This window comes from Mesorhizobium sp. B3-2-1 (assembly GCF_006439515.1).
In the GTDB taxonomy this organism is placed as follows: Bacteria; Pseudomonadota; Alphaproteobacteria; order Rhizobiales; family Rhizobiaceae; genus Mesorhizobium.
Genome location: NZ_VFTI01000009.1, coordinates 112,469 through 166,957, shown reverse-complemented (window position 1 = coordinate 166,957; position 54,489 = coordinate 112,469). Strand labels below are relative to the sequence as shown.

Genomic DNA, 54,489 nt, shown 5'->3' with positions numbered 1-54,489 from the left:
GAAGGCGAACAATGCCTCGCCATAACTGAACGAGACCTTGTCCAGCCGCACCGTAACCCCCTTGCCGTCAGCAGCCCTGTCAAACATCGCGGGCCATCCCCTTTCCCAGCCGGTCCGCTGCCAGCACCAGTGCCAGGCAGACAAGGCCGAGTAGCAGTGCCAGGCCGGCGGCGTCCTGCGTGCGGTAGCTGCCCATGCGAGCCAGGAGAAGGTAGGGCAAGGTCTGCACGGAATCACTGCCGAACAGGGCGATGACGCCGAGATCGCCAAGCGACAGCGCCATGGCGAACGCAAAGGCGGTGGCGAGCGGCCGCCGCAGCGACGGCCAGTCGACCAGCCGCAGTCTTGCCCAGCCGGAAATGCCGAGCTGCGCGCAGAGCCGTTCGTGACGCTCGCTTGCCGCGTCATAGGCGGGACGGATGGCGCGCAACGCGAAAGGCATCGCCATGACGGCGTTGACGGTGACGACCATGAGCGGGGCGATGGCAAAGACATCGCCGACATGGCGCAACAGAAGGAACCAGCCGGCGCCGATGACGATCGGCGGCACGACCAGCACAAAGCCGGCGCCGGTATCGGTGGCATGTTCGAGCAGTGTCCTTGGGCCGGAGCGGCGGTTCAGCGCCAGCGCCCGGCGCGCCATGGTCAGGGCCAGCGAAAGCATCACCGAAAGCAGCGCCGACAGGAAAGCGAGCACGGCACTGGTCAGTGTCGCCTGCCGGACAGTGGCCTCGCCGGCCAGCCGGCCGAGATCGGCGCCCAATCCGGCCGCCACGGTCGCCGCCATCGGCCCGGCAACGAAGAGCGAAGCCAACACGATGAGGATAGCGTTCAGCGAGGCCTCGGTCCTGTTGACCGAGAGATAGCGGCGCGGCGCGACCGGCAGGTTGGTGTCGCCGACGACATTGGCGCCGAGCCGGGTCAGCGCCAGCACCACGGTGAAGGTCAAGCCGATCTGCAGCAATGTCAGCGCGACAGCCCGCGCGGGATCGAAATCGAAGCGCAATGCCTGATAGATGCCGACCTCCAGCGTCGTCGCGGCCGGCCCGCCGCCAAGCGTCAGCACGATGGTGAAGGATGTGATGCAGAGCATGAAGACAAGTCCGGCGACGCCGGGCAAGGCGGCGCGCAGCGTCGGCCATTCGATCAGCCGGAATGCCGGCCGCGCTCCCATCCCGAGCTGGCTCGCCAGCCGCCACTGGTCTGAGGGAATGGTCTGCAGCGCCTCGAGGAGCAGGCGGGTGGCCAGCGGCAGGTTGAAGAAGACATGGGCAACGAGAATGCCGGACAGGCCATAGATGCCCGGCCAGTCCCGGCCGCCAACCCAGTTGAACAGACCGGCGAAATAGCCGGCGCGGCCGTAGAGCGCTAGGATGCCGAGCGCCGCGACGACCGCCGGCAGAGCCAGCGGCACGGCGAAGAGCCGCAGGATGAAGGCGCGGCCGGGGAAACGTGGATGCCGCGACAGCGCCCGCGCCACGAACAGGGCGGGCCCGACCGAGAGCAGCGTCGACAGGGCCGCCTGCCAGAGCGTGAAGCGCACGACACGGAAGAGGTAAGGATCGAAGGCGGCCCAGGCGCCGGAAAAATCGTGGGCGCCTTCGATGAAAAGGCCGGCAAAAGCGCCGCCGATCAGCAGTGTGGTTGCCGCGAGCGCGGTGATGCCGGCGGTGATGCGGGGATCAGATGCGCGTTGCACTGAGAACCAACGATCGACTTGGGAAACATTGTGTTCCTTGGCGCCCCCCTCGTGGGGGAGATGTCCGGCAGGACAGAGGGGGGCGCCGTAGAGCGGTCATCTCACGAGATTAGCCCACAAAACCTACTTGCTCATCACCGCCAGCCATTCGTCCACCCAGGCCTTGCGGTTGGCGGCGACCTCCTCGGGGCTGAACAGCAAGGTCTTGGTCGGCTTGACCAGTTTGTCGAAGGCGGGGTTGAGCGGCTTGTCGGTCTTGCCGGCCGGGAACATCCAATTGCTCTCCGGGATGGCGTCCTGGAATTTCGGCCCGGTCATGAAAGCCATGAACTTGGCCGCCAGCGGGTTCTTGGCCCCCGTGGTGGTGATGCCGGCAACCTCGATCTGCAGGTACTCGCCCTCTTCGAAGGATGCCGCCTGGTAGCGCTCGGTGTTTTCGGCGACCATGTGGTAGGCCGGCGAGGTGGTGTAGGACAGCACCATCGGCGCCTCGCCCTTGGTAAACAGGCCGTAGGCCTCGCTCCAGCCCGGCGTCACGGTCAGCACCTTGGCCTTGAGCTTGGCCCAGGCTTCCGGTGCCTTGTCGCCATAGACCGACTTCACCCACAACAGCAGGCCGAGGCCCGGCGTCGAAGTGCGCGGGTCCTCGATGACGATCTTGTCATTGGCACTGCCCTCGACCAGGTCCTTCAGGCTTTTCGGCGGCGTCTTGAGCTTCTCGGTATCATAGACGACGGCGAAATAGCCGTAGTCGAAGGGGACGAAAGTATCGTCGCTCCAGCCGCCCGGCACATTGACATCGCTCACCGTGCCATGAGGCGCGAACAGGCCCGACGCCTTGGCATCGGCGGTGAGATTGGTGTCGAGGCCAAGCACGATGTCGGCCTTGGTCGCTGCGCCTTCGAGCTTGACACGGTTGAGCAGCGCCACGCCGTCGGCGACCGAGACGAATTCGACATCGCAGTCACATTCGGCCTCGAATTCCTTCTTTACCACCGGGCCTGGACCCCAGTCGGCGGTGAAGCTCTCATAGGTATAAACGGTAAGCTTGTCCTTGGCCAAAGCCGGCCCGGACAGGGTCACTACCACGGCTGCGACGAGAGAATATAAAAGCGTGCGCATCGGCGCCTCCTTCGTTTGCGTTGAAAGGAATTGAGGCGTCGGATTGTCCGAAACGTCTAATCCCTCCGCCGGTACAAACCGGATCAGGTTCAGCGGGTTGGCGAGACTACCTCTCAGCCGGCCCGCGAAAGTCGCGTCCGGCACCCCGTTAGAGCGTTTCGACACATAGGCCCGGCTGATGGGACGCGCAAGTGGGAGTTTGCCGCCTTCCGTTTCCCGTGCCGGGCTGGTAAGGGCGACAGGATATGAGCACATTCACCATCCTGCTTGGCGGCGATCTCATCCGCACGCCCCGGCTCGACCGCCAGGTCGAAGGCTCGCGCGTCATCGCCGCGGACGCCGGCATCGGCCATGCACCGATGCTGGGCCTTGTCCCGGAACTGTGGGTGGGTGATTTCGATTCCGTGCCGGCCGATCTGCCGGAAGGTCTCGCCGCCGTGCCCCGGCAAACCTTCCCGGCGGAAAAGGACAAGACCGACGGCGAACTGGCGATCGCGGCAGCGCTCGAGCGCGGGGCGACTCGTCTTGTGCTGGCGGGCGCCTTCGGCGGCAAGCGCGCCGATCACGCCTTCCTGCATCTGGCGCTTGGCCTGCGGCTGGCCGAGGCCGGAACAGCTGTGCTTCTGACCAGCGGCGCCCAGGAAGCTGTCCCCTTGCTGCTCGGCAGGGCCGGCTTCGATTATGCCGACGGCACGCTGTTTTCGATACTCGGCTTTTCCGAACTCTCCGGCCTGACCGTAACCGGCGCCAAATGGCCGCTCGACAAGGTCGAGGTGGCTTTCGGTTCGTCGCTGACCATTTCCAACGAGGTCAAGGGCCGCCTCGACATCGCGCTCGGCCATGGCCGCGCACTGCTGCTCGCCCATCCCTATCCATTGCCCGAAAGCTGACATGGCCCCGCCTCTTCTCAATCTCGACGGGATAAGACTGACCTTCGGCAGCACGCCGCTGCTCGACGGCGCCGCCTTGACCGCTTCGGCCGGCGACAAGATCGCGCTGGTCGGCCGCAACGGGTCCGGCAAGTCGACGCTGCTCAAGATCGCCGCCGGCCTGATCGAACCGCAGGATGGCGAGGTGTTCCGCCAGCCTTCTGCGACAGTACGCTATCTGCCGCAAATGCCCGACATGGACGGCTTCGCCAATGTGCGCGCCTATGTCGAGGCCGGACTAGGGCCGGCCGACGATCCCTATCGCGCCAGCTATCTGATGGAGCATCTCGGCCTGTCGGGCGAGGAGCGGCCGGGCGACCTGTCCGGCGGCGAGGCCAGGCGCGCCGCGCTTGCTCGTGTCATGGCGCCCGAGCCCGACATTCTGCTTCTTGATGAACCGACCAACCATCTCGATTTGTCTGTCATCGAATGGCTGGAAGAAGAGCTCGTCCGGACTTCCTCGGCGCTCATCGTGATCTCGCACGACCGCCGCTTCCTCGAACGCGTGTCGCGCGCCACCATCTGGCTCGACCGTGGCCAGACCCGCAGGCTGGACAAGGGCTTTGGCCATTTCGAGGAATGGCGCGACCTGGTGCTGGAAGAGGAAGAGCGCGAGCAGCACAAGCTGGGCCGCCAGATCGTGCGCGAGGAGCATTGGCTGCGCTATGGCGTGACGGCGCGGCGCAAGCGCAACATGCGCCGGTTGGGCGAATTGCAGACCATGCGCCAGCGCTTTCGCGGCCATCGCGGCGCCGAGGGCTCGGCAACCATGGTGGCAAGCGACGCCGCCGAATCCGGCAAGCTTGTGATCGAAGCCAAGAACATCGAGAAGGGCTTTGGCGACCTCACCGTCGTCAAGGGATTCTCGACCCGTATCCAGCGCGGCGACCGCGTCGGCCTTGTCGGGCCGAACGGCGCCGGCAAGACGACGCTTCTGAAGATGCTGACCGGCGAGTTGGCGCCTGATGCCGGATCGGTACGGCTCGGCACCAATCTGGAAATCGCCACGCTCGACCAGAAGCGCGAGGCAGTCGATCCGCAGGAGACATTGGCACAGTATCTGACTGACGGGCGCGGCGAAAACCTCGTCATCAATGGCGAGCAGCGCCATGTCGTCTCCTACATGAAGGATTTTCTGTTCAAGCCGGAACAGGCACGCACGCCGGTGCGCGAATTGTCCGGCGGCGAGCGGGCGCGGCTGATCCTGGCGCGCGTGCTGGCGCGGCCGGCGAACCTTTTGGTGCTCGATGAGCCGACCAACGATCTCGATATGGAGACGCTGGAATTGCTGCAGGAACTGGTTGCCGGTTTTGCCGGCACCGTCATCCTGGTCAGCCACGACCGCGATTTCCTTGATCGTACGGTGACCAGCATCATTGCGCCGGATGGCGGCGGCCACTGGGTCGAATATGCCGGCGGCTATTCAGATATGCTGGCGCAGCGCGGCGGCACTAGGCTCGACGACCGCAAGGCGCGCGCCAAGGCAGAAGCCGGCGATGCGCCGGCACCAGGCAAGAGCGAGCCGGCAACGCCAAAAGGGCCGGCTAAGAAACTGTCGTTCAAGCAGAAGTTCGCGTTGGACTCTTTGCCCAAGAAGATCGAGGCGGTGACCGCGTCGATCTCGCGGCTGGAGAACAACATCGCCGATCCCGCCTATTACGAGCGCGATCCGGCATCGTTCCAGAAGACCATTGCCGCCCTCGACAAGGAGCGCGCGACGCTGGCGGCACTCGAGGAAGAATGGCTGGAGCTTGAGATGCTGCGGGAAGAGATGGAAGGGTAGGTCCGCCGCAGTCGAGGCAGCCTGATTTGATTGCCTCCATATCGGAATGCGCATATATTATGCGCATGTTGCGGAGGCCACCATGCGTAAGATTGCCTTGAATGCGGTCCGTCAGCCAGCAAATCTGTCGATCGACTCGAACCTCATGAGGGAAGCCAAGGGGCTTGATGTGAACGTCTCGCGCGCTGCGGAGGCCGGCATCGCGGAAGCGGTGGCGGCCGAGAAAACGAGGCTGTGGAAGCTTGAGAACCGCCCCACGATAGATGCGTGGAACGACTACATCGACAAAAACGGCATCCCGTTGGAAGAGTACCGGCAGTTCTGATGCCGCGCTATGATGTCTTCGCCGGTCGCGTCGAAGGCAACTATTTGCTCGACGTCCAATCCGACCTGCTCGACAATTTCAAGACGCGGGTAGTCATCCCGCTGCTGCCGGTCGCAACGGTGCCGCCGCCGATGCGAAAGCTTCATCCGATCTTCGACATCAACGGCCGGAAGCTGGTTATGGCGACACACCTGATTGCTACCGTCCCGGCAAGCGAATTGGGTGAAAGTCGGCTGAACCTGACAAAGCATCACGACGATATCGTCGCCGCACTCGACATGCTTTTTCAGGGTTTCTGAACGAAGGCGACCGTTGCGCCGCCTTCTCAGCCCGCCGTCTTGGCCTGCCAGGCCTTGATCGCCTCGTCGAACACCTTCTCGCCGGGAAGGCCCTTTTCCATGGTCAGCAATGCCCGCCGTCCGGTCTTGTAGACCACCGGCACGTCGATCCAGTCCTGGCCGCGCAGCAGGGTCATGTTGGCGTCTTCGTCGGCCTTGGTGTCGTTGAGCGCGACGAGGAAGAAGCCGTCGGCGATCTTGGCCGGGATGCCGATGAGCGGGCTGCCGGCATCCTGTTCCGAGCTCTTCATGGCGACGCGCAATATGTTGTCGACGCCGCCGCCCTCGAAGCCGTCGGGCGTCAGGAAGATCATCTCGATGATGTGGCTGGCCGGGAGGGTCTTGTCGGTGTTGCGGCGGATGGTCATGCGCAACTGGATGTCCTTGCCGGGAATGGTCGCCTCGGCACGGATCGCCGGCTCTGGCGGCAGGTCGCCGCCGGGCGATTCCTGCACCAGCGACCAGACGATGCTGCCGGGCTCGGCCGAACCCTGGGCAGTGCTGGTGCGCTCCTCATAGAAGATCGCCTTCTGGCCGACCGGAACCGAGGTTTGCGCCGCGGCCGGTGCCGCCGGCGCGGCGCTTGCCGGTGCCGTCGCGGGCGGCGTTGCGCCTGCCGGCGCGGGCGGCGGTGTGGCGGCGGCCGCACCGGCCGGGGCCAGGGTTCCGTTGGCGGATGGTGTTGCGGGCGGTGTGCCCGCCGCGGGCGTGGTCGCGGCTGGCGCAGGCGTACCGGTAGCCGGCGTATTGGTAGCCGGAGCGGGAACCGCCGGCGCTGCCGTGGCCGGCGCATTCGTTGCCGTTGGCGGCGTCGTCAGCGCGGCGACGGACTCGCCCTCGCCTATGCCGCTCTGCCCGCCCGCCGGACCGGGGTCGGTTTCGCCGCCTTCAGGCGTCAGCCGCTGCGTGAATTTCGGGCCCTCGGCGCCGGTCGCGGGCGCCGGTGGCGTGGCCGCGGCATCGGTCGCCGGCTTGGCCGGCGTCGTTTTCACCGGTTCGGTCTTGGCAACAACCTTGCTGCCGCCCAGGCCCAGCATCTTGCCGAAGGCATCCTTGTTCAGCCAGATGCCGTAACCGCCGCCGGCAACGACCAGCAATGCGACGACGGCGACGATCAACCCGCCATAGCTGCGCTTGCGTTCGGCCGGGCGCAAACGCTCGAAAGTGTCGGCGCCCTCCGGCGCTTCGTCATCGGCAAAGACATCGTCCCGGTCATCGTCCCGATCCGCGTCCATCCCCGGCAAGGTCTTTTCCGAAAACTCCGGAGCGGGCTGCACCGGCGTCGGCCTTTGCCAGCCTGGCTCGGCCTTGGCGGTTGGAGCAGGCCGGTAGGGCTCGGGATTCGCCACGGGCTGCGCCGGTTTGTACGGCTCCGGGCTGGCCGCGGCAGGGGCGGGCCGATACGGAGAAGGAGCGGGAGCCGATTCCGCCTTGGCCGGCTGCTTGACGTGGGTCGGCTGGTTCTTGTTACGGTCGATGGAGGAAAAGATGTGTTCCAGTTCCGCGAGCGGATCCGTTTCCGGCACACTCTTGGCATAGTCCCGCTCGACGCCGGCAATGGCGTCGTCCAGCGAGCGTTTCTGCTTGTCTATGGCCTCGGGAGCCAGCGGCGGCGAATAGTCCGCAAGCTTCTTCGCCAGCATGGCGCGAACACTGTTATAGATGCGCGTACGCTTCTCGGGCGTCTCGTCGCCATGCTTCTCGAATGCGTTTTTCAGAACAGCAACGAAATCTGCCATGCTTCAGTCGACCTGTATTTTGCCTCCGCGCCGGCCCCCGCAAATCAGCCGCGATGCCCGGAAAGGCTTCAGAAACTAGTCTTGAAACGGATCGGTCACAAGTATCGTGTCGTCCCGTTCCGGGCTGGTGGAGAGGAGTGCGACCGGCGCGCCGATCAGCTCCTCGATGTATCGGACATATTTGACGGCCTGAGCCGGGAGATCGTTCCAGCTGCGTGCGCCGGCGGTGGTGCCTTTCCAGCCATCCAGCGTCTCATAGATGGGTTCGACGCGGGCCTGCGCGCCCTGGCTTGCCGGCAAATAGTCGATCGTCTCACCGTCGAGCCTGTAACCGGTACAGACCTTGATCTCATCCAGCCCGTCGAGCACGTCGAGCTTGGTCAGCGCGATGCCCTTGATGCCGTTGACGGCGACCGCCTGGCGCACCAGCACCGCGTCGAACCAGCCGCAGCGGCGCTTGCGCCCGGTGACGACACCGAATTCATGGCCGCGTGTGCCGAGGAACTCGCCGATCTCGTTCTTCTGCTCGGTCGGGAACGGACCTTCGCCGACACGCGTGGTGTAGGCCTTTGTGATGCCGAGAACATAGCCGATGGCGCCCGGGCCGACGCCGGAGCCGGCTGCGGCCTGGCCGGCGACCGTGTTGGACGAGGTGACGAACGGATAGGTGCCGTGGTCGATGTCGAGCAGCGTGCCTTGCGCGCCCTCGAACAGGATGCGCTCGCCGGCACGGCGCTTGTCGTCGAGCACCTTCCAGACGCGGTCCATATAGGGCAGGATGTTGTTCGCGACCGAGGTCAATTCCTGCATGATCGCGTCATGCGTGACTTCGTCATGGCCGAGCCCGCGACGCAGCGCATTGTGGTGCGTCAGCAGCCTGTCTACCTTCAGGGGCAAAGTTTCCAAATCCGCCAGATCCATCACCCGAACGGCGCGCCGGCCCACCTTGTCCTCGTAGGCGGGGCCGATACCGCGTCGGGTCGTGCCAATCTTCGTTCCGGAATTCGAAGCGGCATCCTCGCGGAATCCGTCCAGCTCCCGGTGTACGGACAGGATAAGCGCCGTGTTTTCGGCTATTTTCAGGCGATCCGGCGTTACGTCCACGCCTTGGCCTTTCAGTTTCTCCACTTCGGCGACGAAAGCATGCGGATCGAAGACCACGCCATTGCCGATGATGGACAGCTTGCCTTCCCGCACGACACCCGAGGGCAACAGCGACAGCTTGTAGACCTTGCCGTCGACGACCAGCGTGTGGCCGGCATTGTGGCCGCCCTGGAAACGCACCACCACATCGGCACGCTCCGACAGCCAGTCGACGATCTTGCCCTTGCCTTCGTCGCCCCACTGCGAGCCGACGACCACCACATTGGCCATGTTTCTTTTCCCTTGAGACGCCGCCGCGCGGCTTGGATATGGTTCGAAACGACAGGCCTCTATAGCGTCAAGACCTCGCGAGTGCGACCTTTCTTTGCCGCCAAAAATGCCCTGAGGCACAACAATTTCCGGCTTTGACATCATTTACTTGGGCTGACGGGGGCAATAGGCCGGCAAACACCGCAGCCCATTCCCGCGGCCGGAAGCCCGCGATGCATCGAAGCGCCTACATATTCCTGCTGCTCACCACCTTGCTGTGGGGCGGCAATTCGGTGGCCGGCAAGCTGGCGGTCGACCACGTCTCGCCGATGACGCTGGTCGTCCTGCGCTGGATGCTGGCCGTGGCGATCCTGCTGCCGATCGGCTGGCGCACGATCCAGGAGGATTGGCCTGTCGTGCGCAGGCACTGGTTCGTGCTGGCGGCGCTGGGCGCCAGCGGCTTCACTCTGTTCAACACCATCTTCTACACCGCGCTCAACTACACCACGGCGATCAACGTCTCGATCGAACAGGCGGCGATGCCGATCCTGATCATGACAGCCAATTTCGTTTTCTTCCGCCTGCGCGTGAACTGGGCGCAGATCGCCGGCGTGGTGCTGACCATCTTCGGCGTCATCCTGACGGCCAGCCATAGCGATCCGCGCCGGCTGCTGACGCTGGAGCTCAATTTCGGCGACGCCATCATGCTGGTCGCGGTCGTTCTCTACAGCGGCTATTCGGTCGGGCTGCGGCTGAAGCCGGCGATGCGCTGGCAGAGCCTGATGCTGGCCATGTCGTTCGCAGCACTCATCACCTCGCTGCCCTTCTTCCTGTGGGAGGCCGCCGCCGGCAAGGTGATCGTGCCCGATGCGCGCGGCTGGGCCGTCATCGTCTATACGGCGATCGGCGCTTCGGTCATCTCGCAGATAACCTATATCAGGGGCAACGAGCTGATCGGCGCCAACCGCGCCGGCTTGTTCATCAATCTGGTGCCGATCTTCGGCACGCTGCTTTCGGTGCTGATTGTCGGTGAGACGTTCCAGCTCTATCAGGCGCTGGCGCTGGTTCTCGTCCTGGGCGGCATCGGGCTCGCCGAACACAGCGGGCGCAAGATGGCTTCCGGCCAGAGCAATTCCAGGAAGCGCGCGTAGCGCTTTCCGGCAGTGGGTCAGTTTGAAATTGGCGATCAGGACGGGTGGCCGAAGACCGTCACAATGAGAAAGGCCGCGCCGAACGCGCAGAGATAGCAGATAACACCATACGCCATGACCCGGCGCGCCGTCCGGAAGCGGGGTGAGAAGAACTCAGCGTACAGTCTTGCATTACGCCGCCCGAGACGTTCGCTCCAAGGGAGGTTTTTCTCATCTATTGGGCCAAACAAATTGGTCCGCACAATTATGCTCAGAAGTGAGATAAACACGGCTGCGAAACTTGGCACCAGCACCACGAAACAGGCTGTAATTGGAAGAACCAAGTGGGGATTGTCAGCCCATTCGTATTTCAATTCTCTCTCCGTTTTTTTACGGACCGCGAACCAGAGGTTTCTCCGCCTCTTTAGCCTCAATCAGCGCGACAATATCGCTGATTTCCCAAAGCTTGTTTGCAACGCCAGCAGCCATAGCCGGCGTGACGCGCAGCGTCTTCGGGCGCTCCAGCGGTCATGGAAACGCCCCGCATGCATGCCGGCAAACGGGGCGTCGTGTGCTTTTCACCTGGGAAGGTGCGGGAGGCTAAATCCCGCCCACGTCGAACTGGAGGCGCTTTGCCGAGTCGATCGACTTGTGGCCCCGCACCTGCTCCAGCACTTTTTCCGGGAACGGCGCGTCGAGATAGAGCAGCGCGATGGCGTCGCCGCCCGGCCGGTTGCGGCCGAGCTGGAAGTTGGCAATGTTGACGCCGTTCTCGCCGCACACCGTGCCGAGCAGGCCGATGATGCCGGGCGCGTCCGCATTGGTGGTGTAGAGCATGTGCTGGCCGACCTCGGCGTCGAGGTTGATGCCCTTGATCTGGATGAAGCGGGGCTTGCCGTCGGAAAAGCAGGTGCCGGCGATCGAGCGCGTCCTGTGCTCGGTCGTCACGGTGAGCTTGATATAGCCGTCGAACACGCCCGACTTGTCCCGCTTGACCTCGGCGACGATGATGCCGCGCTCCTTCACCATGATCGGTGCCGACACCATGTTGACGTCCGACACCTGTGGCCGGATCAGGCCGGCAAGGGCGGCGCTCACCAAGGCGCGCGTGTTCATCGTCGCGGTCGAGCCGTCGAACAGGATCTCGACCTCCTTGATCGGATCCTCGGTGACCTGGCCGACAAAGGCGCCGAGCACCTCGGCGAGCTTGACGAAGGGCTTTAGCCGCGGCGCCTCCTCGGCGGTGATCGAAGGCATGTTGATGGCGTTGGAGACCGCGCCCTTGATCAGATAGTCGCTCATCTGCTCGGCGACATGCAGCGCGACATTCTCCTGCGCCTCGGTGGTCGAGGCACCGAGATGCGGGGTGGCCACGACATTCTCCATGCCGAACAGCGGATTGTTCTCCGCCGGCTCGGCCTCAAACACATCAACGCCGGCGCCCGCCACCTTGCCGCTTTTCAGCGCCGCGACCAGGTCGGCCTCGACGACCAGCCCGCCGCGCGCGCAATTGATGATGCGCACGCCGTCCTTCATCTTGGCGATCGCCGCCGCATCGATGATGTTGCGCGTCTTGTCGGTCAGCGGCGTATGCAACGTGATGAAGTCGGCACGGGCGAAGAGCTCGTCCAGCTCGACCTTCTGGACGCCGAGCTCCTCGGCGCGGCTGTCCGACAGGAACGGGTCGAAGGCAATCACATGCATCTTCAGCCCGACGCCGCGCGTGGCGACGATCGAGCCGATATTGCCGCAGCCGATCACACCCAGCGTCTTGCTGGTGATCTCGACACCCATGAAGCGGTTCTTTTCCCACTTGCCGGCATGGGTCGAGGCATTGGCTTCCGGTATCTGTCGCGCCAGCGCGAAGATCATCGCCACCGCATGCTCGGCCGTGGTGATCGAATTGCCGAAGGGCGTGTTCATCACGATGATGCCCTTGCGGCTGGCGGCCGGGATATCGACATTGTCGACGCCGATGCCGGCGCGGCCGACGACCTTGAGATTGGTGGCGGCGTTGATCAGCTTCTCGGTGACCTTGGTCGCCGAGCGGATGGCGAGGCCGTCATACTGGCCGATCACTTCGAGCAGCTTTTCCTTGTCCTTGCCGAGGTCGGGCAGATAGTCGACCTCGACGCCGCGATCCTTGAAGATCTGCACGGCGGTGGGAGAGAGTTTGTCAGAGACGAGAACGCGGGGCGCCATGGCGGCCTCCTTGAAAATGGGATTGATCCGGGAACGGGCGGCCCTCGGGCCGCCGCGGAATAGCTCAGGCAGCCGCTTTCAGCGACGCCTTCTGGCTGGCGAAGGCCCAGTCGAGCCAGGGCAGCAGCGCTTCAAGATCGGATGTTTCGACGGTTGCGCCGCACCAGATGCGTAATCCCGGCGGGGCATCGCGATAGGAACCGATGTCGTAGGCGACGCCTTCCTTGTCGAGCATCGAGACAAGCCCCTTGGCGAACGCAGCCTGCCCGTCAGCGTCGAGCGCCGCGATATCCGGGTCGCTGAAGGACAGGCAGACCGACGTGTTCGACCGCGTCGCCCGCGCGACGGCGAGATGGCGGAGCCAGGGGGATCTTTCCGCGAACCGGTCGAGCACGGCGGCATTGGCATCCGCCCTGGCAATCAGCGCATCGAGGCCGCCGATCGACTTCGCCCAATTCAACGCGTCGAGATAATCCTCGACGCAAAGCATCGACGGCGTGTTGATGGTTTCGCCCTTGAAGATGCCTTCGATCAGCTTGCCGCCCGAGGTCAGGCGGAAGATTTTCGGCAGCGGCCATGAAGGCTTGTAGCTCTCCAGCCGTGCGACGGCACGCGGCGACAGGATCAGCATGCCATGCGCGCCCTCGCCGCCCAGCACCTTCTGCCAGGAAAACGTCACGACATCGAGTTTCTCGAAATCGAGCCTTTGCGCGAAGGCCGCGGAAGTGGCGTCGCAGATGGTCAGGCCCTTGCGATCGGCCGGAATGAAGTCGCCGTTCGGCACCCGCACGCCCGAGGTCGTGCCGTTCCAGGTGAAGACCACATCGCGGTCGAAATCGATCCTGGCGAGGTCCGGCAGCGCGCCATAGCCGGCCTCGATCTTGCGCACATCGGGCAGCTTCAACTGCTTGACCACGTCGGTGACCCAACCGGAGCCGAAGCTTTCCCAGGCGACCATGTCGACGCCGCGCTCGCCGAGCAGCGACCACAGCGCCATCTCGACGGCACCCGTGTCGGAGGCCGGCACGATGCCGATGCGGTAGTCGGCCGGGACGTTGAGAATCTCGCGCGTCAACGCGATCGCCTGCTCGAGCTTGGTCTTGCCGATCTTGGCGCGGTGGGAACGGCCGAGCGCGGCGGATTTCAGCGCCTCGACCGACCAGCCGGGACGTTTTGCGCACGGACCTGAGGAAAAATTGGGATTTGCCGGACGGAGTCCGGGCTTCGTATGCGTCGTCATCGTGGTCTATCCTTCCAGATAGTGGCCCCTCGTTGGGGAGGGGTGGCCCACGGACGGCGATATGCGTTCAGGCCACGGGCGTCAAGAGAAAAGTTTTTGTCGCTGCCAGGACACAGGCGGTCCGCGATCAGGATCGCGTGAACTTCAAACGCAAACGGCGGACCACGAGGATCCGCCGTCAAAATCCTGAATTGTCCCAAGCCTACCAGAGGTCGTAGCGCAACCCGAGCTTGACCTGGTGATTGCTGATCCCCTTTTTGACCGGGAAGGAGGTCAGGCTTTCGGCCGTCACATATTCGGCGTCGGGTGCCGAGAAATACTGATAGCCCAGATCGACGGAAACGTTCTTCGACACCTGGTAAGCCAGACCGGCATTCAGTGTGTAAGCCAGGGAGTACTGGTTCTTGTTGTCCTGCTGGGTGAGATTGTTGGCCGAGTCATTGTAATCGATGTAGGTCGCCGAAAGTTTGCGCGTGCTGCGGACGACACCGATGCCGGCGCCGATGTAGGGCGTGATCCCGACATAGGTGCCAAGATCGACATAGCCGTTGAGCATACCCGAGAAGGCATAGTTCTTCAGCGATGCCGACCCCACGTGCGGCAATGTAGGCGACGTTACGACAGCTGAATCATCATAACTGACACTGGCGCTGTTGCCGGGCAGATAGCCGAAATTGAGATCGGCGCGGAGGTAATCGTTGAAATGATATCCGAAGCCGACGCTCGCAAAATATGCGTCTTCGCTCTCACCAAAGCTCTCGTTGTTGATCGTTGACGGGAAGGTAAAATCCCCGTTCTTGAAGCTCTTCTCCACCAGGTAGGAGACGTCGCCGCGCAGATACCATCCTGAGCCGACTTCGACCGGCACATAATCCGGCGCCTGGTCGACATAGACCGGCGGATCGTAGTCGGCGGCGAGTGCCGATGTCAGCGGCAGGAGGCCGAATCCGGCAAGCGCCAGCGCAGTACGCGATATGAGTGTCATGGTCCCCGACTCCCGGATTTGGCGACACCTGCGATCACGGCGGCAGCCATCGTTTCAGGAAGCATTGTTAACCATAGTGGTTAAGTGCCGGTTAAGGCTAACAGGGCGTTAGCGAATTGATTTCGAAAGGATTCGCCTCGGATCATCTCAAACGAAAACCGCCCGGCTGATACCGGGCGGTCGACGAATTCTTGGAACTTCGCGGCGATTACTTGGTGTAGATCGGCTCGGGTTCCGGCTGGTAGGCCACCACCGGTGCGGCGCAACCGTTGTTGCCGCCGAACTGGTAACGCAGGCCACCCCGCACCTCATGTGTGTTGATGCCACGGTCGAAGCCTGGGCCGGCGCTGCTCGCATCCCATTCGAACATTCGGCCGCCCTGGATATGGGAGAAGCGGTAGCCGGCATCGAGGATGATCTTGTCGGTCAGGCAGTAGGAAGCACCGGCCATCAGAGCGTAAGCGAAGCGCCAATTGGATGCTCCGGGGTTGGTCTCGGTGGTGTTCGGATCGTAGACAGTATCCCACTTGACGCGCGCACCGCCGATGCCGGCGCCGACATAGGGCGTGATGCCGTGCCAGGTGCCGATATCGACATAGGCATTGGCGAGCAGCAGCAAGGCGCTCATTTTCGACACTTCGACCGATGTCGTGGGATTGCCAAGCGAGTCCACGCCCGAGGTTCCGCCGTTGAAGTTCGACTTGAACCAGTAGTCGGCGGTCAGGTCGGTGCGGAAGTGGTCGTTGATCTTGTAGCCGACGCCGCCGCCGAGCGAGAAGCCGCCCTTGAGCTTGCCGTAATCGAAGCTTGTGCCGCCAACCAGGATGTTACCGCAGTTGCAGGGATCGAGGCTGTAGGTTGAATAGTCGATGCCGCGCACATCGGACTTGTGATAGTCGATGTCGCCGCGAATATACCAGCCGCCGACATCCACCGGCTGCTCGTAGACCGGCGGTGGCGCTTCTTCGACCTGCGGCTCCGGCAGGTCGGCCGCGAACACCGGCCAGGCCAGGCCCGCGAACAACAGCGCGAACAGGGCCTTTCTTGCTGTATTGAACATGCTTGTCACCCCTAGAAACCCTCGGAACGGCGATCGTGTCCGAATGAGATTGGCTTTCAGGCGTGGATAATGAATTGCAAAAGTTAAAAGGCGTTTAACCCTGTCGATTAACCACGAATCTCTAGAATTCCGGGGATTCGGCGAGGATTTCGACAGAAGGCCACCGGTTCTCCGGCCAGCAAAAAAGCCCGCCGGAGGGGCGGGCTTCGATGCAAACCAAGGCGGCGGCGCGACGCGTTGCGGGCGGGCGGAGATCAGGCGGCGCTGCGGGTTTCCGAGATGACCCCGACGATGTCGTTGACGACGGCCTCGACCAGTTGCGGATCGTCGCCCTCGGCCATGACACGGATCAGCGGCTCGGTGCCGGATGGACGGATGACCAGCCGCCCGGCCTTGCCGAGACGGTGGCGGGCGTCTTCGATCGCGGCCTTGACCGGGGCTTCCTCCAGTGGCTTGCCGCCGGCGATGCGAACGTTCTTCAACAGTTGCGGCACCGGCTCGAACTTCTTCGACAGTTCGCTGACCGGGCGGCCCTGCCGCTTGATGCAGGCCAGCACCTGCAGCGCCGAGACCAGACCGTCGCCGGTGGTCGAAAAGTCGGACAGCACGATGTGGCCCGATTGCTCGCCGCCGACATTGAGCCCATGCGCGCGCATATGCTCCACGACATAGCGGTCGCCGACCTTGGTGCGGTGCAATTGCAGCTTCATGTCGCCGAGAAAGCGTTCGAGGCCGAGATTGGACATGACTGTCGAAACGACGCCGCCGCCGGCCAGCCGCCCGCTCTGGTGCCAGGACTCCGCAATCAGCGCCATGATCTGGTCGCCGTCGACGATGGCCCCGTTCTCGTCGACGATGACGACGCGGTCGGCATCGCCATCGAGCGCGATGCCGATGTCGGCGCGCACTTCGTGCACCTTCTTCTGCAGCCCGGCCGGATGGGTCGAACCGCATTCCTTGTTGATGTTGAAGCCGTTGGGTTCGACATTGATGGCAACGACTTCTGCACCGAGTTCCCACAGCGCCTCGGGCGCCACCTTGTAGGCCGCGCCATTGGCGCAGTCGACGACGATCCTGAGGCCCGACAGCGACATCGAGCGCGGCAAGGTGCGCTTGGCGAATTCGATATAGCGGTCATGCACGCCGTCGACGCGCTTGGCGCGGCCAAGCCCGTCGGAATCGGCGAGTGCCAGTTCGATATCCTTGTCGAGCATGCTCTCGATGCGTTCTTCGATCTCGTCGGAGAGCTTGTAGCCGTCGGGCCCGAACAGCTTGATGCCGTTGTCGTAATAGGGATTGTGCGAGGCCGAGATCATGACGCCGATGTCGGCGCGCAGCGAACGCACCAGCATGGCCACCGCCGGCGTCGGGATCGGGCCGAGCAGGAACACATCCATGCCGGCGGCGCAAAGGCCGGCCACCATCGCATTCTCGATCATGTAGCCGGAAAGCCTGGTGTCCTTGCCGAGCACGACACGATGGCGGTGGCTGCCGCGCTGGAACGAAAGGCCGGCAGCCATGCCGACCCGCATGGCGATCTCCGCGGTCATCGGAAACTTGTTGGCGCGCCCGCGAATGCCGTCCGTGCCGAAGTAATTCCCTGCCATGCTAGCCAGTATCCCCGATTGTCCTTAGCCGGCACGTCATGCCACAGTTGGCCGCCGTGCCTTGATCACATTGTGTGATTATATGTTACCAATCCTTAGAAAATCATTGTTGTGCGTCGCACACAACATGGCCGCAGCCATGCATGGCGACACTGTTGCGCCACAATATACCAGTTTTGCGAGCCATTCGGCGCAGATGCACCCCGAGAATTCTTGCCTCGGCGGCCGTAAGGCCAAATGATTTCATCACCTTGTCGTCAGAACGCGATTTCCGACGATATATACGCCGCTTGGCATCTGGCGCAACCGACCGTTGAGCGTTATTGATTCGCTGGGACGTATAATGGGCTGCAGCCACGGAGAAACGCTATGCTCATCCACCGAATTGCTACTCTGACCGGCCTCGCGGTCGCAACGTTGTTCCTGGCCGCGCCAGCCAACGCGTTGACGATGGCCGAGTGCAGCACGAAGTATAACGCCGCCAAGGACGCGGGGACACTTGCCGGAGCGACCTGGAACCAGTTCCGCAAGGCGCAATGCGGTACCGACGCCGCGGCCACCACGGACACCAAGGCGGCCACGACCAAGGCCGCTGAAACCAAGCCGGCCGAAGCCAAGCCGGCCAAGACCACCAAGGCTGCCGCCGCCGCTGCCGACAGCACGGCCAAGGGCCTGACTGCCAAGGAATGCAGCACCAAGTACCAGGCGGCCAAGGCTGCCGGCACGCTGAACGGCATGAAGTGGAACGACTTCCGCAAAACCGAATGCGCCGCTGGCGCATCCGCCGCCACCACCAAGCCGGCGACCACCAAGGCTGCGACCACGACCGCCCCGGCCGCCGCTTCTGGCAAGGGCCTGAGCATGGCCGAATGCAGCACCAAGTACCAGGCTGCCAAGACGGCGAACACGCTGAAGGGCATGAAGTGGAACGACTTCCGCAAGGCTGAATGCGGCGCCAGCGCGTCCGACGACGACACCGTGCCCGCCCCGAGCGAGGCGAGCTACACCAAGGAGCCGGCAAAGCCGACGACGGTTGCGCCCAAGGGCGTCACCTTCCCGTCCGCGATCTCGGCGAAATATGCCAGCGAAACTCCCGGAAAGGGCCGCATGCATACCTGCCTCGACCAGTACTATGTCCTCAAGGACGCCAACGCACTCGGCGGCCTGAAGTGGATCCAGAAGGGCGGCGGCTTCTACAGCCTCTGCAATGCCAAGCTGAAGGGCTGAGCCACGCGTGGCATTCCCCAGAGATCGATGGGGCATGAGCCGGTTGAGATCGAGTTGAATTAGACGGAAAATCTGGCAAGGACAGGTAAAGGCCCGCGATGCATCTGCATCGCGGGCCTTTTGTTGCGCGCGACGACGCCCGCGGCCTTGCTCGCATCTGCATATCGCGGGAGCTGTCGGCATCATCAATTCGCCCACACTGCCCGCCGCCAGGCTTGTCGGAAGCTCCCAAAGATTCTGATTGAACATACAAGGAACAAACAGTATACAAAAAGGACACATAACTTGTTTATCAACCAGGAGGGATCTCATGCTCAGTTTGAAATCGGCGGTATTGGCTGTGGCGGCATTGGTTGCTTGGAGCGTCGCCCCTGCAAGCGCACTGACGATGAAGGAATGCGGCGAGAATTATCGGACAGCCAAGGAAGGCGGCACTCTGAACGGCATGGACTGGGCCGCTTTCCGCAAAGAGAAATGCGCGACGTCCACCGCGGAGAGTGTCAGCGCGGATACGGTCAAAACCGCGCTGCAGCCGAAAAAGGAAACCAGCGCGGCGGTCGCCCCCACTGTAGCGCCGGCGGGCGTGACATTCCCGACCACCCTCGCCGCCGAGTTCAAGACCGAAAAGCCCGCGAAGGCGCGGATGAAGACCTGCCTGCAGGGTTACGATGACAACAAGGAGGCGGGTACGTTGAACGGCCTTCGCTGGATCCAGAAGGGCGGCGGTTATTACAGCCTGTGCAATGCGCGGCTGAAAGCTGAATCATAAAAATCGAATGCGGCGGATAAAGCGGTTCACCGTTTTTCACGCAGACATTGAGCCGTGATCCTCGGGCTTGTCCCGAGGATCTGCTATCATACGTCCGGCGCCCCCCCGAGGCGATGTCCCCCAAAAGTGGTTCAGTTCTGGGGCAACGACAGGCATAAAACAAAGACTTGAAGCGCGTCGCCTGAATCGGGAATGGCGTCAAACAAAAGAATAGAGCGCTTCTGCGTTCCGTGAGACGGTGAACCGCTCTGGTCTAGCCTTGCGGCTGCGGCTCCATGCCGCCTTCGGGCTCGGGACCTTTCTTGCGGCGGCCACCGGACTTCGGCACGGCCGAGCCACGGCTCGGGGGAGTGTCGTCGCCAAGGTCGCGCGCAGGCTTCTCACCCGCGATCAGTTGCTTGATCTCGTCACCCGACAGCGTCTCGTATTCGAGCAGGCCTTGCGCAAGCGCGATCCATTCCTTCTTCTTCTTGGTCAGCACCGACTTCGCCGTCGAATAGGCCTCGTCGATCAGGCGGCGCACCTCGCCGTCGATGATCTGCGCGGTCTCTTCCGAGATGTTCTGCGTGCGCGCCACCGAATGGCCGAGGAACACTTCCTCCTGGTTGTCGCCATAGGCAACATGGCCGAGCTTGTCGGAGAAGCCCCAGCGCGTGACCATGGCGCGCGCCAGCTTGGTCGCCTGCTCGATGTCGGAGGAAGCGCCCGATGTGATGTTCTCCTTGCCGAACTTGAACTCCTCGGCGACGCGGCCGCCCATCATGATGGCGAGGCGCGAGATCATGTATTTGTAGCTCATGGAGTATCGGTCGCCTTCCGGCAACTGCATGACCATGCCGAGCGCGCGTCCGCGCGGGATGATGGTTGCCTTGTGCAGCGGATCGGCCGACGGCACGTTCAATGCCAGGATGGCGTGGCCGGCCTCGTGATAGGCGGTCAGCTCCTTCTCGGCCTGGGTCATGGCCGACGAGCGGCGCTCGGCGCCCATCATGATCTTGTCCTTGGCGTCCTCGAACTCGGCCATGGTGACGAGGCGCTTGTTGCGCCGCGCCGCCATCAGCGCGGATTCGTTGACCAGGTTCATCAGGTCGGCGCCGGAGAAGCCGGGCGTACCACGAGCGACGACCTTGAGGTCGACGTTGGGCGCCAACGGCACGTTGCGCACATGCACCTTGAGGATCTTCTCGCGGCCGACGATGTCGGGGTTCGGCACCACCACCTGGCGGTCGAAACGGCCTGGACGCAGCAATGCCGGATCGAGCACGTCGGGTCGGTTGGTGGCGGCGATCAGGATGATGCTTTCGTTTGACTCGAAGCCGTCCATCTCGACCAGCAGCTGGTTCAGCGTCTGCTCGCGCTCGTCATTGCCACCGCCGAGGCCCGCACCGCGGTGGCGGCCAACAGCGTCGATTTCGTCGATGAAGATGATACAGGGCGCATTCTTCTTGGCCTGGTCGAACATGTCGCGGACGCGGCTGGCGCCGACGCCGACGAACATCTCGACGAAATCCGAGCCCGAAATGGTGAAGAACGGCACGTTGGCTTCGCCGGCGACCGAGCGGGCAAGCAGCGTCTTACCGGTGCCGGGAGGGCCGACCAGCAGCACGCCGCGCGGAATCTTGCCGCCGAGGCGCTGGAACTTCTGCGGATCGCGCAGGAACTCGACGATCTCCTCAAGGTCCTCCTTGGCCTCGTCGACGCCGGCGACGTCCTGGAAGGTGACGCGGCCATGCGCCTCGGTCAGGAGCTTGGCCTTCGACTTGCCGAAGCCCATGGCGCGCCCGGAGCCGGACTGCATCTGGCGCATGAAGAATATCCAGACACCGAGGATGAGGATCATCGGCAGCCACGAGATCAGGTAGCCGAACAGCGAATTGGAGCCGTCGGTCTCGGGCCGTGCATTGATGGTGACGTTCTTGTCCTCCAGACGCGAGACCAGCTGGGGATCGCCGGGTGAATAGGTCTGGAAGCCGCTGGAATTGTCGGTGTAGGTGCCGGTGATGCGGGCGCCCGCGATGGTCACCGTCTTGACCCGCCCGGCCGCGACATCCTGCAGGAACTGCGAATAAGGCACATCGCTCGAAGCCCCGCGCGTCTGCGGCGTCTGGAACAGATTGAAGAGGGCGATGAGCAGGACCGCTATGATCGCCCAGAGCGCGAGGTTGCGATAGTTCGGATTCATCAATTGTCCCGTTGGCGTCCGCGAGCGGACGGCATCATGAGAGGAAACTTGGGCCTAACATAGGGAGAGCGTCCCCCCTTGCCAAGCAGAACAGCATGTATGGGTTAAGCTTTCACGCAGCATCAACCGGCACTGTGGCCACGCAATGGCAAGGCGGGAAGTGGCGCCGCTCCGATCAACCCGGCGACGGCGCGCGCCGGGGCCAGATCGAAGGACGGCAGGAAGCGGGCAAAGGGAGCAACGACCGGCGACGCCGCGAACGCTTGCGATGTGGGCCGATCAGGCGCCGGACCAGCCTTCTCGACGGCTTGCAGCAGGGCTGGTTCAGCCGCCAATGCCCCGCGCATCAGGCTTGGCGGCGTCTTGCCCCGGTCGACAGCCAGCCGCTTCGCCGCCACTACCCCGAGAGGGGCGATCAACAATGCGCCGTTGGCGTCGTTCAATGTGATTTGGCGGCGCCCGTCCCAGATGGCGGCGTCGACCTCTGCCGCTGCCGCCGGCAAGCCCCGCATCTCCCGGCGCAGGAAGATGCCGGCGCGCCTGAAGTCGACCACCGTCCGCGACAATGTGGCGCAAAGAAATCCGGCCTTCAGCCGGGCGAACAACGCCTCGCTGCGAGCCTGGTCCGGCAGGAAGGCAATCCCGCCCGACGTCGCGAGCAGAATGCGCAGCGCGTAGACGGCCGCCCGGTCGTCGCCGGCGCTGAGCAGGGCCGGGTCGAGCCTGATGAGGCCCGATGCCGGCTGGCTGGCAAAGCGCTCGATCAGACAGGCGGCTTCGGCGCCAAGCCGGGTGCGGGCGTCGGCCTCCTGCGCTGCCAACGCCAGCGCGTCGGTCATGCGCTGCGCGCCGGCCTCCCCCGCAAGCGTTGCGCGTATGCGCGGCCGCTCGAAGGCTTCATCGGCATTGGTCGGGTCCTCGGCCCAGCCGACCTGTTGGCGCCGCAGGAAATCGCGCAGCGCAGAACGCCGGATGCCAAGAAGCGGTCGCACGATCCAGTCGCGCCACTCATGCAAGGTGGCGGGCGCCATGCCGGCAAGACCCCGTCCCGCTTCGCGGGCTGCATCACCGCGATCGCGCCGCATCAGCACCGTCTCGGCCTGGTCGTCGGATGTATGTCCGGTCACGATCAAGCCGATGCCCTCCGCCCGGGCGGCGCTGGCCAGCAGCCGGTAGCGCGCCTCTCGCGCTGCCGCCGGCAGGCCCGTCGACGGTTTTTCTCCGGACCAGGCCAGGACGCGGTGGGCGATGCCGCGTTCCGCGCAAAGCTTCGCCACGGCCCGCGCCTCATCAGCCGAACCCTGCCGCAAGCCGTGGTCGACCGTCACGGCCAACAGTCTGGCGGACGGTGCGGTTTTATCGAGATGCTGTTTGAGAAGGAGAAGGAGCGCGGTCGAGTCGCTGCCGCCCGATACGGCCGCAACAGCGCCGTTGGAAAAATCGATATGCGAAAAAAGTCTCGTCGAAAGATCAGGCTCGGTGTCGAGCATCAATGCATGTCGCCAAAATGTGGTCCCGGGTTTGGGACTGCGACGTTCCAAGGAAAAATCAGCACGCAGCCAAGGCCTTCTCCTGCTTGACGCGTTCCTTGAGTGTGTTGGAAATATCGGGATAGCGCTTGCCGACCTCGCTGAAGGTGGCGCAGGCGACATCATGCTGCTTGAGGCCGACCAGCGACACGCCGAGCTTCAACAGCATGTCGGGTGCCTTCTTGGCCTTGGGATAGTCCTTGCTGGCGGCGAGGAAGACTTCTGCCGCGTCGCGGTATTTCTGCTGGCCAAGCAGCGATTCCCCCAGCCAGTAATGCGCGTCCGCCGTCTTGGCGTCCTTGGGGAAGCGGGAGATATGGTCGCGGAAACCCTGTTCGGCGGTGCCGTAGTCGCCCGACAGGATGAACTGGTAGGAGTTGCGATAGAGCTCTTCGGGGTTGTTGGTGGCGGGCAGCGCCGCGACCACCGTGCCGCCGGACTTGCCGGCCTTGGCAGGTGCGCCGGTGGCTGGTGCCATGTCCTGTGCCGGCGCGGTTGCCTGCGTGCTGCCGCCGGCATCGATCACATTGCCATTCTTGTCGACGGTGATGGAACCAAAGGTCTTTTCGGGCGCTCCCTTGCCGGGGATCACCTTGCCAGGGTCGCCATCGGGTGATTCGACGATGACGTCCTCGACGGTCTTGCCGCCCGTGGATTGATCGCTGCCGGGCGCGGCGCCGGCATCAGCCGGCGCCTGGGTTGCCGGGGCCGAGGCCACGTTGGTGTTGGTTCCGGTGGTGGCATCTGATTTCTTCTGCGCCGGTTGTCCACCTTGCGGCCCGCCTTCCAGCTGCTGGAAGCGGAACTCGTTGTCTTCTTGCTGTTTGCGGATCTGCTCCTGCATCTGCAGGATCTGGAAATTGAGTTCCTCGACCTTGCCGGTCAGCTGCCGCAATTGGTCCTCGAGCCCGGTTACGCCGGCGCCGCTCGACTGCGCGAGCTGGACCTGATCCTGCTTTTTCTTCTCACCGAAAAGGCTGGGCAACTCGAGTGTCGGCAGATGGAAGGAAAAACCGCTCTCGGTTGATTGCCCGGAACCGCTCGCCAAAGCGGTTACGCCTGATAGGAGCAGCAGCGCAAGCGTGCCGCTCAGAACCGATCTCAAATGCATGTGCCTCTCGCCGTCCAATCGTTAGCTTGTTCGCGCCTTCCCAATCGATGTGAGACCAGCCAAGCGCCCTCGGCTCATAGCAGGGCGCGAGACTTCGGCCAAATTTTGTTTCGGGCGTCAGGATGTGAAAAAGGCGGCCCGGAGGCCGCCTTTCGCAGAAGTGTGTTGTATTTTTGCCGATCAGGAACCAGCGCCGCTGAGCGTGGTGACGGCGCGGCGATTCTGCGACCAGCAGGAGATGTCATCGCATACGGCGACCGGACGTTCCTTGCCGTAGGAAATCGTCTTGAGGCGGCTGGCCGAAACGCCCTTGGAGACCAGGAAGTCGCGGGTGGCGGCCGCGCGGCGGGCACCAAGCGCCAGATTGTATTCGCGCGTGCCGCGCTCGTCGGCATGGCCTTCGATGACGATGGCATACTGCTTGTATTGGTTCAGCCACTGCGCCTGACGCGAAAGCGTCGTCTGCGCGTCGGCCCGGATCGACGTCGAGTCCGTATCGAAGAAGATACGGTCGCCGATGTTGACGGTGAAGTCCTGCGCCGAGCCGGGTGTCGCGGCACCTGCGCCATTGAGGCCAAGGTCGGCCGCGTTGTTCGGGGTCTTCTTCGAAGCGCAACCGGCGACGGCGAGCATCGCCACCAGCGCGATCATGACCGGGTTTCTGGTAAGTGCTGCGATACGGCCCATGCCGCCTCTCCTTCGCATTCGAGTGATTTCGTTGATCACCCAGTAACCACGTTTGGGTTAACCGGCATTCAAGAAACACGGTTAAAATTTGGTTTAGGCCGCCCGTCCGCAGCCGTTTCGTCATAAGCCACAGTTGGCGCGGACCCTAGGCGGAAATGCGGCCAAAACGCGACGAAGGCATGGAAAAGGGGCCGAAAACGGCCCCTTTTCAGCTTGTGTGGCAATTCGGTCGAACCTATTCCAGCAACGGCGACCAGGCCGGATCCGAAGCAAAATTCGCGGTCGGGATCGGCTGCTCGTTGCGGCCGGTGAGATCGACGGAAACCAGTTTCGGACCGCCATTGGAGTCGCGGAAGAACATCAGCACGCGGCCGTTCGGCGCCCAGGTCGGGCCTTCCTGCTGGAAGCCGGAGGACAGGATGCGTTCGCCAGAGCCGTCGGTCTTCATGACGCCGATCTGGAATTCGCCGCCGGTCTGCTTGGTGAAGGCGATGAGGTCGCCGCGCGGCGACCACACCGGCGTCGAATAGACGCCGTCGCCGAAGGAGATGCGCGTCTGGCCCGAGCCGTCGGCACCCATGACGTAGATCTGCGCGCGGCCGCCACGGTCGGAGGTGAACACCACCTTGCTGCCGTCGGGCGAATAGGAGGGCGAGGTGTCGATGGCGGTCGAGTTGGTCAGCCGCGTCGTCGAACGGCTGCGCAGGTCCATGGCGAAGATGTTGGAATTGCCGTCGTCGCGCAGCAGGCTCATGATCACCTTCTGGCCGTCTGGCGAGAAGCGCGGCGCAAAGGTCATGCCGGGAAAATTGCCGACCAGTTCGCGCTGCCCGGTCTCGATCTGCAGGAGATAGACCCGCGGCTGGCCGCTTTCATAGGACATGTAGGTGATTTCCTGCCGGTTCGGCGAGAAGCGCGGCGTCAGCACGATCGACCGGCCATCCGAGAGATAGCGGATGTTGGCGCCATCCTGGTCCATGATGGCGAGGCGCTTCTTGCGCGCGTTCTTGGCGCCGGATTCGTCGATGAAGACGACGCGCGTGTCGAAATAGCCCTTCTCGCCGGTCAGCCGCTCATAGATGGCATCGGCGATGATGTGGGCGACGCGGCGCTGATTGGCGTCGTTGGCGAAGAATTGCTCGCCGGCCATCTGCTGGCCGGCAAAAGTGTCCCACAGCCGGTACTGGGCGCGGATGCGCCCGTCTGCTTCCTTGCTGACGCTGCCGGTGACCAGCGCCTGCGCGTTGATCACCTTCCAGTCGTCGAAGCGAGGGGTCGCGTCCGGATTGGCGATCTTCTCGATGAAGGCGCTCTTGTCGATCGGCGCGAACAGGCCGGAGCGCTTGAGATCGGCGGTGACGATCTGGGAAATCTGGGCGCCAAGCGCATCGCCGCCCTGGAAATCCGTGATGGCGATCGGCAGCGGCTCGACATTGCCCTTGTTGACGTTGAGCTCGACGAGCGCCAGCGCCGGCAGCGTGCCTGCAGCGGTCATGCCCATCGCCATCGCGGCAATCATCAGGAGCGGCTTGAGGATTGATTTCATGTCTTCTCGCTTCTCATACTGATTTTCGGATGTCAGGGCCTACAGGCCGAGCATCTCCCTTGGATCGAAGGTGACCCGGATGTCGTTCCAGATGTCCTGCTTGCCGGCGGGAACCTGCAGGCCGGCCATGTCGCATTTCTGAACCGCGCGCACCGCACTCTCATCGAACTGCCTGTTGCCGCTCGATGTTTCAACGGACGGACGGCCGTCGAGCTTGCCGGAGTTGTTCAGATTGAAACGGACGACGACGACGAAATTCTCCGAACCTTCAAGTCCGGCCGGCAAGGTCCAGCAACCGCCGAGCTGGCTTTCCAGGGCGCCCTGCTCCGACTTCGACAGCTTCTGGCCCTGATCCTTGTCGCCGCCGAGCGACGCCTGCTGGGTCGAGCGCTTGGCGCCGCCGCCGGACGGCTTCTGCTTGTCGAGCAGGGCCGAAATTTCGTTGGCGTTGAATTGCTTGTCGTCGGACTTCGGCTTGGACGAGGCTTCCTTGACCGGCTTGTCGGCATTCTTGCGGTCAGGCGCCTTGGCGCTTTCGGGCTGTGCCTGTTGCGGCTTGGGCCGGGCTTCCGGGGCCGGCGCGGAACTCGGCAATTGGGTCTCTTCGGGGGGCGGTTCCTTGGCTATGGCCTCGGCGACGGCATCCGGCTTGACCTCGGGGGTCGGATCGATAGCGGCGGTCTTGTCCTGCGGCGGCGGGGTCGGCGCCGGCTTGGCCGGCGTCGGCTTGGGCTCCGTCTGCTTGACCGGCTCGGGCTTGACCTCTTCCTTGGGCGTCGGCGCTGGCGCCACTTCCGTCGCCGGAATGGGCTTGGGCTTTTCCTGCGGCTTCGGCACGTCCTCGGTCTTCGGGATTTCCTTCGGGGTCGGCGCTGGCGCCGGGGCCGAGGTCGTGTCGACGGGTTTCGGCTTGGCTTCCGGCGTTATCGGCTTGTCGGTGTCGACGCTGTTTTCGCCCACCTTCTGCGCATTTGGCACGATGTCGGGACGCTGCGTCGGCAACGGCGCCGGCTTTTCATGCATCACGGCCTTCTTGTCGCCCTGCAAGGTCTGCGCGATGGCCTCCATCGGCACGATGTCGACCGCGACCGACTCGACGTCCGCTGACGGCAGCGCGGCCGGCGCCGACAGTGTGAACAGGCCGAAGGCCAGCACCGCCGTATGCAAGATCACCGATGTGGTGAGGCCGGTCCTCATCGTGCGTCTATTGATCCTGTTCCTGCAGTGAAACCAGGCCGATGTTCTTGTAGCCAGCGGCCGAGATGCGAGCCATGACCTTCATGGCCGTGCCGTAGTCGGTCGACTTATCGCCACGGATGAAGATGCGCTCTTCATAACCGGTCTTCGAGATCGCCTGCAGCTTGGCCACCAGCTCCTCGATCGGAATCTCGGTTTCCTGCAGGAAGATCTTGCCGGTCGCGTCGATCGAGACGGTGATCGGCTGGGTGTCGGCATTCATCGCCTTGGCCTGCGTGTCCGGCAGGTCGATCGGCACGCCGACCGTCAGCATCGGTGCGGCGACCATGAAGATGATCAAAAGCACGAGCATCACGTCGACCATCGGGGTGACGTTGATCTCCGACATCAACGCATGGTGACGGCCGCGCCGCCGGTGGCCACGCCCGCCGCGCCCTCCCATGCCTACGGACATACCCATCTCGTTACTCCTCAGGCCTTCGGCGCGACTTTTTCATCGATTTGGCGCGAGAGTATGGCGGAGAACTCGTCGGAGAACCCCTCCATGCGCACCGCGATCTTGCTCGCATCCGATGACAGCTTGTTATAGGCGATGACCGCCGGAATGGCGGCAAGCAGGCCGATGGCCGTCGCCAGCAGCGCTTCGGCGATGCCGGGCGCGACCACCGCGAGGCTGGTGTTCTTGGAGCCGGCGATGGCCTGGAACGAGGTCATGATGCCGATGACGGTGCCGAACAGGCCGATGAACGGTGCCGCCGAACCGGTCGTGGCGAGAAAGCCGAGACGCCCCTCCAGCTTCTCCATCTCGCGGGTCAGCGCCAGGTCCATGGCCTTGTCGATACGGGTCTGCAGGCCGAGTGGCGACTTGGCGCCTTTCTCGAAACTCTTCTTCCATTCGCGCATGGCGGCGACGAAAATGGCGCCCATGCCTGTCGTCTTGCGGTCGGCGAGCGTGCGGTAGAGCTCCTCCAGCGACTGCCCGGACCAGAAAACCTGCTCGAAGCGGTTCAGAGCCAGCCGCATGCGGCCATAGGCGACCAGCTTGTCGACGATGATCGCCCAGGTCCACACCGAGGCGCAGAGCAGCCCGATCATGACCAGCTTGACCACCCAGCTGGCCTGCATGAACAGGGCCCAAATCGACAATTGCGCGCCCGGTTCGGCGAGTGCGATATTTTCCATCGTTACGTCCTTAAGATTTTCCGGGCGAAGCTGGCGGCTGGCCCATGGCATCCCTTGTGGTCGGTTCGCACGAAGCTACCGGACACCCCAAACCGTGCCGTTAGCGGCCTTTTCGGGGCAAATATTGGTGAAAGGAAGGCGCTGGATAACGCCAATCTTCACCAATCTCTTCATGAACCGTTATGGTTAAGGATGGGTTAGTCCATTGGGCGCGGCGCATTGCCGCGCCCGGGCATCGCAGGCCGGCATCACTTGAATCTCAACGTGCCCTAGGCATGAAGGCCGCGACCCATTCCCTGGGGAAGCGTCTCGGCCGGCCGTTCTCGCCGATGATCGCCGCCTCGACCCTGGCCTCGACCAGCACCTCGTCGCCGCGCTTGAGCTGCTGCGCCATGAAGATGCGCGCGCCTGAGATGGTCTCCGTGCGGGTGTCGACGGTCAGTATGTCGTCGATGCGGGCGGGAATGCGGAAGTCGATCTCCATGCGGCGCACCACCCATACGATCTTCTCGCCGTGCTTGCCGTCGGCGAGTTCGGTATGATGCACGCCGGTGAGCCTGAGATAGTCGGAGCGGCCGCGCTCGAGGAATTCGAGATAGCGCGCGTGATAGACGACGCCTGAGAAATCGGTATCGGCATAATAGACCCGCGCCATCAGCCGGTGGCCGAACTCGGTCAGCGCGCCGGAAAGCCCGGCCATCAATGCCGCGGATTCACCATGATCGCCCATTGCGCTTCCCTTTTGGATGCCGACGCGGCAGGTATTTTTGGCGCATGAACCCGATGGCACTGTTGACGACGATGATCAAGACCTTGATGGCAGTCGTGCTGGCGCTGGCGGCTTCTACACTTTCCTGTGAGGCGGCGACCTTCTCGATGAAGCGCGGTCTCAATCTCGACCAGTGGGTCACCTGGCCCGGCGAGGATCAATGGGGCGATGCCAATGCCATCCTGCCTTACCCGGAATGGCGCAAATTCCTCGAGCAGGCCGACCTCGAGGCGCTGAAGGATGCCGGCTTCGATTTCCTGCGCATGCCCGTCGATCCGTCGCCTTTTCTCTCGGACAAGACAACAGGCCTCCGTGACCAGCTCTATGCCAGTGTGCTGGACTCGGCGCGCATGATCAACCGCGCCGGGCTGAAGGTGATCGTCGACATGCACCTGATCCCGGCCGGCGGCAGCCGCACGATCGGCATGGGCGAGGTGATGGACGATCCCGCGACCTTCGACCGCTATGTCGAGATGGTTCGCGGCATGGCCCACACGCTGGCACGCGAAGATCCCGAAAAAGTCGCTTTCGAACCGATGAACGAGCCGATCGTCGATTGCGACAGCGACGGCACCAACCTGTGGCCCGACCGCCAGCGCAAGCTGTTCGCGGCGGCGCGCGCCTCGGCGACGAAACTGACGCTGGTCCTGACCGGAGCCTGCTATTCCGCCGCCTCGTCTCTTGAGAAGATCGATCCGAGGGCGATCCCCGACGACAACGTCATCTGGACCTTCCACTCCTACGACCCGTTCCTGCTGACCCACCAGGGCGCGACCTGGGCCGGCGACTTCATCCCTTATGTGACCGGCCTGCCCTATCCGTTGACCGCGGTGCCAAAGGCGCAGCTCGATGTGACGCTTGACACCATCCGCGCCCGTATAAAGGCACAGGCGCCCTGGGCGCGGCAGAGCGGCCTGCTCGCCTATCTCGACGAGCAGGTCGCCAGCATGGACAGTGCCGACAAGCTGCTTGGCCTGATGGATGCGCCGTTCAAGGCCGTCGAAGCCTGGGCGAAGGTCAACGGCATCAAGCCGGAAGACATCACGCTGGGCGAGTTCGGCATGATCCGCCAGGAATATGGCAATGCCCATGTGATGCCGGCGCGGTACCGTGCCGCCTATGTCAGGGACATGATCGCGCGGGCCGAAGCGCACGGCTTCTCATGGTCGGTGTGGAGCTATGGCGGCGCTTTCGGCGTGGTCGATGCGTTCAATGGCGACAAGGCCGAGCCTGATGTGATGGACGCAATCCGACGTCTGCCCTGAAGTGCCGGTCAGCCGAGGTCGATCTGCAGGATCTCCGGACGCATGCCGAAACGGATGGGCAAATTGCTGAAGCCGAGCCCGCCCGAGACGATCAGGTTACGATCGTCCTCGATAACATGGCCATAGGCGTAGCGATTGCCGAACTGCGACGGCACGATGGGCGAATAGCCAAACAGCCGCACCTGCCCGCCATGGGTGTGTCCCGATAGCGTCAGCGACACACGCCACGGCACATTTGGAAAAATATCCGGTTCGTGCGCCAGCAGGATGACTGGCGCGGCGTCGCTGATCTTGGCCAGCGTGCCGTCGAGATCGTCCAATCCCCTGGCGGGCTCGTGCTTCTTTTTCGGCAACAGCGCCAACTGGTCGGCGAGGCCGGCGATCCATACCCCATGTCCGTCCTTTTCCAGACGCACGGCGTCGTTCTCCAGAACCGGGATACCGACTTTCTCCAGAGCCTTGCGCGCGATCGTCGGGCCGACTTCGGCACGCTGCGCGAAGCCGTCGGCCCACCAGTCGTGATTGCCGAGGATCGACAGCACGCCGAGCGGTGCCTTGAGGCCCGACAGGGCGCCAGCCCATTCCGGCGGCGTCACCCTTTGCGACACCAGGCGCATGCCGGCTATGTAGTCGCCGAGCAGCACGATCAGGTCCGGCTGCAGTGCATTCGCCTCTTCGGCGAGCGAAGCGATCCGCTGCGGCGTCATCCACGGCCGGCAGGCGTGGATATCGGCAAGGGCGACGACGCGAAGCTTCAACCCAGCGGGCCAATGCGGTGGCGTGAGCGCATAGCGCTTCACATGCGTCAGCAGCATCGGCTCGATGCCGATGGCGTACGCACTGAACGAGGCGACCGACAGGAACGATCCGCCGATGAAGCGCAGGAACCCGCGTCTGGTTATCATCAAAGTGGCTCCGATACCTCATTTCGGCATGCGCTGATGCCTGTCGCCCAAAAACGATCTGGATTTGGGAGGACGACATTCATGAGGCAGCGAGCCGATACAATCCAGCAATACGCCGGCAAGCGGCGAAGATGAGGAGAATTTGCGCAGGCCCGTTCACTGATGCTTGATCGGCGGCGTGAAAAGCCGCTTCGGCGGCTACTCTTCCTGGAACAGATTGATCTGCTGCTGCGCCAGATCCTTCGGCGCGTCGAGGCCGAGATGGCGCCAGGCGTTGGCGGTCAGCATGCGGCCGCGCGGCGTGCGCTGGATGAAGCCCTGCTGGATCAGATAGGGTTCGATAATGTCCTCGATGGCGTCGCGCGGCTCGGACAGGCCCGCCGCGATGGTCTCGATGCCGACCGGCCCGCCGCCGAAATTGCGCGCGATCATGCCGAGATAGCGGCGGTCGAGCGCGTCGAGCCCGAGTGCGTCGACTTCGAGCCGGGTCAAGGCCTCGTCGGCGATCAGGCGGTCGACATGGCCGTCACCGGCGACCGAGGCGAAATCGCGCACGCGCCGCAACAGCCGTCCGGCAATGCGCGGCGTGCCGCGCGCGCGCCGCGCGATCTCGAGCGCGCCGTCGTTGCCGAGCGGCATCTGCAGGATGCGCGCGCCGCGCCGCACGATCTGCTCCAACTCCTCGACCGTGTAGAAGTTGAGCCGCACTGGAATGCCGAAGCGGTCACGCAATGGATTGGTGAGCAGGCCGAGCCGCGTGGTGGCTGCCACCAGGGTGAACCGGGCAAGGTCGATCTTGACCGAGCGCGCGGCCGGTCCCTCGCCGATGATCAGGTCGAGCTGGAAATCCTCCATCGCCGGGTAGAGGATTTCCTCCACTGCCGGGTTGAGCCTGTGTATCTCGTCGATGAACAGCACATCGCCTTCTTCGAGATTGGTCAGCAGCGCCGCGAGATCGCCTGCCTTGGCGATGACCGGCCCGGAGGTGGAGCGGAAATTGACGCCGAGCTCACGCGCCATGATCTGCGCCAGCGTCGTCTTGCCCAGCCCCGGCGGCCCGACGAACAGCACATGGTCGAGCGCCTCCTTGCGGCCCTTGGCGGCCTCGATGAACACTTTGAGATTGGCCCGCACCGCCGCCTGGCCGACAAAATCGTCGAGCGTCTGCGGCCGCAAGGTCTGCTCGGCATCCTCGCCGCGCTTTTCCGGGGCAATGAGACGGGGGGAAAGGCTCATGCCAGCAATTCCATGCTTGCAATGGACCTTGCAGCCCGCAGATCGAAAGTGACTGTGTGGGAACAGCCCGCATTTCGGTTGTGTTCGGCGATGAGCGCATCGGCAAAGTCAACCTGCGGCATGTTGGACCTTTCGAGCGCGATCACGATGGCATCGAAATCCTCGAAAACCAGCGTTCTGATTTTCAGCAGTCTTTGAATTGCCGCCAGGACTTGTTCCCTGGACATCCTGTAGCGAGAAATCAGCGACCAACTGAACTCGACCAGGACGATCAGGCTGACAAAGCCTGGGGTATCCTCACTAAGGCCTTTGCCGAAAGCCAAGGCTTTTGCCCTTTGCTCGGCATCATCGTTCAGCACCATTCGAAGCAGAACGTTCGTATCGATGCCTATCGACGTCACGCGTCTCCCTCATGCCCGCCCTTCGGCGCGTCCCCGACAACATGCCGTCCAACCGCGTCCCGAACCGCTGCATCGATTTCCTCGAGCGAAGCCGGGCCGCCGGGCGGATCTCCCAGGAATCCCGCTAGGTCGACAAAGTCGAGATTGCGTGGCGTCCCGATCAAGTAGCCATCCACTACCGTCCAGGCGATCATGTCACCCGCCTTGAGCGACAGCGCATCCCTGACGTCCTTCGGGATGGTAAGCTGGCCTTTCGATGTCAGGCTTGCGCAAGCACCCATTGTCTTACTTTCTGAGAAATTACTTACAAAGCATATTGTAGTTGGAATTTTGTTTTCAAGCAATCACCGTGCCAATTCCTTCAGTCCGAAGCGAATCAGTTTCGAGGCATCTGCGTCCTCACCCGCCGTCTTCAGCGCCGCCGATATCGCATTGGCGGCGGTGTCGCGCGAATAGCCGAGATTGACCAGGGCCGAGACAGCGTCGGTGATCGGCGCCGGCGCCACGCCTTCACCGAGTTCCTGCTTCAGGCCGATCGTGCCCGAAGCGGCACCGGCATAGGCCGGCGCCTTGTTCTTCAATTCGGTGACGATGCGTTCGGCCACCTTCTTGCCGACGCCAGGGGCGCGGGAAATCATGGCGATGTCGCGCAGTGCAATGGCATTGGCGAGGTCGGCCGGCGCCAGCGTCGACAGGATGGCCAGCGCCACCTTGGCGCCGACACCCGGCACGTTGTTCATCAGCAACCGAAACCATTCGCGCTCGAGCTGCGACTGGAAGCCGTAGAGCCGGATCATGTCCTCGCGCACATAGGTCTCGATGAACAGCACCACCGCCTCGCCGGGCGAAGGCAGCGCGGCGAGCGTGCGCACCGAGCAATAGGCGACGTAGCCTACGCCGTGCACGTCGACGAGGCAGAAATCCTCGTCGACCTCGTCGAGCGTACCCTTGAGCTTGCCGATCATTCCCAACAGCCTCTCATGATGCCAATGCCGCCAGCCGATAGGCAGCACTCTGCCGGTGATGCGCGTGGCAGATCGCGATGGCCAGCGCGTCGGCGGCGTGTTCGGTGTCGAAGATCGCCTTCGGCAGCAGCACCTTCACCATCATGTGGATCTGCTTCTTGTCGCCGTGGCCGACGCCGATCACCGCCTTCTTCACCGCATTGGGCGCATATTCGGCGACGACGAGGCCCGCCCGCGCCGGGACCAGCATGGCGATGCCGCGTGCCTGGCCGAGCTTCAGCGTCGCAACGGCGTCCTTGTTGACGAAGGTCTGTTCGACGGCGGCCTCATGCGGCATGGCCTGATGCAGGACTTCGGCGAGCCCGTCATGCAGTTGGCAGAGCCGCGTCGCCAGCGCCGCCTTGTCCTCGGAGCGCACGGTACCCGAAGCGACAAAACGCAACGAATTGCCGAGGCTCTCGACGATGCCCCAGCCGGTGCGCCTGAGCCCCGGATCGATACCGATGATGCGAATCGCGTCCCCCATCCGGTGACTTTACCCCCGGCGGGCAGCGATGCCAGCGAAATGTGAACAAACCGGAAACAACCCTTGCAATTTCAAGGGGAGCGATTGCGAAATCGCTTAATTGCGGGCGAACGCCGTGTTGAGCAGGCTGATCTGGTCCGAGACCGGATTGGGTCGGCGAGCGACGGGCTGCACGTCGACCACCGCGCCGGCGCCGTAGATCTCTTCATCCATGCGGCGCACCAATGCCTGCAGGCGCAGCGACCGGTTGACGAGGTCGAGGAAATCGGTCGGCAGTTCGGCCCAGCCGGCCGCCTCGTCATGGGCGGAAGCGGTGTCGAGGCGCACCTTGGACTTTTCCGATGCGACCTGGTCGCGGGTCATCTCGCCGGAATTCGCCGCGCGCTGCAAAAGCAGCCACGAGGCGACCTGCATCAGCCTGGTGGTCAGCCGCATCGATTCGGCCGCGTAGAGCGTGGCCGCCAGCCGCGACAGTTTCTTGGCCTCGGCCCGGCCCTTGCCGTCGAGATACTCCGCCGCCTGTTCGACCAGTCCCATGCCTTCCTGGTAAAGCGGTTTGAAGGAGTGCGAAAAAACCCGGCGCTCCGCCAGCTTCACGGTTTTCGCAATGCCCTTCGAAGGCTCGTTCATTGATAACGCCCCTGCACTTGCAATCGGCCGATTCGGCTCTCTGCCGATACACCCGAGACCCTATAAGACTGAAGCTTGAAAATGCGCTTCGTCCGGGGTGAAGGCAAGCACATGTTTAACAGAAGGTTAACAGCGCTCGGCTGTGCGGCATACCGCCGGAATTCGGACAAAAAAAGAGCCGCGGATAAGGCGGCTCTCAGGAGTTTAACAGGGAGGCGTCAAACAAAGTGGCTCCAACCACTCGGTAAGAATCCAGATCACTGGATGGACATAGTAAACGCCCGTAAAGCTTAATGAACCCTTAACACCCCTGATATTTTTTGACCCAATGCCCTGCTTCTGTGCCGTAACAGCACAGCCGCACAGCCAGGCATCGGCCTTCACTCAGGCCTTTTTCCACACCACCGGCAAGGCAATGAAGGCGAACAGCAGCAGGCCTGCGTAGAAGCCGATCGACGATATCCCCAGCAACGGCTCGATCCCCGGATTTCCGGCAAGCAGTATATAAAGGCCGATCATGAGCCCGATGCCGCTGATTGCCGTCAGCCAGAAATGGACGAGGGCCAGTGTCTTTTGCCCGGCTGACGGAAACAGGTGGTAAAAGAACGCGAAGACCGCCGACATCAGCCAGCCAGCCACCATCGTGTGGGCGTGGGTCGGCATCTGGCCGTGGTCGTCGCTGATGGCCATGTGGATGCCGAGTGCCATGCCGCACAGCGCATAGATGATCGCCAGCGTGAAGAAATTCCGTGCTATCCCTTGCATATTAGTCCCCCGAATTGCCTTTTCCCAAGCTGGGAATGAGTTGATCGTCACGCCAGCGCCGTCGCCGCCGGACTTCCGGCGTCGGCACTAGCATCGGCATTGTTTCCGGACGATGTCGCGTCCCCCGACACTGCCGACATAGCAGAAAACCGGGCGGTGCGTTCATCATATTAGTTGCTCCTTTCGTTATCCGGCAGTCTGAAACACAGCCGGTTTTCCGCGACATCGTACCGAAACAGCCGCGGCGCTAAACGCTGCGACATCTGATCGGCGGGCGGGCAATGGCACGCGCCGCCAGGGGCATCGGGGAGAAAGCCATGGATTGGTATTCCATCGTCAAATTGCTGCACATCCTTTCGGCGACGCTTTGGGTCGGCGGCGGCTTCACGCTGATGGTGCTGGCGACGCTGGCGGATCGTGCCGGCAACATCCAGGGAACGCTGCAGGCGATGCGCGCCACCGGCGAGTTGGGCAACCGCTTCTTCGCGCCGATGTCGATGCTGACATTGGCCTTCGGATTGATCATGTGCTCGTTCTGGGTCGGCTTCTCCGATCTCTGGGTCCTGATCGGCCTTGCCGGCTACGCCACGACCTTCTGCATCGGCATGTTCGTTTTCAAGCCGACCGCCGACCGCATGGCCGCGATGATCGCCAGGGACGGCGTGACGCCCGCAGCCCTTGCCTATGGCCACCGCATCCTGCGGGCGGCTCGCTTCGATTATGCGGTCATGCTTGTCATCATCACCGACATGGTTCTGAAGCCGACCCTGCACGACTTCGCTGTCCTGGCGGGCATGGTGCTGGTCCTTGCCGCCGGTGCCGCGATGGCGCTCGGCCGGCCAAGACGCATGGTGCCAAGCGCCGCCTGATGCGGGCTGGAATGCGCTACATGAGGCCGGCGATCCCGTCCCACAGGAGCTTCACGGCCACGACCGCCACGGTCGCATAGGTGAAGGGATAAAAGATCTCCGGCCGCATCCGCCGCACCAGCCATGCACCGGCAATGGTCGACAACGGCGCCAGCGGCATCAGCACCGCCGATGCCGTCAGATTGGCGGTGTCGAACTGGCCGAGCGCGAAATAGGGGATGAGCTTCAGCGCGTTGGTGGCGGCAAAGAAGATCGCTGCCGTGCCCGACAGCACCTTGGGGTCGAGCCGGATGGGCAAGGCATAGACCTGGAAGGGCGGGCCACCGACATGGGCGACGAAGCTGGTGAACCCGGCGACAGTGCCCCATAGGGCCGCGGCCACGCGATTGGGTTCGGCCGCATGGTCGGAACCATGACGAAATTGCAGGTAAAGCCAGCGCAGCACGAAGATGATGGCAACGGCGCCGACGATGAGCCGCACCGCTTCCTCGGTGACCAGTGCCGCCGTCAGCCAGCCAAGCCCGATGCCAACGACGGCGCCCGGCATCATGTCGACCAGCATCTTGCGGTCGTACACGCCCCACCACGTCCACACCGAGACGATGTCCATAAGGCACAGGATAGGCAGCAGGATGGCGGCCGCTTGGACCGGCGGCATGATCAGCGCCATCAGCGGCACGCCGACGAAACCGACGGCGCCGCCGAAGCCGCCCTTGGACAGGCCGACCAGAATGACCGCCGGGACGGCGGCCGCGTAGAACCACGGATCGAGAAGCAGGCCTGACATGGGAGGGACTGGTCTGGAGGGAAAGCGCGTCGACGCCTGAATAACCCAGAATCGTCTGCTCGGCGATCGCAAATATGGGTTGGCCGCGACCGGCCCGGCTAACGGGCTTCGAGCACCTATCGGCGCGCCGAAACCAGCAGGAACATCGGCCGCTCGAGCTCTTCCGCAAGGTTCGGCATGGCTGCGATCTGCGCGTCCGTTGGACGGAATTCCTCGACATGCTCGATTGTGAAACCCGTGCGGATCAGCGTGTTGAGCGTGGTGCCGATGGTGCGGTGATGTTTCACCACCCCCTTGGCCAGCCAGTCGGTCTTGCGTGGCCCTTCCACCAGATACCGGTCGACAGGCCAGGTCTTTTTCCCCTCCCCATCGATCGACCAGCCCGGATTGGTCGGCGCCATATAGATCGGATGCTCCGTCGAGAAGACGAAATGGCCGCCGGGCGACAGGGCCTCATGCACGGTCCTGAGCAGGCGCTCAATATCCTCGATGTAATGCAAGGCGAGCGAACTATAGGCGAGATCGAAGCCGCTTTGCGGCAGGCTTAGCTGGTCGAGGTTGGCCCTCTCATAGGTGATGCCGGTGTCCGGGCCGGCGGCCCTCGCCCGGGCCAGCATCTTCTCCGACAGGTCCAGCCCAAGGACGTCGGCCGCGCCTTGCTCGTGCGCCCAGCGGCAGAACCAGCCGAAGCCACAGCCGAGGTCGACGATTCTCAGGCCTGCGACATCAGGCAGCATCGCGCGAAGCGCCGGCCATTCGGCGGCGCCTTCGAGGCCTTCGACCGAGCGGCCAAGCCGGCTGTAGCCCGCGAAGAAATCCGGTTGATCGTAAATGTTCTGCGCCATGTTTTTCTCGCTCTTCAGACGGGCACCTGGCGGAAGACTGACATTTGGTGGACTGGCCGCGCCTTTCCACCACGGCCACGCGGTGTCAAGCCCGTGAGCCCGACGGCAACCCCAGGGGCGGCGGTCGCCGCCGGATCGGCTGTGCCTTGATGATGGCGGTGCTGGTCTCGGCCTTGTCGGCGATACGGTCGAGAATGCCATCGAGGTCGCCGATCGAGCGCACGTACAGCCGGGCGACGAAACAGTCATCTCCCGTCACCTTGTCGCATTCGCCGAACTCTTCAATCTCCTCGATCAGCTTCTGGACGATGTGCAGCTTGCCCGGCAAAGGTTTGATCCGCACGATCGCCTGAAGCGTATAGCCGAGCGCCAGCGGGTCGATCTCGACGGTGAACGCCCGGATGACGCCCCGTTCCTCGAGCCGCCGCAGACGCTCCGAAACGCTCGGCGACGACAGCCCGACCTGGGCCGCCAGATCCTTCAGTGAGGTTCGCGCATCCCTGACAAGGATTTCCAGCAGATTTCGGTCGAGATCGTCCAGCATTTATCTTTCTCATGGTTCTTGAGGTAGTAACCTAATATAATTAGGCAACTCCTCCATATCGCCTTTTCCAAAAGATGGAAAGCTCTCACATCGCATGAGATTATGCCGCATCAACGGGTTCAGAGGCTTATCATGAAGGATACTGTACGCGGCACGGTCGAAATGTCGGCGGCAATGGCGATCCTGGGAACGATCGGATGGTTCGTCATCATGTCCGGTCAGCCGATCATGGATGTGGTGTTCTGGCGCTGCGCGTTCGGCGCGCTGACGCTGCTCATCATCTGCGCTTCGCTTGGATTGTTGCGCAACAGGCTGTCGTTGCGCGTCATCGGCCTCGCGGCACTGGGCGGCGCAGCGATCGTCATCAACTGGCTGCTCCTGTTCAGCGCGTTCTCGCGCGCCTCCATCTCGATCGCCACCGCGGTCTACAACACGCAGCCCTTCATGCTGGTCGGCTTCGGCGCGCTGTTGTTCGCCGAGCGGCTGACATTGACCAAGCTGACCTGGCTGGCAATCGCCTTCGCCGGCATGGTGCTGATCGTCGGGGCCGCCCCCGATGCCGGCGATGTCGGTACGAACTATTTCGCCGGCATTCTGATGGCCCTGGCCGCCGCCTTCTTCTGGGCTGTCGCCGCCATCGTCACCAAGAAGCTCAAGGGCACGCCGCCGCATCTGATCGCACTCATCCAGGTCTGCGTCGGCGTAGTCATGCTGGCGCCCTTCGCCAATCTCTCGCATCTTCCCGCCAATCCATGGAGCTGGGCCATGCTGGCGACGCTCGGCATCGTCCACACCGGCCTGATGTACATCCTGATGTACGGCGCCATCCAGAAGCTGCCGACGCATCTGCAGGGATCGCTGTCCTTCATCTATCCGGTCGTTGCCATCCTGGTCGATGTCACCGCTTTCGGCCATCGGCTGCATCTCAGCCAGGTCGTCGGCGCTGCCGCCATCCTGATCGCCGCCGCCGGCATGAATCTCGGCTGGACATTGTGGAAACCGAGACCGTCCGCCGCGAGCCCACAGCCGATCAAGTAAGGCGACACACTGGCTACCCCAGGTCAAAGATCCCGATCCTGGCTGCCCGCCTGTTCAAAGCGGGCAGTTTGCTCTATGCCGCAATCCAACCATCTTCGCCCGGCATAGGCGAAACCCGGGATCGAAGAACCATGAATGACGCAACGCCCCCCAACCGCTGCCGCATCGTACTGATCGCGCCGCCCGGCGTGCCGGCCACCCGCATCGCTGCCGCGTTCGACGGCGGCGACGTCGCCTCGCTGATCCTGCCCGAGAACGGCATGGACGAGGCCTCCTTCCAAGCGTTCGCCGAACAGGTCGTGCCAGCCGCGCAGGCCGCGGGCGTGGCCGTCATCATCGCTGGCGACACCCGCATCGCGGGCCGGGTCCAGGCCGATGGCATCCATGTCGAGGTTTCCAAGGCCGAGCTTGCCGAGACGATCGAGCATTTCCAGGTGAAAATGATGGTCGGCGCCGGCGGCGCCAAGACCCGCGACGACGCGCTGGAGCTCGGCGAGGCCAGGCCCGATTACATTTTCTTCGGCCGCTTCAGCTACGACAACAAGCCCGAGCCGCATCCGCGCAATCTGTCATTGGGGCAATGGTGGGCGCAGATGATCCAGATCCCCTGCATCGTCGAGGCCGGTTCCGATCTTGCCTCCGTCGAAACGGTGGCAGCCACACGCGCCGAATTCGTCGCGCTGTCGAGCGCCGTGTTTGCCGATGGCGTCGATCCGAAGGCGGCAATCACCCGGGCCAATGCGCTGCTCGACGAAACAGCGCCGCGCTTCGAGGATTGACGTGTCCCTGGCAAGGCTTTCCCTTCAGGCCCTGCTTGCGGCGGTGATGATCCAGGCCGCCGCCGCCGAAACTATACCCTTGCCGCAGCCCAAGCCTGACACCGGCGTGCACACCGACAAGCCGATCGAAAACCAGCTGCCGCAGCCCGCCACCACGGCGGAGCCCGCACCGCTGCCCTCGGTCGACAGCGTCAATCCCGATCGTTTCGGCGCCAAGCCGGCCGACGCCGCCTATGGCGCCTTCCAGCGCGGGCTCTACAAGACCGCCTACAATCTGGCGCTGGTCCGTGCGCAGAATGGCGACCCGGCGGCGCAGACGCTGGTGGCCGAGATCCTGTCGCGTGGCTTGGGTGTGCCGTTGAACTCGGCCGAGGCCGCGAAATGGTACGCGCTTGCCGCCGAGCAGGGCGTGCCGGAATCGCAGTTCCAATATGCGCTGATGCTGCTCGACGGCCGCTACGTCAAGAAGGACACGAAGGGGGCCTATGCCTTGATGCAGGCCGCCGCCGAAGCCGGCAACCAGCTGGCGCAATTCAATTTCGCGCAGATGCTGGTCCAGCAGGATCCCGGCGACGCCGGCATGGCCAAGGCGGTTTCCTATTATGAGCGCGCAGCGGCGACCGGTCTCGCCGACGCGCAATACGCCATGTCGCAGATCTATGCCAACGGCGTCGGCGGCAAGCCGCGCGACGATGCACAGGCACGGCGGCTGCTGGCGCAGGCCGCCCGTCAGAACTACGACACCGCGCAGATCGATCTCGCCGCCTGGATGATCGAGGGCCGCGGCGGCGCGCGCGACCTGAAATCGGCTTTCGGCTGGACGAAGCAGGCCGCCGAAGGCGGCAATGTCGCGGCCCAGAACCGCCTGGCAAAACTCTATATGCAAGGCATCGGCACCGATCCGGACCTCGTGCTCGCCGGTGCCTGGTACATCGTCGCCCGCCGCGCCGGCCTCATCGATCAGGAGATGGACGGTTTCCTGCAAGGGCTGAGCGACGACCAGACCAAGCAGGCCCTGCAGAAGGCGAACCGGTTGCCCTGAGGGTAGCGCGCACGCTCATTGCATATGATGCAGGACGACTTTGCCAAAGGACGGGCCGTGTTCGAGCCTCGACGTGACAGCATTCCGCGCTTCGGCTGATACTTGGCCCGGCACGCTTGCTCAGCGTCAGCTTGCCTCTTCGGGTGTTTTGTGGTCTTGGGAGCCGAAATCGCTTTTTCCAGCGAAAGTCTCATTCCCGGATCCCATCATCATGGCCAAGATCAATGGCAACGAAATCCGTCCCGGCTATGTCATCGAACACGATGGCGGCCTCTGGGTGGCGGTCAGGACCAACACCGTCAAGCCCGGCAAGGGCGGCGCCTACAACCAGGTCGAACTGAAGAACCTCATCAACGGCACCAAGCTCAACGAGCGCTTCCGTTCGGCCGAGACGGTCGAGCAGATCCGGCTCGACCTGAAGGATTTTTCCTTCCTCTACGAGCAGGAAGACGCGCTGGTGTTCATGGACACCCAAAGCTACGAGCAGCTCGAACTGAACAAGGACTTCGTCGGCGACCGCGCCGCGTTCCTGCAGGACGGCATGATGGTGACGGTTCAGCTCTACGAGGAGCGGCCGATCGGCATTTCGCTGCCCGACTATGTGACGCTGACCATCACCGAGGCGGATCCCGTGGTGAAGGGCCAGACGGCGGCGTCCTCCTATAAGCCGGCGGTGCTGGAAAACGGCATTCGCGTGCTGGTGCCGCCCTTCATCGGCGCCGGCGAACGCATCATCGTCGACACCAACGAAATCACTTACGTGCGCCGCGCCGACTGATGCATGTCGCCCTGAAGTGGCCCCGGTTGTGGGTCACCGACATGCATCGAGACAGAGTTTAAAGCGCCGCACCAGGAAGAAGCACTATGGCACGCTCCGCCCTCCTCAACGTCATGGTCCAGGCCGCAATGAAGGCCGGCCGCTCGCTGTCGCGCGACTTCGGCGAGGTCCAGAACCTGCAGGTCTCGATGAAGGGTCCCGGCGACTATGTCAGCCAGGCCGACCGCAAGGCCGAGGACATCGTTTTCGCCGAGCTGTCGAAGGCGCGCCCGGGCTACGGCTTCCTGATGGAAGAGCGCGGCGCCATCGCCGGTGATGACAGCCAGCACCGCTGGATCGTCGACCCGCTCGACGGCACCACCAATTTCCTGCACGGCATTCCGCTTTTCGCCGTCTCGATCGCGCTCGAGCGCCAGGGCCAGATCGTTGCCGGCGTCATCTACAATCCGGCCATGGATGAGCTCTATACGACCGAACGCGGCGGCGGCGCCTTCATGAATGATCGCCGCCTGCGCGTCGCCGGCCGCACCAAGCTTGTCGACACGGTGATCGGCTGCGGCGTGCCGCATCTCGGCCGCGGCCACCACGGCAATTTCCTGGTCGAACTGCGCAACGTCATGGCCGAGGTCTCCGGCATACGCCGCATGGGCTCCGCCTCGCTCGATCTTGCCTATGTCGCCGCCGGACGCATGGACGGGTTCTGGGAAGTCGGCCTGTCGGCCTGGGACATCGCCGCCGGCCTGCTCTTGATCCGCGAAGCGGGCGGCTTCGCCTCCGACATGGATGGCGGACAGGACATGCTCGACACCGGCACGGTCGTCGCCGGCAACGAGATCATCCAGCGCGCATTGCTGAAGACGGTGAAAAAGCCGCTCTCGCCGCGCTGAACCGCCGCAGTCGTAAAACCGCAAACAAAGCTTGAAATACTGTCCGTCGGTCGCCCAGATTAGGGTGATGCAGGACGATAGATGACCAACACCCCGCCACAGATCGACATCCCGTTCATCGGACGCTGGCACTATTCGCGCGCCGAGATGATCGCCGACGGGGTCGTCCATGCTGTCGGGATCGTGCTGGCGATCGCGGCCGGTTCGGCGCTGCTGGCGCTCGCCGCCTCCCGGGTCGGGCCCGGCGAATACATCGCAGCCGCCTTCTATGTCGTCTCGCTGCTTACGGTGCTCTCGGTATCGCTGACCTACAATCTGTGGCCGGTGACGTCGCCCGCGAAATGGATCCTGCGACGTTTCGATCATGCCGCGATCTATCTCTTGATCGCCGCCACCTACACACCCTTTCTCGCCCAGTTGGGAAACTCGCCGCTGGCGCGCTGGATGATCGTTCTGGTCTGGGCCGCGGCGGCAACGGGCATTGCCATCAAGGTGTTCTTCCCCGGCCGCTTCGACAGGCTGGCGATCGTCTTCTACCTTGCCATCGGCTGGAGCGGCATCGTCCTCGTCAAACCGCTCGTCGAGACGCTGCCGACCACGTCGATCGTGCTCATCGTCGCCGGTGGCGTCGTCTATTCCTGCGGCGTGATTTTCTTCGCCTGGAAGGCGCTGCGCTTCCACAACGCGCTCTGGCACGGCTTCGTCGTCACCGGCGCCAGCCTGCATCTGGCGGCCATGGTCGATTGCCTGGTCATCAATCGCCTTTGAAGCGTCGGCTCCAAGCCGCCTGTGGCAATATTGCCAAGCACCATTCAATTTGGTCACAATTCCGTTTAGAGTCGCCAGCAACGTGATCGGCGGCAGCGGCATCGGAAACGGGGCACGGATGGCTTTACTCAGATCCTTCGGCATGGGCAGGCGCTCCGACGTGCTCATCTACGATCCGCACAAATTGTCGAGCCCGCAGGTTTTTCTGCTGACCATGGTCATCTTCCTGGCCATCGTCGCCTTCATCGTCGCCATCCTGACCCGCCAGGTCACGACGGCATTCGTCACCAATCCCGGCCTCAACGGCCTGATCGTCGGCGTACTCGTGGTCGGTATCCTGCTGGCCTTCACGCAGGTCGGGCGGCTGTTTCGCGAGGTGCGCTGGGTCAACTCCTTCCGCGCCGGCTCGGAGACCACGGAACCGGTGCTGCTGGCGCCTATGAAGGCGATGATAGGACGCTCGTCGTCCATGGCCTTTTCGACCAGTTCGATGCGTACCATGCTCGATTCCATCGCCACGCGCCTCGACGAGAGCCGCGACACCTCGCGCTACCTGGTAGGCCTGCTGGTGTTCCTCGGCCTGCTTGGCACCTTCTGGGGCCTGTTGAACACGATCGGCTCGATCCGCGAGACCATCCAATCGCTCGATCCCGGCACGGGTGATGCCGCGGCGGTGCTCGATTCGCTGAAGCAGGGCCTGTCGGCGCCGCTGGCCGGCATGGGCACCGCCTTCTCGTCCTCGCTGTTCGGCCTGTCCGGCTCGCTCGTGCTCGGCTTCCTCGACCTGCAGGCCGGCCGCGCCCAGACGCGCTTCTACACCGAACTCGAAAACTGGCTGTCCTCGGTCACCGACCTGTCGTCCGACATCGTCGTTTCCGACCCGGCCAGGACCGAACCCTCCGACGAAATCCGGCTGCTGTCGGAACGGCTGCGCAGCATGCAGGAGAATGGCGGCGGCTCCAACCCGCGCGTCGCCACCGCCATGGCCAATCTCGCCGACGGCATTTCCGGCCTGGTCAAGAACATGCGTTCCGAGCAGCAGATCATGCGCGATTGGGTCGAAGCCCAGTCCGACGAGCAGAAGGCGATGCGCAACACGCTGGAGAAGATCGCCGACGCGCTGAAGAAGCCCGGGGTGCACTAGCATGGCGCTTGCCAGGGGCCGGCGTACCGATCGCCGCATCGACTATTGGCCGGGCTTCGTCGACGCGCTGTCGACGCTGTTGCTCGCCATCATGTTCCTGCTCACCGTTTTCGTGCTGGCGCAGTTCCTGCTCGGCCGCGAAATCTCCGGCAAGGACACGGCACTGTCGCGCCTCAACTCCCAGATCAACGAACTGACCCAGCTTCTGGCGCTGGAGCGCTCGACGACGCAGGACAAGGAGGATTCGCTCGCCAATCTGCAGGCATCGCTGTCGGCGGCGCAGGCGGAGAAGAGCCGGCTCGAACAGTTGCTGGCACAAGGTGCCGGCGCCGGCGACGCCGCCAACCAGCGTGCCGCGCAGTTGGGCGGTGAACTCGACAACCAACGCCAGATCAGCCAGCAGGCGCTGAGCCAGGTCGAGATCCTCAACCAGCAGATCGCGGCCTTGCGCAAGCAGATCGGCGCGCTCGAGGATGCCCTCAACGTCTCCGAAACGCGCGATCGCGATTCCAACACCAAGATCGCGGATCTCGGCCGTCGCCTGAACGTGGCGCTGGCGCAGCGCGTGCAGGAATTGAACCGCTACCGTTCCGATTTCTTCGGGCGCCTGCGCGAAATCCTCGCCGACCGCGAGAACATCCGCATCGTCGGCGACCGCTTCGTGTTCCAGTCGGAAGTGCTGTTCCCGACCGGCTCGGAAGTGATCAACGATGCCGGCAAGGTCGAAATGAAGAAGCTCGCCGACGCCATCATCGAATTGCAGAAAGAGATCCCGCCGGAGATCAACTGGGTGCTGCGCGTCGACGGTCACACCGACAACAAGCCGCTGTCCGGCAATGGCCGTTACCGCGACAATTGGGAACTGTCGACGGCGCGCTCGACCTCGGTGGTCAAGTTCCTGATCGAGAACGGCGTGCCGGCCAACCGGCTGGTCGCCGCCGGCTTCGGCGAGTTCCAGCCGCTCGATCCCGCCGACACCGACGAAGCGCGCAACAAGAACCGCCGCATTGAACTGAAGCTCACCGAACGGTGATCCATCATCACGCGCTCTCACGCGAAATTGTTCGCCGGCTCAACTCTAGGGCGCAGAAAGCGACCAGCAAGGCCTGAAAAGATTATCTTTTTTTAATTACACTTCGCCCGGAAGCGCTCCTAGCTTGTTGCTCAGGGCCGAGAACCGCCGGCGATGTCTCCCCATCGCGACGCGACGGAACCGGACGGCCCACGTCCGGAACGCGGAGCGGCAAGGCCGCTTCCTTCCCATCAAAAGGAGGCGCCGTCATGCGCTCTTCAGCATCTCTCAAGACTGCAACCCTTGCCGCAATTCTGATCGCCGCCCCGCTTGCCGGAGCCTATGCCGCGGGCCACCACAAGGGGGCACTCGATGCGACCGATCCGACTGCCATGACAGGCCCGCGCGTCGCGGCGCTCGTTGCGCAGGTTCAGGGTGTCCATCAGGGCATCGTCGACGCCAGGCGAGCCAACAACATCGTCCCGGCCGTCGCGGAGCGCCTGGAAATGCGAACGGCCCGTATCGGTCAGGCCGCCGAGAAGATAGCCGCGTCGGATCATGGCAGGATACCGGCCGCGCAATACCATGACCTGCTGCGCCGGCTCGACAATGTCGATCAGCGTCTGATGCTCGACACCGGCAGCGGTTTCCTGATTGGCGATGGCTCCGACGGCGGAAAATATCCGAACGGTTGAGGCCATCCTGCCTTGAAAGGTCCAAGAGGAAGGGACCAACTGGCGCCTTCGGGACCCCAATCCCGCGGGCGTCCTTTTTCCTCACCAGTCCACCTTGCCTACCAACCGAGCCAGATCGCGATCAGGGCGACCACCGCCGGCACGGTCTGGATGTAAAGGATCTTGCGGCCGACCGTCGCCGCGCCATAGAGACCTGCAATGGCTACGCACGACAGAAAGAAGACCTTGACCTGGAAACCGGCGGCGCCGAGGGTGAGCCCCCAGATCAGACCGGCGGCGAGAAATCCGTTGTAGAGCCCCTGATTGGCGGCGAGCACTTTGGAGGCGCTGGCGAATTCCGGCGTCAGGCGGAATGTCTTGTGCCCGCGCGGCGTATCCCAAAGCACCATCTCGAGATAGACAATGTAGACATGGATCGAGGCCACCAGCCCGACCAGAATGTTGCCGATCATTCTGCTCCCCCTGCACGCGTCGCCGGCAGCATTTCATGCTCGACCTCGCCTGCGCAAGCTGCATCTACCGGATGGTATCGGAGGGTTGCCAACGCTTTTGCCTTGGTGTCTTTTCGCGCCGTCCTCAATCACGGAAGCCGCCATGTCCTTTCACAAACTCGACGACCTCGGTCACAAGCTGGAAGCGCTTGAACATGCGCTGGCCATCCTCGGCGCCGATGAAGCAACGCACATGGCGGTCGGCGGTGGCGAGAAGCGCGCCGAAGCGATGGCCGCCCTGGCCGGCATGTATCACACCAGGGCGACCGCGCCGGAAATATCGGACTGGATCGCGGCCGCCGAAGGCGAGGCACTGGACAATGAGCAACGAGCGGCTCTCGCCGAACTGCGGCGGCAATACACCAACCTGGCCTGTCTGCCGGTCGAATTCGTCGAACGCCAGACGACGGCGCGCATGCGTTGCGAGCAGCTATGGCGCGACCTGCGCGCCAAGAACGACTGGGCTGGCTTCCAGCCGGCGCTCGAGGGCGTGGTGGCGCTGGTGCGCGAAGAGGCAGCCCTGCGCTCCGACGTGCTCGGCCTTGCCCCCTATGATGCGCTGATGGAACAATATGACCCCGGCAACCGCACGGAGGACATCACCCCCGTCTTCGCCGACCTGAAGGCCTTCCTTAGAGGCTTCGTGCCGGAGGCGCTGGCGATCCAGGACGCGCGGCTGCGCAAGCATCCGTTGAAGCCGCTTGCGGGCACCTATGCCATCGACCGGCAACGCGAACTCGGCCTTGCCATGATGGCGGCGGTCGGTTTCGACCTGACGCATGGCTCGCTGTCGGTGTCGCACCATCCGTTCTGCGGCGGCGTGCCGAGCGACGTGCGCATCACCACCCGCTACAAGACATCGGATTTCCTGTCGGCGCTGATGGGCGTGCTGCATGAGACCGGCCATGCGCTCTATGAACAGAACCTGCCCAAGGCATGGTCGCACTGGCCGCTCGGCAAGGCCCGCGGCATGGCCGTGCATGAAAGCCAGAGCTTGTTCGTCGAAAAGCAGATCGGCCGCAATCCCGCCTTCTGGCACTGGGCGCTGCCGGTGGTGGAAAAGCATCTCGGCGAAGCCTGGTCGCTCGATGATCTTCTGCCGCATGTGCATCGCGTCGAGCGCGGCCTGATCCGCGTGGATGCCGACGAGGTGACCTATCCCCTGCATGTTATCCTGCGCTACGAACTGGAGCAGGAACTCGTCTCGGGCAGGCTGGAGGTGGCTGATCTGCCCGAAGCCTGGGATGCCAAGATGCGCGACTATCTCGGTCTCTCCACCATTGACAATCCGGCCGATGGGCCGATGCAGGACGTGCACTGGCCGGGTGCCGCCTTCGGCTATTTTCCCTCCTACACGCTGGGCGCGATGATGGCGGCGCAGCAATGGGCCGCGCTGGTGCGCGAACATCCTTCAGCCGACGACGACCTTGCGAAAGGGAATTTCGCGGCCATCAACGACTGGCGCCGCAAGAAGATATGGTCGCAGGGGTCGCGCTGGTCGACGCCTGACCTGCTCGAACGCGCCACCGGCGAAAGACTCAACGCCACGTATTTCACGGAGCATTTGCGCAAACGCTATGGAACCGCGTGAGGCGACAGCTGTAGTCGCCGGCCGAAAAGCGCCCGCTATTCCGCCGCGCCCCTGAAGGCACTGGCGCCGGTCTCGAATTGCAGCTTGGCCAGCCGCGCGTAGATGCCGCCCTTGACGACAAGGCTCTGATGCGTGCCTTCCTCGACGATGCGGCCGCCATCCATGACCAGGATCCTGTCGGCCTTGAGCACCGTCGCCAGCCGGTGTGCGATGACGATGGTAGTGCGGCCCTGCATCAACCGCTCGAGCGCCGTCTGCACCAGCGTCTCGCTTGCGGCGTCAAGCGCCGAGGTCGCCTCGTCGAGCAGCAGGATCGGCGCGTCACGCAGGATGGCGCGGGCGATCGCCACCCGCTGGCGCTGGCCGCCCGACAGCGTCACGCCGCGCTCGCCGACCTGGCTGTCATAGCCTTTCTCGAGCTTGAGGATGAATTCGTCGGCCAGCGCATCCTTCGCCGCCGCCTCGATCTCGGCCTCGCTGGCACCTGGTCGGCCAAAGCCGATATTGTCGCGCGCGCTCGCCGCGAAGATGGTGACGTCCTGCGGCACGATGGCGATGCGCTGCCTGACCGAGACGGGATCGGCCTCGCGCACGTCGACGCCATCGATCAGGATCTGGCCGGTTTCGGGATCATAAAAGCGCAGAATCAGCGAAAAGACGGTGCTCTTGCCGGCACCGGAGGGACCGACGATGGCCACCGTCTCGCCGGGCTTGACCGAAAAACTCAAGCAGTGGACGGCGGCGCGGTCGGGCCTCGCCGGATAGGAGAAGGAGACGTCATCGAAGACGATCGCGCCCTGGTCGGCCGCCGGCATCGGCTTCGGATCGGCCGGAGCCTGGATTGCCGGCGTCTCGGCCAGTATCTCGGTCAGCCGTTCGGCGGCACCGGCTGCTTGCGCGAGTTCGCCCCAGACTTCCGACAGTGCGCCGAGCGCGCCAGCGGCAAACACCGAATAGAGCAGGAACTGGCCCAGTGTGCCGGGTGACAGATTGCCGTCGAGCACGTCGCGCGAGCCGAACCACAGCACCGCAACGACCGACGAGAAGATCGTGAAAATGGCAAAGAAAGTGAGGAAGGAGCGCGCGAAGATCGAGGCGCGTGCGGCTTCGAAGGCGGCTTCCACCGCGCCCGAAAAGCGTCCGGTGACCAGTTTCTCGTTGGTAAAGGCCTGCAGCGTGCGCACCGCGCCTATCTGCTCGCTGGCATAGGCTGTCGCCTCGGCGAGTGTGTCCTGCGCCTGCCTTGACTTGCGCCGCACGGAGCGGCCGAAGGCGACCAGCGGCAGCACGATGATCGGAATGGCCGCTATGACCAGGCCTGACAGTTTCGGGCTGGTGACAACCATCATCCCGAGAGCGCCGAGGCCGAGGATGACGTTGCGCAGAGCGACCGAGGCCGTGGCACCTACCGCCGACTTGACCTGCGTGGTGTCGGCGGCGAGCCGCGACACGATCTCGCCCGACTGGGCGGTGTCGAAGAAGGCCGGCGACAGCGTCGTCACATGAGCGAAAACGTCGCGCCTGATATCGGCGACGACGCGCTCTCCAAGCGTGATGACGAAATAGTAGCGGCCGGCCGAGGCGGCCGCCAGCACGGCGGCCATCGCCACCAGCGCTGCAAAGTATTCGGCGATGAAGGTCGTGTTGGACGACGAGAAGCCGTGATCGATCATGCGTCGTACGGCCAGCGGCAATGTCAATGTCGTTGCCGCCGCGATGACCAGCGAGATGATGGCGCCGACGACCAGCGTACGATAGTGCGCAATATAAGGGAACAGGCGCCTGAGCGGCTTGAGCGAGCGGCGGCGCTCGTCTGCGCTGCTGGATTGCTCCATCTCGGTGTTTCCTCTAGCCGCCTCAGCATATGCGCCTCAATATGCGCTAGCTGCGGCCTTGTGATTCAATTTCGGCTGATGTATAGCCACGCCGACCGTTTTAGAAGCCGTGGCTCCTCAATAGCTGCGGCTTCGAGTTTTAAAAAGGGGCGCATCGACGCAGGCTTATGCCAGTCAGCCGCGCCAGCAAGCCAGGAACCGAGCCATGAAGAGCGCTATTCATCCCGATTACCACACCATCAAGGTCGTCATGACCGACGGCACCGAATACACGACCCGTTCGACCTGGGGCAAGGAAGGCGATACGATGAACCTCGACATCGACCCGACCACCCACCCGGCCTGGACCGGCGGCCAGCAGACCCTGCTCGACCGCGGCGGCCGCCTGTCGAAGTTCAAGAAGCGCTTCGAAGGTTTCGGCCTCTAAGCCAGACTGCCTTCGCAGTTCAAAGACCCGCCCACGTGGCGGGTTTTTTGTTGACCTCAGTCCCCTGCCGTGGAACGCAATTGGTCACGGGAGGCGATATGTCCATTCTCGACGATCACCGATGGTCCAGTCTCAAGGGCGGATACAAGGTTACATATGATCCACGACCGGCCTTGCGAGCGCTGGCCGTCAGCTACGATGACGAGACAATCTGGAACGAACTCCTGAACGAATTGCACCATCAGGGAGACTTAGGAGACGCATCTTACGCCGCGATTCCCGAAATCGTTCGTATCTCCAGAGAACATGTTCCGGCGAATTGGCGAGTCTACGGTCTAGCCGCGATCATCGAAGAAGCGCGATTGCTCGACGACCGGAACCCGCCGATACCGGATTGGATCGAACCCCACTACAAAGCCGCCTGGCAGACGCTTTTCCATTTGGCGTTGAGGGATCTGGAAACCGAGGCATGTGAGACGATCGTGACCTCCGCATTGGCGGTGGTCGCGCTCCATCGCGGTATGCTCAGTCTTGCCCGGACGATAATGTGTTCCGAGGATGAGCGAGCTGAAATGCTTCTGAATTATCTGGGTCGCTAGCCTTATGCCGCCAGCAGTTCCCTGAGCGCCATGCGCTTGTAGGCTGCGACCAGCCTGTCGCCCTCCTGCCGCTCGACCGAGATCGCCAGCCGCATAGCCGCCTCGCCCATCTGCCAGACGAGAAAGGCCGTCGTCTCCAGGGAGACGGGGTCGGCGCCGGGACGTAGCCGCTTCAGCACCGCACCGAGGAATTCGGCATTGGCCCGGCTGTCGGCAAGCTCGAGCTGGCGCAGCGCCTTGTCGGCCTGTGTGCCCGACCAGATGTCGCGCATCACCGGTTCGGCCAGGAACAGTCGGTAGTAGATATCGACCAGCTCCGAAAACGCTCGGCCCAGCCCCTCTGCATCCGTAACGTCCTTGAGCGCCGCCGAGATGCAGGCCTGACTTTCCACCGTATAGCGTTCGGCCAGCGCCCAGACGATCGCCCGCTTGTCCGGGAAGAACTGGTAGAGCGATCCGATCGACACCCCGGCCCGTTCAGCGACTTCCCCCATACGCATGGCATCGCTGCCTTGCTCGGCGATCAGCGCCGAGGCGGCGGCCAGCATGCGCTCGACCCGCTCGCGGCTGCGCTGCTGGCTTGGTGCCCGGCGCGGCGAAGCGATCTGCTCGTTGGCCGGTGTACCTTCCATGACTGTCTCCAACAAACGCGCTCGGCAAAATCGCCTCGAATGACTTGACTCGCAAAATACGAGGGTTTATCACGTTTTGCAAATGTGAATATAACTCACATTTCCAAGCAGAGCAAACCGCTGCAACCGGCTGGAGCAACCGACATGATCGTCAAACTTCTTCCCACCCTCACCTTCATCGCGGCCCTGGGCGCAGGCGTGGTCGGCGGCGTGTTCTTTGCCTTCTCCAACTTCGTCGTGCCGGCGTTCGCTCGCCTGCCGGCGGCGGGCGGCATCGCCGCCATGAATTCGATCAACGTCACCGTCATCACGCCGATGTTCATGACGGCGCTCTTCGGCACCGGGCTGGTCTGCCTCGTGCTCATCTCCGGCGCCATCATCGGCTGGAGCCAGCCGGGTTCGTTCTGGCTTCTGGCCGGCGCGCTGATCTATCTCGTCGGCAACCCGATCGTGACCATGGTCTTCAACGTGCCGCTCAACGATGCGCTGGCCGCCGTCGATCCGGCCAGCAGCAATGGCGCAGCCGTATGGACCGGCTTTCTCCGGGACTGGGTGATGTGGAACCACGTTCGCACCGTCACCGCCATCTTGGCCATGGCATCCTTCTGGTTCGCCTCGCGTTGACATGTTTGCGGGCCGCCCATCCGGGCGTCGTGGCGGCCACATTTTCGGGAGAAGAGCCGTGAACGATCCTTATTCGACCATGGCCATCGGCATTGCGATCGGGGTCGGCCTCGGCGCTGCCCTTGGCGCGGCGATGGATGACCCCGCCGTCGGTGTCGGCATGGGCATGGCGATCGGCGCCGGGATCGGTGCCGTTTTCGGAAAGAAGCGCGGCAAATGATCGTCCTGCTTTCGCGGGAAGATCTCAGCTCTTCTTGCGGTCGGCGTGACCGAGATCACGATCCGGATCGATCACGTCACGGACCAACTGCTTGAGTTTCGCCGCGTCCGGAAAGCCGCCATCGCGCTTGCGATCCCAGACCAGCACATCGTTGCACGAGATGGTGAAGATGCCGCCGGTGCCCGGCACCAGCGTCACTTCGCCGAGATCGGTGCCGAAGGTGGAGAGCAGCTCCTGCGCCATCCAACCGGCACGCAAGAGCCACTGGCATTGCGTGCAGTAGGTGATGGCGACGCAAGGCTTCCCCGACGCGTTCATTGGTCCGTCTCGAGAACGCGCACGGTCGTGCCGGCGGCCCGGTCATGTATTGGCTCGTTGCCGAATGCGATGGCCAGCGCGATCCAGCATGGCCAGAGAAAAGCTAGGGCAGACGCGGTGAAGGCGATTACGATTTCCAGTCGGGAATAGTTCAGCACGG

59 protein-coding genes and 1 riboswitch (2 of these 60 only partly in view) are annotated in these 54,489 nt (G+C 63.5%); of the genes, 23 read left to right on the top strand and 36 right to left on the bottom strand.

All coding sequences use genetic code 11. The features are described 5' to 3' along the window. The 3 genes from thiQ to thiB all read right to left on the bottom strand — a co-directional run. On the bottom strand, positions 1–87 hold the start of the coding sequence (gene thiQ / locus FJW08_RS12220; protein ID WP_140810746.1) for a thiamine ABC transporter ATP-binding protein. Its footprint begins 690 nt before the window's first position; only the first 87 of its 777 coding nucleotides appear in the window; it begins with the start codon at positions 85–87; the stop codon falls past the left edge of the window. Next, a complete protein-coding gene (gene thiP, locus FJW08_RS12215) occupies positions 80–1,699 on the bottom strand; it encodes a thiamine/thiamine pyrophosphate ABC transporter permease (protein ID WP_140810744.1) in 1,620 nt (539 codons plus the stop codon). Before thiP ends, thiQ begins: the two co-directional genes overlap by 8 nt. Positions 1,700–1,822: 123 nt before the next feature. Then, positions 1,823–2,821, bottom strand: coding sequence for a thiamine ABC transporter substrate binding subunit (gene thiB / locus FJW08_RS12210; protein WP_140810743.1), 999 nt, complete (start codon positions 2,819–2,821; stop codon positions 1,823–1,825). Positions 2,822–2,864: 43 nt separating this feature from the next. Next, a riboswitch (TPP riboswitch) is annotated at positions 2,865–2,979 on the bottom strand. 87 nt (positions 2,980–3,066) lie between these two features. On the opposite strand from thiB, the gene FJW08_RS12205 reads away from it, so the two are divergent. The 4 genes from FJW08_RS12205 (at position 3,067) to FJW08_RS12190 (ending at position 6,157) form a co-directional block, all read left to right on the top strand. Next, complete coding sequence (locus FJW08_RS12205; RefSeq protein WP_140810742.1) at positions 3,067–3,711, top strand: thiamine diphosphokinase; 645 nt, start codon at positions 3,067–3,069, stop codon at positions 3,709–3,711. Between the two features lies 1 nt (position 3,712). Continuing rightward, the gene (locus FJW08_RS12200; protein WP_140810741.1) at positions 3,713–5,533 is read left to right on the top strand and encodes an ABC-F family ATP-binding cassette domain-containing protein; all 1,821 of its coding nucleotides are present in this window, start codon (positions 3,713–3,715) and stop codon (positions 5,531–5,533) included. Between the two features lie 82 nt (positions 5,534–5,615). Further along, positions 5,616–5,858 carry a type II toxin-antitoxin system CcdA family antitoxin gene (locus FJW08_RS12195; protein WP_140754713.1) on the top strand — a complete coding sequence of 81 codons (243 nt, stop codon included), beginning with the start codon at positions 5,616–5,618 and terminating at the stop codon, positions 5,856–5,858. Continuing rightward, complete coding sequence (locus FJW08_RS12190) at positions 5,858–6,157, top strand: CcdB family protein (RefSeq protein ID WP_140754715.1); 300 nt, start codon at positions 5,858–5,860, stop codon at positions 6,155–6,157. Before FJW08_RS12195 ends, FJW08_RS12190 begins: the two co-directional genes overlap by 1 nt. 26 nt (positions 6,158–6,183) lie before the next feature. On the opposite strand, the gene FJW08_RS12185 is transcribed toward FJW08_RS12190, so the two are convergent. Both FJW08_RS12185 and FJW08_RS12180 read right to left on the bottom strand, forming a co-directional pair. Further along, positions 6,184–7,935 (bottom strand): hypothetical protein, encoded by a 1,752-nt coding sequence (locus FJW08_RS12185; protein ID WP_140810740.1) that lies wholly within the window; start codon positions 7,933–7,935, stop codon positions 6,184–6,186. Positions 7,936–8,010: 75 nt separating this feature from the next. Then, positions 8,011–9,309, bottom strand: a complete 1,299-nt coding sequence (locus FJW08_RS12180) for an adenylosuccinate synthase (RefSeq protein WP_140810739.1) — start codon at positions 9,307–9,309, stop codon at positions 8,011–8,013. A gap of 212 nt (positions 9,310–9,521) precedes the next feature. Between FJW08_RS12180 and FJW08_RS12175 the strand changes: the two genes are divergently transcribed. Then, complete coding sequence (locus FJW08_RS12175) at positions 9,522–10,439, top strand: DMT family transporter (RefSeq protein ID WP_140810737.1); 918 nt, start codon at positions 9,522–9,524, stop codon at positions 10,437–10,439. A gap of 35 nt (positions 10,440–10,474) precedes the next feature. On the opposite strand, the gene FJW08_RS12170 is transcribed toward FJW08_RS12175, so the two are convergent. From FJW08_RS12170 to glmM, 6 genes are all read right to left on the bottom strand, one after another. Further along, the gene (locus tag FJW08_RS12170) at positions 10,475–10,792 is read right to left on the bottom strand and encodes a hypothetical protein (protein ID WP_140754723.1); all 318 of its coding nucleotides are present in this window, start codon (positions 10,790–10,792) and stop codon (positions 10,475–10,477) included. Positions 10,793–11,018: 226 nt separating this feature from the next. Further along, complete coding sequence (gene serA / locus FJW08_RS12160) at positions 11,019–12,620, bottom strand: phosphoglycerate dehydrogenase (RefSeq protein ID WP_140810736.1); 1,602 nt, start codon at positions 12,618–12,620, stop codon at positions 11,019–11,021. A gap of 64 nt (positions 12,621–12,684) precedes the next feature. Next, positions 12,685–13,860 (bottom strand): phosphoserine transaminase, encoded by a 1,176-nt coding sequence (locus FJW08_RS12155; protein ID WP_140810735.1) that lies wholly within the window; start codon positions 13,858–13,860, stop codon positions 12,685–12,687. A 202-nt stretch (positions 13,861–14,062) separates the two neighbouring features. Further along, a complete protein-coding gene (locus FJW08_RS12150) occupies positions 14,063–14,845 on the bottom strand; it encodes an outer membrane protein (RefSeq protein WP_140754729.1) in 783 nt (260 codons plus the stop codon). A gap of 208 nt (positions 14,846–15,053) precedes the next feature. After that, positions 15,054–15,905: an outer membrane protein gene (locus FJW08_RS12145; RefSeq protein WP_140810734.1), complete on the bottom strand. Its 852-nt coding sequence runs from the start codon at positions 15,903–15,905 to the stop codon at positions 15,054–15,056. A 254-nt stretch (positions 15,906–16,159) separates the two neighbouring features. Continuing rightward, positions 16,160–17,512 (bottom strand): phosphoglucosamine mutase, encoded by a 1,353-nt coding sequence (glmM, locus tag FJW08_RS12140; protein ID WP_140754733.1) that lies wholly within the window; start codon positions 17,510–17,512, stop codon positions 16,160–16,162. A 369-nt stretch (positions 17,513–17,881) separates the two neighbouring features. Between glmM and FJW08_RS12135 the strand changes: the two genes are divergently transcribed. Further along, positions 17,882–18,739, top strand: coding sequence for a hypothetical protein (locus FJW08_RS12135; RefSeq protein ID WP_140810733.1), 858 nt, complete (start codon positions 17,882–17,884; stop codon positions 18,737–18,739). Positions 18,740–19,049: 310 nt separating this feature from the next. Next, entirely contained in the window at positions 19,050–19,508 is a 459-nt protein-coding gene (locus tag FJW08_RS12130; RefSeq protein WP_140810732.1) for a hypothetical protein, read from the top strand. A gap of 253 nt (positions 19,509–19,761) precedes the next feature. On the opposite strand, the gene ftsH is transcribed toward FJW08_RS12130, so the two are convergent. The 9 genes from ftsH to ybgC form a co-directional block, all read right to left on the bottom strand. Beyond that, positions 19,762–21,690, bottom strand: a complete 1,929-nt coding sequence (ftsH, locus tag FJW08_RS12125) for an ATP-dependent zinc metalloprotease FtsH (RefSeq protein WP_140754739.1) — start codon at positions 21,688–21,690, stop codon at positions 19,762–19,764. 122 nt (positions 21,691–21,812) lie between these two features. Then, entirely contained in the window at positions 21,813–23,180 is a 1,368-nt protein-coding gene (gene tilS / locus FJW08_RS12120; RefSeq protein WP_140810730.1) for a tRNA lysidine(34) synthetase TilS, read from the bottom strand. A 58-nt stretch (positions 23,181–23,238) separates the two neighbouring features. Next, a complete protein-coding gene (ybgF, locus tag FJW08_RS12115; protein WP_140810729.1) occupies positions 23,239–24,330 on the bottom strand; it encodes a tol-pal system protein YbgF in 1,092 nt (363 codons plus the stop codon). Positions 24,331–24,510: 180 nt separating this feature from the next. After that, the gene (gene pal / locus FJW08_RS12110) at positions 24,511–25,017 is read right to left on the bottom strand and encodes a peptidoglycan-associated lipoprotein Pal (RefSeq protein ID WP_140754743.1); all 507 of its coding nucleotides are present in this window, start codon (positions 25,015–25,017) and stop codon (positions 24,511–24,513) included. A gap of 235 nt (positions 25,018–25,252) precedes the next feature. Continuing rightward, positions 25,253–26,563: a Tol-Pal system beta propeller repeat protein TolB gene (tolB, locus tag FJW08_RS12105; protein ID WP_140754746.1), complete on the bottom strand. Its 1,311-nt coding sequence runs from the start codon at positions 26,561–26,563 to the stop codon at positions 25,253–25,255. A gap of 39 nt (positions 26,564–26,602) precedes the next feature. Beyond that, a complete protein-coding gene (locus FJW08_RS12100; RefSeq protein WP_140810728.1) occupies positions 26,603–27,760 on the bottom strand; it encodes a TonB family protein in 1,158 nt (385 codons plus the stop codon). Between the two features lie 7 nt (positions 27,761–27,767). Further along, positions 27,768–28,220: a protein TolR gene (gene tolR / locus FJW08_RS12095; protein WP_027141797.1), complete on the bottom strand. Its 453-nt coding sequence runs from the start codon at positions 28,218–28,220 to the stop codon at positions 27,768–27,770. 11 nt (positions 28,221–28,231) lie between these two features. Next, the gene (tolQ, locus tag FJW08_RS12090) at positions 28,232–28,942 is read right to left on the bottom strand and encodes a protein TolQ (RefSeq protein ID WP_015315267.1); all 711 of its coding nucleotides are present in this window, start codon (positions 28,940–28,942) and stop codon (positions 28,232–28,234) included. A 259-nt stretch (positions 28,943–29,201) separates the two neighbouring features. Beyond that, positions 29,202–29,672: a tol-pal system-associated acyl-CoA thioesterase gene (ybgC, locus tag FJW08_RS12085; RefSeq protein ID WP_140810727.1), complete on the bottom strand. Its 471-nt coding sequence runs from the start codon at positions 29,670–29,672 to the stop codon at positions 29,202–29,204. A 53-nt stretch (positions 29,673–29,725) separates the two neighbouring features. Here ybgC and FJW08_RS12080 point away from each other — a divergent pair, with 53 nt between their 5' ends. Further along, on the top strand, positions 29,726–30,976 hold the full coding sequence (locus FJW08_RS12080) for a cellulase family glycosylhydrolase (RefSeq protein ID WP_140810778.1): 1,251 nt from the start codon (positions 29,726–29,728) through the stop codon (positions 30,974–30,976). Positions 30,977–30,984: 8 nt separating this feature from the next. On the opposite strand, the gene FJW08_RS12075 is transcribed toward FJW08_RS12080, so the two are convergent. The 8 genes from FJW08_RS12075 to FJW08_RS12040 all read right to left on the bottom strand — a co-directional run bounded on the left by FJW08_RS12075 (position 30,985) and on the right by FJW08_RS12040 (position 36,404). Next, positions 30,985–31,881, bottom strand: coding sequence for a metallophosphoesterase (locus FJW08_RS12075; RefSeq protein WP_140754754.1), 897 nt, complete (start codon positions 31,879–31,881; stop codon positions 30,985–30,987). Positions 31,882–32,079: 198 nt separating this feature from the next. Further along, positions 32,080–33,117, bottom strand: a complete 1,038-nt coding sequence (gene ruvB / locus FJW08_RS12070) for a Holliday junction branch migration DNA helicase RuvB (RefSeq protein ID WP_140754756.1) — start codon at positions 33,115–33,117, stop codon at positions 32,080–32,082. Then, positions 33,114–33,518 (bottom strand): type II toxin-antitoxin system VapC family toxin, encoded by a 405-nt coding sequence (locus FJW08_RS12065; RefSeq protein WP_210241185.1) that lies wholly within the window; start codon positions 33,516–33,518, stop codon positions 33,114–33,116. The genes ruvB and FJW08_RS12065 overlap by 4 nt, the downstream gene beginning before the upstream one ends. Continuing rightward, positions 33,515–33,799 (bottom strand): AbrB/MazE/SpoVT family DNA-binding domain-containing protein, encoded by a 285-nt coding sequence (locus FJW08_RS12060; protein WP_140754758.1) that lies wholly within the window; start codon positions 33,797–33,799, stop codon positions 33,515–33,517. The genes FJW08_RS12065 and FJW08_RS12060 overlap by 4 nt, the downstream gene beginning before the upstream one ends. Positions 33,800–33,862: 63 nt before the next feature. After that, positions 33,863–34,483 (bottom strand): Holliday junction branch migration protein RuvA, encoded by a 621-nt coding sequence (gene ruvA, locus FJW08_RS12055; protein ID WP_140810726.1) that lies wholly within the window; start codon positions 34,481–34,483, stop codon positions 33,863–33,865. Positions 34,484–34,496: 13 nt separating this feature from the next. Further along, positions 34,497–35,009, bottom strand: a complete 513-nt coding sequence (gene ruvC, locus FJW08_RS12050; protein ID WP_140754762.1) for a crossover junction endodeoxyribonuclease RuvC — start codon at positions 35,007–35,009, stop codon at positions 34,497–34,499. A 96-nt stretch (positions 35,010–35,105) separates the two neighbouring features. Beyond that, complete coding sequence (locus FJW08_RS12045) at positions 35,106–35,639, bottom strand: DUF1465 family protein (protein WP_140810724.1); 534 nt, start codon at positions 35,637–35,639, stop codon at positions 35,106–35,108. Between the two features lie 384 nt (positions 35,640–36,023). Next, a complete protein-coding gene (locus FJW08_RS12040) occupies positions 36,024–36,404 on the bottom strand; it encodes a cbb3-type cytochrome c oxidase subunit I (protein ID WP_140810723.1) in 381 nt (126 codons plus the stop codon). 317 nt (positions 36,405–36,721) lie between these two features. Here FJW08_RS12040 and FJW08_RS12035 point away from each other — a divergent pair, with 317 nt between their 5' ends. Further along, positions 36,722–37,273, top strand: coding sequence for a DUF2269 family protein (locus FJW08_RS12035; protein ID WP_140810722.1), 552 nt, complete (start codon positions 36,722–36,724; stop codon positions 37,271–37,273). Between the two features lie 16 nt (positions 37,274–37,289). On the opposite strand, the gene FJW08_RS12030 is transcribed toward FJW08_RS12035, so the two are convergent. The 3 genes from FJW08_RS12030 to FJW08_RS12020 form a co-directional block, all read right to left on the bottom strand. Continuing rightward, complete coding sequence (locus tag FJW08_RS12030) at positions 37,290–38,060, bottom strand: sulfite exporter TauE/SafE family protein (RefSeq protein WP_140810721.1); 771 nt, start codon at positions 38,058–38,060, stop codon at positions 37,290–37,292. A 116-nt stretch (positions 38,061–38,176) separates the two neighbouring features. Next, entirely contained in the window at positions 38,177–38,905 is a 729-nt protein-coding gene (locus tag FJW08_RS12025) for a class I SAM-dependent methyltransferase (protein WP_140810720.1), read from the bottom strand. 85 nt (positions 38,906–38,990) lie between these two features. After that, positions 38,991–39,449 carry an Lrp/AsnC family transcriptional regulator gene (locus FJW08_RS12020; protein ID WP_140810719.1) on the bottom strand — a complete coding sequence of 153 codons (459 nt, stop codon included), beginning with the start codon at positions 39,447–39,449 and terminating at the stop codon, positions 38,991–38,993. 132 nt (positions 39,450–39,581) lie between these two features. Here FJW08_RS12020 and FJW08_RS12015 point away from each other — a divergent pair, with 132 nt between their 5' ends. The 9 genes from FJW08_RS12015 to FJW08_RS11975 all read left to right on the top strand — a co-directional run bounded on the left by FJW08_RS12015 (position 39,582) and on the right by FJW08_RS11975 (position 47,592). Further along, complete coding sequence (locus FJW08_RS12015; RefSeq protein WP_140810717.1) at positions 39,582–40,487, top strand: DMT family transporter; 906 nt, start codon at positions 39,582–39,584, stop codon at positions 40,485–40,487. Between the two features lie 131 nt (positions 40,488–40,618). Then, entirely contained in the window at positions 40,619–41,266 is a 648-nt protein-coding gene (locus tag FJW08_RS12010) for a thiamine phosphate synthase (RefSeq protein WP_140810716.1), read from the top strand. A gap of 1 nt (position 41,267) precedes the next feature. Further along, entirely contained in the window at positions 41,268–42,308 is a 1,041-nt protein-coding gene (locus FJW08_RS12005; protein WP_140810715.1) for a tetratricopeptide repeat protein, read from the top strand. A gap of 211 nt (positions 42,309–42,519) precedes the next feature. Then, positions 42,520–43,086, top strand: a complete 567-nt coding sequence (gene efp / locus FJW08_RS12000) for an elongation factor P (RefSeq protein WP_027141779.1) — start codon at positions 42,520–42,522, stop codon at positions 43,084–43,086. 86 nt (positions 43,087–43,172) lie between these two features. Beyond that, on the top strand, positions 43,173–43,973 hold the full coding sequence (locus FJW08_RS11995) for an inositol monophosphatase family protein (RefSeq protein ID WP_140754782.1): 801 nt from the start codon (positions 43,173–43,175) through the stop codon (positions 43,971–43,973). Positions 43,974–44,054: 81 nt separating this feature from the next. Beyond that, entirely contained in the window at positions 44,055–44,741 is a 687-nt protein-coding gene (locus FJW08_RS11990; protein ID WP_140810714.1) for a hemolysin III family protein, read from the top strand. A 118-nt stretch (positions 44,742–44,859) separates the two neighbouring features. Continuing rightward, on the top strand, positions 44,860–45,885 hold the full coding sequence (locus FJW08_RS11985; protein ID WP_140754786.1) for a MotA/TolQ/ExbB proton channel family protein: 1,026 nt from the start codon (positions 44,860–44,862) through the stop codon (positions 45,883–45,885). A 1-nt stretch (position 45,886) separates the two neighbouring features. Next, on the top strand, positions 45,887–46,918 hold the full coding sequence (locus tag FJW08_RS11980; protein ID WP_140810713.1) for a peptidoglycan -binding protein: 1,032 nt from the start codon (positions 45,887–45,889) through the stop codon (positions 46,916–46,918). Positions 46,919–47,166: 248 nt separating this feature from the next. Beyond that, complete coding sequence (locus FJW08_RS11975) at positions 47,167–47,592, top strand: hypothetical protein (RefSeq protein WP_140810711.1); 426 nt, start codon at positions 47,167–47,169, stop codon at positions 47,590–47,592. 98 nt (positions 47,593–47,690) lie between these two features. On the opposite strand, the gene FJW08_RS11970 is transcribed toward FJW08_RS11975, so the two are convergent. Continuing rightward, complete coding sequence (locus FJW08_RS11970; protein ID WP_140810710.1) at positions 47,691–48,044, bottom strand: DUF1304 domain-containing protein; 354 nt, start codon at positions 48,042–48,044, stop codon at positions 47,691–47,693. A 142-nt stretch (positions 48,045–48,186) separates the two neighbouring features. Here FJW08_RS11970 and FJW08_RS11965 point away from each other — a divergent pair, with 142 nt between their 5' ends. Next, positions 48,187–49,674 carry a carboxypeptidase M32 gene (locus FJW08_RS11965; protein ID WP_140810709.1) on the top strand — a complete coding sequence of 496 codons (1,488 nt, stop codon included), beginning with the start codon at positions 48,187–48,189 and terminating at the stop codon, positions 49,672–49,674. A gap of 35 nt (positions 49,675–49,709) precedes the next feature. Here FJW08_RS11965 and FJW08_RS11960 read toward each other — a convergent pair whose 3' ends face one another. Continuing rightward, positions 49,710–51,509, bottom strand: coding sequence for an ABC transporter transmembrane domain-containing protein (locus tag FJW08_RS11960; protein WP_140754796.1), 1,800 nt, complete (start codon positions 51,507–51,509; stop codon positions 49,710–49,712). Between the two features lie 205 nt (positions 51,510–51,714). Between FJW08_RS11960 and rpmE the strand changes: the two genes are divergently transcribed. After that, positions 51,715–51,936, top strand: coding sequence for a 50S ribosomal protein L31 (rpmE, locus tag FJW08_RS11955; RefSeq protein WP_010912060.1), 222 nt, complete (start codon positions 51,715–51,717; stop codon positions 51,934–51,936). A gap of 98 nt (positions 51,937–52,034) precedes the next feature. Further along, positions 52,035–52,535, top strand: coding sequence for a hypothetical protein (locus FJW08_RS11950; RefSeq protein ID WP_140810708.1), 501 nt, complete (start codon positions 52,035–52,037; stop codon positions 52,533–52,535). A gap of 2 nt (positions 52,536–52,537) precedes the next feature. On the opposite strand, the gene FJW08_RS11945 is transcribed toward FJW08_RS11950, so the two are convergent. Continuing rightward, on the bottom strand, positions 52,538–53,167 hold the full coding sequence (locus FJW08_RS11945; RefSeq protein ID WP_140754800.1) for a TetR/AcrR family transcriptional regulator: 630 nt from the start codon (positions 53,165–53,167) through the stop codon (positions 52,538–52,540). Positions 53,168–53,311: 144 nt separating this feature from the next. Here FJW08_RS11945 and FJW08_RS11940 point away from each other — a divergent pair, with 144 nt between their 5' ends. Next, complete coding sequence (locus tag FJW08_RS11940) at positions 53,312–53,791, top strand: DUF1772 domain-containing protein (protein WP_181182906.1); 480 nt, start codon at positions 53,312–53,314, stop codon at positions 53,789–53,791. Between the two features lie 58 nt (positions 53,792–53,849). Next, positions 53,850–54,011: a hypothetical protein gene (locus tag FJW08_RS32370; protein ID WP_181178241.1), complete on the top strand. Its 162-nt coding sequence runs from the start codon at positions 53,850–53,852 to the stop codon at positions 54,009–54,011. A 24-nt stretch (positions 54,012–54,035) separates the two neighbouring features. On the opposite strand, the gene FJW08_RS11935 is transcribed toward FJW08_RS32370, so the two are convergent. Together FJW08_RS11935 and FJW08_RS11930 are read right to left on the bottom strand one after the other, a co-directional pair. Beyond that, complete coding sequence (locus FJW08_RS11935; RefSeq protein WP_140810707.1) at positions 54,036–54,329, bottom strand: SelT/SelW/SelH family protein; 294 nt, start codon at positions 54,327–54,329, stop codon at positions 54,036–54,038. Then, positions 54,326–54,489: the final stretch of an RDD family protein gene (locus FJW08_RS11930; protein ID WP_181182905.1), read on the bottom strand. The gene runs 628 nt beyond the window's last position; 164 of the gene's 792 nt are visible here — the last part of the coding sequence; its start codon lies off the right edge, out of view; it ends in the stop codon at positions 54,326–54,328. Before FJW08_RS11930 ends, FJW08_RS11935 begins: the two co-directional genes overlap by 4 nt.

What these genes read in the sequence shown, in the direction of transcription:
- thiB (WP_140810743.1), bottom strand. Translation starts at nt 2,821, where the DNA reads ATGCGCACGCTTTTATATTCTCTCGTCGCAGCCGTGGTAGTGACCCTG.
- FJW08_RS12205 (WP_140810742.1), top strand. Translation starts at nt 3,067, where the DNA reads ATGAGCACATTCACCATCCTGCTTGGCGGCGATCTCATCCGCACGCCC.
- FJW08_RS12200 (WP_140810741.1), top strand. Translation starts at nt 3,713, where the DNA reads ATGGCCCCGCCTCTTCTCAATCTCGACGGGATAAGACTGACCTTCGGC.
- FJW08_RS12195 (WP_140754713.1), top strand. Translation starts at nt 5,616, where the DNA reads ATGCGTAAGATTGCCTTGAATGCGGTCCGTCAGCCAGCAAATCTGTCG.
- FJW08_RS12190 (WP_140754715.1), top strand. Translation starts at nt 5,858, where the DNA reads ATGCCGCGCTATGATGTCTTCGCCGGTCGCGTCGAAGGCAACTATTTG.
- FJW08_RS12185 (WP_140810740.1), bottom strand. Translation starts at nt 7,935, where the DNA reads ATGGCAGATTTCGTTGCTGTTCTGAAAAACGCATTCGAGAAGCATGGC.
- FJW08_RS12180 (WP_140810739.1), bottom strand. Translation starts at nt 9,309, where the DNA reads ATGGCCAATGTGGTGGTCGTCGGCTCGCAGTGGGGCGACGAAGGCAAG.
- FJW08_RS12175 (WP_140810737.1), top strand. Translation starts at nt 9,522, where the DNA reads ATGCATCGAAGCGCCTACATATTCCTGCTGCTCACCACCTTGCTGTGG.
- serA (WP_140810736.1), bottom strand. Translation starts at nt 12,620, where the DNA reads ATGGCGCCCCGCGTTCTCGTCTCTGACAAACTCTCTCCCACCGCCGTG.
- FJW08_RS12155 (WP_140810735.1), bottom strand. Translation starts at nt 13,860, where the DNA reads ATGACGACGCATACGAAGCCCGGACTCCGTCCGGCAAATCCCAATTTT.
- FJW08_RS12150 (WP_140754729.1), bottom strand. Translation starts at nt 14,845, where the DNA reads ATGACACTCATATCGCGTACTGCGCTGGCGCTTGCCGGATTCGGCCTC.
- FJW08_RS12145 (WP_140810734.1), bottom strand. Translation starts at nt 15,905, where the DNA reads ATGTTCAATACAGCAAGAAAGGCCCTGTTCGCGCTGTTGTTCGCGGGC.
- glmM (WP_140754733.1), bottom strand. Translation starts at nt 17,512, where the DNA reads ATGGCAGGGAATTACTTCGGCACGGACGGCATTCGCGGGCGCGCCAAC.
- FJW08_RS12135 (WP_140810733.1), top strand. Translation starts at nt 17,882, where the DNA reads ATGCTCATCCACCGAATTGCTACTCTGACCGGCCTCGCGGTCGCAACG.
- FJW08_RS12130 (WP_140810732.1), top strand. Translation starts at nt 19,050, where the DNA reads ATGCTCAGTTTGAAATCGGCGGTATTGGCTGTGGCGGCATTGGTTGCT.
- ftsH (WP_140754739.1), bottom strand. Translation starts at nt 21,690, where the DNA reads ATGAATCCGAACTATCGCAACCTCGCGCTCTGGGCGATCATAGCGGTC.
- tilS (WP_140810730.1), bottom strand. Translation starts at nt 23,180, where the DNA reads ATGCTCGACACCGAGCCTGATCTTTCGACGAGACTTTTTTCGCATATC.
- ybgF (WP_140810729.1), bottom strand. Translation starts at nt 24,330, where the DNA reads ATGCATTTGAGATCGGTTCTGAGCGGCACGCTTGCGCTGCTGCTCCTA.
- pal (WP_140754743.1), bottom strand. Translation starts at nt 25,017, where the DNA reads ATGGGCCGTATCGCAGCACTTACCAGAAACCCGGTCATGATCGCGCTG.
- tolB (WP_140754746.1), bottom strand. Translation starts at nt 26,563, where the DNA reads ATGAAATCAATCCTCAAGCCGCTCCTGATGATTGCCGCGATGGCGATG.
- FJW08_RS12100 (WP_140810728.1), bottom strand. Translation starts at nt 27,760, where the DNA reads ATGAGGACCGGCCTCACCACATCGGTGATCTTGCATACGGCGGTGCTG.
- tolR (WP_027141797.1), bottom strand. Translation starts at nt 28,220, where the DNA reads ATGGGTATGTCCGTAGGCATGGGAGGGCGCGGCGGGCGTGGCCACCGG.
- tolQ (WP_015315267.1), bottom strand. Translation starts at nt 28,942, where the DNA reads ATGGAAAATATCGCACTCGCCGAACCGGGCGCGCAATTGTCGATTTGG.
- ybgC (WP_140810727.1), bottom strand. Translation starts at nt 29,672, where the DNA reads ATGGGCGATCATGGTGAATCCGCGGCATTGATGGCCGGGCTTTCCGGC.
- FJW08_RS12080 (WP_140810778.1), top strand. Translation starts at nt 29,726, where the DNA reads ATGGCACTGTTGACGACGATGATCAAGACCTTGATGGCAGTCGTGCTG.
- FJW08_RS12075 (WP_140754754.1), bottom strand. Translation starts at nt 31,881, where the DNA reads ATGATAACCAGACGCGGGTTCCTGCGCTTCATCGGCGGATCGTTCCTG.
- ruvB (WP_140754756.1), bottom strand. Translation starts at nt 33,117, where the DNA reads ATGAGCCTTTCCCCCCGTCTCATTGCCCCGGAAAAGCGCGGCGAGGAT.
- FJW08_RS12060 (WP_140754758.1), bottom strand. Translation starts at nt 33,799, where the DNA reads ATGGGTGCTTGCGCAAGCCTGACATCGAAAGGCCAGCTTACCATCCCG.
- ruvA (WP_140810726.1), bottom strand. Translation starts at nt 34,483, where the DNA reads ATGATCGGCAAGCTCAAGGGTACGCTCGACGAGGTCGACGAGGATTTC.
- ruvC (WP_140754762.1), bottom strand. Translation starts at nt 35,009, where the DNA reads ATGGGGGACGCGATTCGCATCATCGGTATCGATCCGGGGCTCAGGCGC.
- FJW08_RS12045 (WP_140810724.1), bottom strand. Translation starts at nt 35,639, where the DNA reads ATGAACGAGCCTTCGAAGGGCATTGCGAAAACCGTGAAGCTGGCGGAG.
- FJW08_RS12040 (WP_140810723.1), bottom strand. Translation starts at nt 36,404, where the DNA reads ATGCAAGGGATAGCACGGAATTTCTTCACGCTGGCGATCATCTATGCG.
- FJW08_RS12035 (WP_140810722.1), top strand. Translation starts at nt 36,722, where the DNA reads ATGGATTGGTATTCCATCGTCAAATTGCTGCACATCCTTTCGGCGACG.
- FJW08_RS12030 (WP_140810721.1), bottom strand. Translation starts at nt 38,060, where the DNA reads ATGTCAGGCCTGCTTCTCGATCCGTGGTTCTACGCGGCCGCCGTCCCG.
- FJW08_RS12025 (WP_140810720.1), bottom strand. Translation starts at nt 38,905, where the DNA reads ATGGCGCAGAACATTTACGATCAACCGGATTTCTTCGCGGGCTACAGC.
- FJW08_RS12020 (WP_140810719.1), bottom strand. Translation starts at nt 39,449, where the DNA reads ATGCTGGACGATCTCGACCGAAATCTGCTGGAAATCCTTGTCAGGGAT.
- FJW08_RS12015 (WP_140810717.1), top strand. Translation starts at nt 39,582, where the DNA reads ATGAAGGATACTGTACGCGGCACGGTCGAAATGTCGGCGGCAATGGCG.
- FJW08_RS12010 (WP_140810716.1), top strand. Translation starts at nt 40,619, where the DNA reads ATGAATGACGCAACGCCCCCCAACCGCTGCCGCATCGTACTGATCGCG.
- efp (WP_027141779.1), top strand. Translation starts at nt 42,520, where the DNA reads ATGGCCAAGATCAATGGCAACGAAATCCGTCCCGGCTATGTCATCGAA.
- FJW08_RS11995 (WP_140754782.1), top strand. Translation starts at nt 43,173, where the DNA reads ATGGCACGCTCCGCCCTCCTCAACGTCATGGTCCAGGCCGCAATGAAG.
- FJW08_RS11990 (WP_140810714.1), top strand. Translation starts at nt 44,055, where the DNA reads ATGACCAACACCCCGCCACAGATCGACATCCCGTTCATCGGACGCTGG.
- FJW08_RS11985 (WP_140754786.1), top strand. Translation starts at nt 44,860, where the DNA reads ATGGCTTTACTCAGATCCTTCGGCATGGGCAGGCGCTCCGACGTGCTC.
- FJW08_RS11980 (WP_140810713.1), top strand. Translation starts at nt 45,887, where the DNA reads ATGGCGCTTGCCAGGGGCCGGCGTACCGATCGCCGCATCGACTATTGG.
- FJW08_RS11975 (WP_140810711.1), top strand. Translation starts at nt 47,167, where the DNA reads ATGCGCTCTTCAGCATCTCTCAAGACTGCAACCCTTGCCGCAATTCTG.
- FJW08_RS11970 (WP_140810710.1), bottom strand. Translation starts at nt 48,044, where the DNA reads ATGATCGGCAACATTCTGGTCGGGCTGGTGGCCTCGATCCATGTCTAC.
- FJW08_RS11965 (WP_140810709.1), top strand. Translation starts at nt 48,187, where the DNA reads ATGTCCTTTCACAAACTCGACGACCTCGGTCACAAGCTGGAAGCGCTT.
- FJW08_RS11960 (WP_140754796.1), bottom strand. Translation starts at nt 51,509, where the DNA reads ATGGAGCAATCCAGCAGCGCAGACGAGCGCCGCCGCTCGCTCAAGCCG.
- rpmE (WP_010912060.1), top strand. Translation starts at nt 51,715, where the DNA reads ATGAAGAGCGCTATTCATCCCGATTACCACACCATCAAGGTCGTCATG.
- FJW08_RS11950 (WP_140810708.1), top strand. Translation starts at nt 52,035, where the DNA reads ATGTCCATTCTCGACGATCACCGATGGTCCAGTCTCAAGGGCGGATAC.
- FJW08_RS11945 (WP_140754800.1), bottom strand. Translation starts at nt 53,167, where the DNA reads ATGGAAGGTACACCGGCCAACGAGCAGATCGCTTCGCCGCGCCGGGCA.
- FJW08_RS11940 (WP_181182906.1), top strand. Translation starts at nt 53,312, where the DNA reads ATGATCGTCAAACTTCTTCCCACCCTCACCTTCATCGCGGCCCTGGGC.
- FJW08_RS11935 (WP_140810707.1), bottom strand. Translation starts at nt 54,329, where the DNA reads ATGAACGCGTCGGGGAAGCCTTGCGTCGCCATCACCTACTGCACGCAA.